Here is a 57,671-nt window from a genome sequence, read left to right as displayed (position 1 = left end):
GTCCGGCCCTGATCGCCGCCACGGGCCTGCCCGCCGGGATGGAAGTGCCGGCGCGCAAGGGCTTCTTCGACCTGGGCATGGATAGCCTGATGGCCATCGAATTCCGCAACCGGCTGCAATCCCTGCTGGGCCGGCCGCTGCCGGCCACGCTGATCCTGGACCGCGCCAATCTGCACGCCCTGGCCGGGTATCTGCTGGAGCATTTATTTACCCTGGCCGAAAGCCCCACCCCTGCCCCGGTAGTGGCCGCAGCGACCAGCCATGCCGACCTCGATACGCTTACCGATGACGAGCTGACATCCCTGCTGATCCAGGAACTGGAGGACACGAGATGAGCCTTGCCGCCACGCCGGTTCTGAAGGGGGAAAACGGCGCCCCGTCCGCCAGCCTTGCCGCCGTCTATGGGGCGGCCAAGGCCTTGGGGCGGGAGAGCCTCTATCTCAATCTCGGCTACTGGGCCGCCGCCCCCGCCGATTATGACGCCGCCGCCGCCGCCCTGGTTGATCAGGTGGCCGATGCCGCCGGCATCGGGGAGGGGGATGTGGTGCTGGATGCCGGCTTTGGCTTTGGTGATCAGGATATCCGCTGGGCCGAACAGCGGAAGCCGGACCGCATCATCGGCGTCAATGTCATCCCCAACCAGATCGAGGCCGCCAAGGCGCGGGTGAAGGCGGCGGGGCTGGAAGGGCGGGTGGAACTGCACCAGGCCGATGCCACGCGCCTGCCGGTGCCCACCGGTTCGGTCACGCGGGTGGTGGCGGTGGAATCGGCCCTGCATTTCGACAGCCGTGCCGATTTCTTCGCGGAGGCTTACCGGGTGCTGGACCATGGCGGGCGCATCGCCCTGGCCGACATTGTGCCGCGCCCTGACCGGCCGCTGGTGGCCAAGGTTGTGGACCTGCTGGCATCTCGTCTCTGGGCCATTCCAGGGGAAAATCTCTACGATCTGGACACCTATGCCACCCGGCTGGAACAGGCGGGTTTTGTCGATGTCGAGGTGCGGGATCTGTCGCAGCAGGTGTTTGTCGGCTTCGGCAAGCATGTCATGGAGATGCTGGGCGACCCGGAAGCCGTGAAGCGGCTGGGGCTGGAGACGCTGCTGCAATGGCATCAGTCCACCCTGGCCGTGCTGCAATTCCAATATGTGCTGGTCAGCGCCCGCAAACCGGGGCTGCCACTGGCCGCCGCTGAAGCTGCTTCCCCCCGGCGCGGCGGGCGGCGGGCCAAACATGCGTCTTCGGGTGAATAAGGGCCTTCGATGAGCAGCAGCCCCGACCAAGCCACAGCATTGCGCGCCGCCCTTGTCGCCGTCCGCGACATGAAGGGGCGGCTGCGCGCGCGGGAGCGGGAACCGATCGCCATTGTCGGCATCGGCTGCCGCTTTCCGGGCGGGGGTGACGGGCCGTATGGATATTGGCGCATGTTGTGCGATGGCGTGGACGCCGTCGCCCCCATCCCGTCCGATCGGTTTGACATGGATGCCGTTTATGACCCCGACCCGTCAGTGCCGGGTAAATCCTATTGCCGGCAGGCGGCGTTGCTGCCGGAGGTGCGTGGGTTCGATGCCGGCTTCTTCAACATCTCCCCGCGGGAGGCGGTGACGATGGACCCGCAGCAGCGTCTGCTGCTGGAGGTGGCGTGGGAGGCGCTGGAACATGCCGGCATCGCCGCCGACCGGCTGGCCGGCAGCCGCACGGGCCTGTTCATTGGCACCATGAACCAGGATTACGACCGGCTGGTGCGGGCCAGCGCCGATCCGGCCGATCTGGATGCCTATGTCGGCACCGGCACGGGCACCAGCTTCCTGGCCGGGCGGCTGTCCTATGTGCTGGGTGTGACGGGGCCGGCCATGGCGGTGGATACGGCCTGTTCGTCTTCCGCCCTGGCCGTGCATCTGGCCTGCCAGAGCCTGCGCGGCGGCGAATGTGACCTGGCGCTGGCGGGGGCGGCCAACCTGATCCTGGTGCCCGATACCTTCATCACCATGGCGCGGCTGAAGGCCCTGGCCGCCGATGGCCGCTGCAAGACCTTCGATGCGTCGGCCGATGGCTATGGCCGGGGTGAGGGGGCGGGGATGGTGGCGCTGAAGCGCCTGTCTGATGCGCGCGCGGCGGGAGACCGCATCATCGCCGTGATCGCCGGGTCAGCCGTCAACCATGGCGGGGCTGCCGCCGGCCTGACGGTGCCCAGCGGGTCGGCCCAGCAGGCGGTGATCCGCGCCGCCCTGGCCCAGGCGGAGACGGAACCGCATACCGTCACCTATGTCGAAGCCCATGGCACCGGCACCAGCCTGGGCGACCCGATCGAGATCGCGGCCCTGGCCGCTGTGCAGCAGGGGCGGACCACTCCCCTGCATGTCGGCACCGTGAAGACCAATATCGGCCATCTGGAAGCGGCAGCCGGCATTGCGGCCACCATCAAGGTGGTCTTGATGGTCCAGAATGGGCGCATCCCTCCGCACCTGCATTTCACCAAACCCAACCCGGCGCTGGATCTGGGTGCCGTGCCGGCAGCGGTGCCTGTGCGCCTGACGGACTGGCCTGGGCCACGTGTGGCGGGGGTCAGCGCCTTCGGCATGAGCGGGACCAATGTGCATCTGGTGATCCGGGCGGATGACACGACCGAACCGGTACAGACAGCGGCGGCGGGGCCGCAATTGCTGGCCCTGTCGGCGCGCGATGATGCAGCCCTGTCCGTCCTGGCCGGGCGTGTGGCGGCGGCCCTGTCGGCGCCAGATGCGCCGGCCCTGGCCGATGCCGCCTGGACGCTGGCCACCGGTCGGGCGCGGCTGGAAAAGCGGCTGGCGGTGGTTGCCGACGACGCGACCGATGCCGCTGTCCGCCTCGCCGCCGGTGATGGCCAGCGCGGCACGGCCCCCCTGGGCGGGCGGACGCGGGTGGCCTTCCTGTTCAGCGGCCAGGGCAGCCAATATGCCGGCATGGTGACCGGGCTTTACCGGGATGAACCGTTGTTCCGCGAAACGGTGGACCGCTGTCTGGCGGCCATGGCAGACTTGCCGGATCTGGCTGATATCTGGCTGGGCGGTCGGGAGGATGCGCGCCTGAACGACACGGCATATGCCCAGCCGGCCCTGTTCGCGCTGCAGGTGGGGCTGGTGGCGCTGTGGCGCGGGCTGGGGGTGGAACCCGATCTGGTGCTGGGCCACAGCGTGGGTGAATTCGCCGCCGCGTGGGCGGCCGGGGTGCTGGGGTTGGAGGATGCGGCGCGGCTGGTGGTGGCACGCGGGCGGCTGATGCAGGCCCTGCCGCGCGACGGTGCCATGATTGCGGTCTTCGCACCGGCGACCGATCTGGCGGCCCTTGTCGGTGGCCGGGTGGGCATTGCCGGCCTGAATGGCGTAGCGGAGACAGTATTGTCGGGCGATGCGGCGGCGCTGGATGTGATCGGTGCCGATTTGTCGGCACGCGGCATTCGGTGGAAGAAGCTGGCGGTCAGCCATGCCTTCCATTCGCCACTGATGGACCCGGCGGTGGCCCCCTTCACCGCATTGGCCGGTGCTGTTGTCGCCAAGGCGCCCGTGCTGCCCTGGACATCCACCCTGACAGCATCGCCGGTACAGGCGGCACCCGATGGGGCCTATTGGGGCCGGCAGATACGCGAACCGGTGGCCTTCGCTCCCGCCCTGTCGGCGCTGGCCGACCAGCGGATCGGCTGCGTGATCGAGATCGGGCCTGGCCCGGCGCTGGTGGCGCTGGCCCGGCGGGAACAGCCCGATGCCGCCATCACCTTTCTGTCCAGCCTGCGGCCGGGCGGGCAGGATCGCCGCCGGTTCCTGGATGCCGTGGCCGGTGCCTGGAGTGCGGGCGTGGATGTGAAGCTGGAGGCGCTGCATCCGCCCGGCGGACGCCGGCCGGTATCGCTGCCGACATATCCGTTCCAGCGGGTGCGCCACTGGATCACCCAGCCGCCGGCCACCCTGCCGCCCCTGCTGGGCGTGGCGTGGGAGCCGGTGGCACCGCCAGCCGGTGCGGAACCGGCAGGTCGCTGGCTGGTGGTGCCGGATCGGGGTGGCGTTGCCGATGCGCTGGCGGCGGCGGGCCTGGACATGGAACGCGTCACACCGGATGCGGTGGCTGGGCGCGATCTGTCGGGTATCGCCGGGGTGCTGCATCTGTCCGCCCTGGACCTGTCCCCCTGGGCCAAGACGGCGGAACTGCGCCCGGCGCTGGAGGGAGGCTTGATTCTGGCCCGCACGGGCGTGCCCGCCCTGTGGGTGACCCGGGGCGCGCAGGGGACGGTGACCAGCCCGGCCGGTGCCACGCTCTGGGGCCTGGGTCGCACTGCGGCGCTTGAACAGCCGGAATCGGCACCCGTACTGCTGGACTTGCCGGATGATGCCGATGCGGCATCCATCATTCGCGACTTCCTGCCCCGCTTGGCGGCCTGTCGGTCGGCGGGGGAACGGCAATGGGCTTGGCGCGATGGCTGGCGCGTGGCGCGGCTGGCACCGGTTCCGGCGGTGCCGAACCAGCCGGCCCCGCTGCGGCCCGACCGCACCTATCTGGTGACGGGGGCCACGCGCGGGCTGGGTCTGGCCGTGGCCCGCGATCTGGCGGGGCGTGGTGCGAAGCACCTGCTGCTGCTGGGCCGGTCGGAACCCGATGCGGCGCTGCTGAGTGATCTGGCGCGCGACGGCGTGCGGGCCATGCCGGTGCGGGCCGACATTGCCGATGCAGACGCCGTTCGGCAGGGCATCGCCGCCGCTGACGCACCGCCGCTGGCAGGCATCGTTCATGCGGCGGGGATATTGCGTGACGGCGTGCTGACGGGTCTGGACTGGGACGCTTTTGCCGCCGTATTGGGCCCCAAGCTGGACGGGCTGGCCAGCCTGCGGGCGGTGGCGGCGGGGGTTGATCTGGATTTCATGGCCCTGTTTTCATCCGCCGCCGGCACATTGGGGTCGGCAGGGCAGGGCAATTATGCCGCCGCCAATGCCTGGCTGGATGCGGCTGCATCCGCCCTGTCCGCCGATGGAACCAGGGTGTCCAGCATCGCCTGGGGCCCCTGGCGGGCCCTGGGCATGGCGGCGGGGTCGGACGAGGCCGGTTGGGTCCGGCGCGGCGTGCGGATGCTGGACCCGGCGGCGGGACTTGCCGCGTTGGCCGCCCTGGCCGGGCGACCGGGACCGGTCGCAGTGCTGCCCTTCGACTGGAAGGCATGGCGCAGTATGGATGACAGTGCCTTCCTGGACAGGCTGGCCCCGCGCGGGTCGGTGGAGATTGTCGCGGGTGGCGACCTGGCCACCCTGCTGAACCAGACCCCGCCCGGGGAGCGGCTGCGGCTGGCGGAGCGGGAAGTCGGTCGGGTGATGCGGTCGGTGCTGCGCTTGCCGGAAGAAATGGCGGTCGATCCCGACCAGCCGTTCAGCGTGTTTGGAATGGATAGCCTGATGGCCCTTGAATTGCGTGGTGAGTTGGCCCGCCGGATCGGCCGGCCCTTGCCGGCAACCCTGACCTATGACCATCCCACGCTGGCGGCCCTGGCCCGCCTCATCGCTGGCGACCCGCCGTCCGTGCCGGTGGTGAAGCAGGCCGCACCCAGCGCCCTGCGCGAGAAGGTGGCCTCGATGGATGAGGCGGCCCTGGCCGATTATGTGCAGCGCAAGCTGGCCGCCCGCCGGGGGAGCACGCGATGAACGGTGAGAGACTGGACCCCACCCGCGAACTGCTGCTGCTGCTGGAAGAGGCAGAGGCCCGTATTGCCGACTTGGAGGGCGCGCGCCATGCCCCCATCGCCGTGGTCGGCATGGGCTGCCGCTTCCCCGGTGCTGAGAATATCGGCGCCTTCTGGAACCTGCTGGTGCAAGGCCGGTCCGCCGTGGGCCGCGTGCCCGCCGACCGCTGGGACGCGGATGCCTGGTACGATCCTGACCCGGATGCTGTGGGCCGCATCTATTCCCGTGATGGCGGCTTCCTGACACAGGTGGATGGGTTCGATGCCGGCTTCTTCGGTATCTCCCCGCGTGAGGCGGAAAGCCTGGACCCGCAGCACCGCCTGTTCCTGGAGGTGGCGGCGGAGGCGCTGGAGGATGCGGGTATGCCGCTTGACCGGCTGTCGGGCAGCGCCACCGGTGTCTATCTGGGGATCGGCAGCGGCGATTATCTGCGGGTTCTGGGCGACCTGACGCAGCGCGAACCCTATTATGGGCCGGGCAACGCCTATAGTGCGGCGGCTGGCCGCCTGTCCTATCTGCTGGGCTTGCAGGGGCCGTGCATGGCGGTGGACACGGCCTGTTCATCATCGCTGGTGGCCGTGCATCTGGCCATCCAGGCGTTGCGGGCCGGGGAATGTGACGCGGCGCTGGCCGGCGGGGTCAACCTGATCCTGTCGCCGGAAACCACGCTGTATTTCTGCCGCATGGGCGCGCTTGCCCGCGACGGGCGTTGCAAGAGTTTCGATGCAGCCGCCGATGGCTATGTCCGGGGCGAAGGGTGCGGCGTGGTGGTGCTGAAGCGCCTGTCGGATGCGATGGCAGCGGGCGACAATGTCCTGGCGGTGCTGCGCGGATCGGCGGTGAACCAGGATGGCCGCAGCAACGGCCTGACCGTGCCCAATGGCCCGGCGCAGGAGGCGGTGATCGCCCGTGCCCTGGCCGATGCGGGCGTGGAGGCCGCCGACATTTCCTATGTCGAGGCGCATGGCACGGGTACCCGCCTGGGCGACCCGATCGAGGTCAATGCTTTGGCGCGCGCCCTGCGTCCGGCGGAACTGAAGCATGTGCCGCTGGTTCTGGGGGCGGTGAAGACCAATCTGGGCCATTTGGAAAGTGCGGCCGGCATGGCCGGGCTGATCAAAACGGTGCTGGCGCTGAAGCACCGCACCATCCCGCCGGTGCTGAACTTCACCCGGCCCAATCCGGAGATCGACTGGTCGGTCGCTGACCTGCGCGTGCCGACCCGCGCCCAGCCTTGGGACGTGGCCCAGCCCATGGCCGGCGTCAGCGCCTTCGGCTTTGCCGGCACCAACGCCCATGTGGTGGTTGCAGCGGCACCGGACTTGCCGGCACTGACGGTTACTGAGGCCCCCCGGACCCTGCTGCTGCCCTTGTCGGCCCGCAGCCCCGGCGCCCTGCGCGATCTGGCTGGTGCCTATCGGGACCGGTTGGCGGGCGGTGCCGATGCCGCTGCCCTGTGTCGGGCCACGGCGCGACACCGCGCCCATTATCCGCACCGGCTGGCTCTGACGGCGACCGATGCCGCCGGCCTGCGCGAGGCGCTGACCGGCTGGCTGGACGGGCGGGACGAGGGGGAGGGATGGCAGGCGCTGGCCAGCGCTGGTGTCGCATCACGGCCGCGCGTGGCCTTTGTTTTCCCTGGCCAGGGCGGGCAATGGGCGGGCATGGCGCGGGACTTGATGGATGATCCCGTCTTTGCCGGCGCGCTGGAGACGGCCAGCGCTGCGCTGGCACCGCATCTGGGCCTGTCCGTCGCCGGCCTGATCCGCGAAGGGGCGGTCTGGGACCGGATCGACCGGATACAGCCGGCCTTGTTTGCCCTGCAGCTGGCGCTGGCCGCCCTGTGGCGATCCTGGGGGATCGTGCCCGACATTGTTCTTGGCCATTCGATGGGGGAGGTGGCGGCGGCGCATGTCGCCGGCATCCTTTCGCTGGACGATGCGGCCCGTATCATCGCCCTGCGCAGCCGCCTGTTGTCCGGCATTGCCGGGCAGGGGGCGATGCTGCTGACCGACCTGTCGCTGGCGGATGCAGAGGTGCTGCTTGCCCCCTTCCAAGGCCGCCTGTCTGTGGCAGTGGCCAATAGCCGTCGGTCCACGGTGCTGGCCGGCAATGCCGGCGATATCGAGGCGTTGGCCACACAGCTGGAGGCCGAGTGCACCTTTGCTCGCAAGGTGAAGGTGGATGTGGCGAGCCACAGCCCGCAGGTTGACCCGCTGCTGCCAGAACTGGCGGTGCTGCTGCGTGACCTGTTGCCGCACGATGGCCGGGTGACAATGGTTTCCACCGTTACCGGTGCGCCCGTGAAGGGCAGGGAACTGGATGGGGATTACTGGTGCCACAATCTACGCCGGCCCGTGCTGTTCGGCACGGTGGTGGAAGGGCTGGTGGCGCGGGGCACGGATATCCTGATCGAGATGGGCCCGCATCCGGTGCTGGTGCCGGCCATGGCGGAGAATATCCAGGCCGCCGGCCGGCCGGCGCTTGCCGTCGCCTGCCTGCGCCGCGACGTGGCCGCAGCGGGCCCGCTGGCCGAGGCGGCGGCCGCCCTCTATGCCGCCGGGGCCGGGCTGGACTGGCCGGCGCTGCTGCCCGGCCCGGTGCCGCCCCTGGATCTGCCGCACTATCCCTGGCAGCGGCAACGCTATTGGGCAGAGCCGGTGGCGGGCGTGCGCATCGCCCCGCCGCCACCCATCGCCGCCGGGGAGACGGAGATCGGCGGCTATTACGACCAGGGTGCCGCCTATCATGAGGCGCGGCTGGCCCAAGGCGGTGTCGCGGCGTCGCAGGAGGTGCTGAGCGGTTATCTGACCTGGAGCCTGCTGCCCGTGCGCGTTCCCGGTTTCTCCTGGCTGCGCACGGTGTTCCAGCCCGAACATGATCCCGCGCAGCAGAAACTGCTGGTCGATGGACAGCTGGAACTGCGCCGGCTGCTGTTCCGGGGAATCGAGATGGCCAGCCTGAAGCGGGTCTTCGATTTCGGTTGCGGCTATGGCAGCGACCTGATCGATCTGGCGGCGGCACATCCTGGCCTGTCGGTGGAGGGCTATACATTGTCGGCGCGTCAGGCGGAGATCGGCAATGGAAGGGCCGCCCGCCTGGGGCTGGGCGACCGGGTACGGCTGTATCAGCGCGACAGTGCCGCCACACCCTTCCCCGGCATCTATGATCTGGTGTTCGGGTTCGAGGTGTCGGGCCTGATCGCTGACAAGGCATCGCTGTTCGCCAATATCCGCAGCCATCTGGCGCCGGGCGGGCGGCTGATTCTGGCAGAGGTGTTGGCCACAGGCTCCTCGTCGGTGGATCTGCCGGAACTATCGACATATTCGGCCACCACGGCGCAGTTCGCAGAACTGTTGGCCGGGGCCAGGATGCGCCTGCTGTCCTGCACCGATGTCAGCGGCCCCATCGCCAATTGCCTATATGACGGGGATTTCGAGGCCAATCTGGCCATAGTGGCCGCCGATCCCGCCGTCGATCCGGCCCTGGTCCGCCATGTCGCCATGTATCCCAATGTCGGGCGGGCGCTGGATGCGGGCCTGATGATCTATGCCCTGATGTCGGCGGTCCATGACCCCTTTGCACCTGTGACCGAACTGCTGGCCCATAACCGCGTGGCCCTGGACCGGCCCACAAGCTATCAGCAGGCCCGCGCCCTGCTGCCGACAGCCGCACCCGACCACGCGCCCTGGCTGTGGCGCATCGATTGGCGGCCGGCGACGCTGCCGCCGGTCGCGACGGCGGGGGCGGAATGGCTGCTGGTCGGTGGCGGCGACGGGGAACGGGCGGCCCTGGCATCGGCCTTGACCCAGGCTGGTGCAAGGGTGGAGACGGCGTCCCAGGTGCCGGACGGGGTGTCCGGTTCCCTGGCCGGCATCGTGCATCTGGGGGCGCTGGGCCTGTCCGGGCTGTCGCCGGCTGACGCGCGGCGTCACGGCGTGGTCGGTGCCCTGCATCTGGTGCAGGCGCTGGCCCGCGCGGCCTTGCGCAATCCGCCGCGCCTGTGGTTGGCCACGGCCGGGGTGCAGCGGGACGGCACCGCACCAGCGCAAGGGCCTGTCTGGGGCCTAGGCCGGACGGTGGCGCATGAGCATCCCGAATTGCGCCCCAGCCTGGCTGACCTGCCATCGGTGCCGGGTGCCGATGACTGGGCGGCCTTCGCCCGGCTGCTGCTGGCCGATGTGCCGGAAACGCAGGTGACGGTGCGCGACGGTGCCCTGTCGGTGGCGCGGCTGGCGGGGGCCAAGGTGACGCTTGGGGAACCGGCAAGCCTGCGTCGTGACGGCACGTATCTGGTCACGGGCGGGCTGGGCGGGCTGGGGCTGGCGGTGGCGGAAAGGTTGGCAAAGGCAGGGGCCGGCTGCCTGGTCCTGACCGCCCGTCGCCCGCCGGGGGAGGCACAGTCGGCAGCGCTGGATGCCATCGCCGCCTGCGGCGTGGAACTGGATATCCGTCAGGTGGATGTGGCCGACCGGGCGCGCATGCTGGCGCTGCTGGACGATATCGACCGGCCCGACCGCCCCCTGCGCGGGGTCATCCATGCGGCTGGTTCCCTGGATGATGGTATCCTGCTGCAACAGGATGCCGGGCGCTTTGAACGGTTGCTGGCCGCCAAGCAGGGCGGGGCCATGATCCTGGATGAGGGCACGGAAGGCCGGGCGCTGGATTTCTTCGTGCTGTTCTCCGGCCTTGCCTCCTTCCTGGGATCGCCTGGACAGGGCAATTACGCGGCGGCCAACGCCGCCCTTGACGCCATCGCCCGGTCACGGCGGTCGCGCGGCCTGCCGGGCCTGTCCATCAACTGGTCGCCCTGGGCGGATATCGGGCTGGTCGCCAACGCTGCGGACGGGCTGAGCCAGCGCGGGGTGGAGCCGTTGCCGGCTGATCGCGGGCTGGACCTGTTGATGCGCTGCCTGGGGCTGGCGGAGGTGGCGGAACTGGCGGTGATGTCCTTTGATCGCCGCCGCTGGGCCCAGGCCTATCCGGCCTTGGCGGCGGCACCCTTGCTGTCCGACATCGCCCTGCCAGCGGCAGCGGTGCGCGAACAGCCGACCGACCTGCGCGCCGCCTTGCTGGCTGAACCGGTGGGCTGGGCCCGACAGGGCCGGCTGGAGGCGCATCTGGCCGGCGTGCTGGCCCGTGTCCTGCGCCTGTCGCCCGAAGCGGTGGAGCGCAACACGGCCTTGAAGGATCTGGGTTTCGACAGTCTGATGGCATTGGAGACCCGGAACCGGCTGGAGGCGGATACCGGCCTGAAACTGCCCGTCACCCTGGTCTGGAAACATCCGACCGTGGCCGACCTGGCCCTGCATCTGGCCGACCGGATGGAGGTGCCGCTGCTGACCGCCGCCGAGCCTGTAGCATCTGATGATGGCCTGGGCGACCTGCTGGACATGCTGGAGGGTCTGTCGGAGGACGAAGCCGAACAGCGCTATCAGGCGGAGGGCTGACGCCATGGAGTTGGAGGAACGGCTTTCCCGCCTGTCGCCGCAGAAGCTGGCCCTGCTGGTCCGCGACCTGCAACGCAAGGCGGCCCAGGCCGACGCGGCGGCACCCGCGCGGGATGTGGCCATGCCCATGGCCATCATCGGCATGGGCTGCCGCTATCCGGGCGGGGCGGATGATCCGGCCCGGTTCTGGGATATGCTGGCTGATGGCGGTGACGCCATCGGGGAAATCCCGGCAGACCGCTGGGACTGGAAGGCCTTCTACGACCCCGATCCCGACGCGCCGGCCAAGATGACGACGCGCTGGGGCGGGTTCCTGTCCGATGTCGCCGGGTTCGACGCGCCCTTCTTCGGGCTGGGCGTGCGGGAGGCGGCCTGGATGGACCCGCAGCAGCGCCTGATGCTGGAAGTGGCGTGGGAAGCGTTGGAGGCGGCGGGACAGACCCGCGTATCCCTGGCGGGCAGCCGCACGGGCGTGTTTGTCGGTGCCTATAATCACGAATATTCGGCCCGCACTTTTGACCGGCTGGAGGAGATACAGCCCTTCTCCGGCACCGGTGTGGCGCTGAACGCCATTGCGGGGCGGATCTCCTATCTCTGGGATCTGCACGGGCCGGCTTTGGTGGTGGACACGGCCTGCTCCTCCTCCCTGGTGGCGCTGCATCTGGCGGCGCAGAGCCTGGAGCGCGGGGAATGCGACATGGCCCTGGTCGGCGGGGTCAATGTGCTGTTGTCCCCCATGTCGCTGGTGCCCTCCTCCAAGATGGGGATGATGGCCGCGGACGGGCGCTGCAAAAGCTTCGATGCCCGCGCCGACGGGGTGGTGATCAGCGAAGGATGCGGGGCCATCCTGCTGAAGCCGCTGGACGCGGCGCGGCGCGATGGCGATCCGGTGCTGGCCGTGCTGGCCGGCACGGCGATCAACCAGGATGGCCGCAGCAACGGCCTGACTGCCCCCAACCAGAAAGCGCAGGCGGACGTGATCCGCAGCGCCCTGGCAAGGGCTGGCGTCACTGCCGGCGATGTCGGCTATGTGGAGACGCACGGCACCGGTACGCCGCTGGGCGACCCGATTGAGATGGAGGCGCTGGCCGAGACCTATGGCGCCGCCAATGCGCCGGGCCACTGCCGGCTGGGGGCGGTGAAGGCCAATATCGGTCATGCCGGGGCCGCGTCGGGCCTGGCGGGGGTGATCAAGGCGGTCGGCTGCCTGCGCCATGGCATGATCCCGCCCTATCGCCGGCTGGGGGCCCTGAACCCCAATATTGAAATCGCCGGCACGCGCCTGTCCATCGTGCGGGAGCCGGTCTCCTGGCCGGCGGGACAGCGGCCGCGCATCGCCGCCGTCAGCTCCTTCGGCTGGTCGGGCACCAATGCCCATGTGCTGCTGCGGGAGGCACCGGCAGGTGCCGCCCCGGTCGCCCCGCCCGCCGGCCCCTTTCTGCTGCCACTGTCGGCGCGCAGCCGACCGGCGTTGCGCGATGCCGTGGCGCGGATGGCCGATTGGCTGGAAGCGGCACCGCCGGTGCCTTTTGCCGACATCGTCTGCACCGCCGGCACGCGCCGCACCCACCATGAATACCGGCTGTCGGTGGTGGCGGACAGCCATGCCGCCGCTGCCTCCGCCTTGCGCGCCATCCTGGCCGATGGCGAGGAGCTGGGTCCGTCGGAGCCGGCGCGCCGACGGCGCACAGGCTTTGTGTTTTCCGGCCAGGGTAGCCAATGGGCGGGCATGGGGCGCGACCTGCTGGCCACGGAACCGGTGTTCCGCGCCGCTGTGGAACAGGCCGATGCCCTGGTCGAACCCCTGACCGGCTGGACGATTAGCGCCATGCTGGCCGATGGCGGCCGGCTGGAAGAGACGGCGGTGGCGCAGCCGGTGCTGGCCGTCCTGCAGATCGCCCTGACCCGGCTGCTGGCCCATTGGGGCGTGGCGCCCGACGCGGTGGCCGGCCATTCCGTGGGCGAGATCGCGGCCGCACATGCGGCCGGTCTGCTGGATATGGCGCAGGCGATGCGCGTGGCCGTGCATCGCGGCCGGGTGATGCAGGCGGTCCATGGCGATGGCGCCATGGCCGCCGTGAACCTGCCGCCCGATGAATTGTCGGGATTGATCGCCGGCACCGGCCTGGATATCGCCGCCATCAACGCGCCGGCCTCCTGCGTGGTGGCGGGGCCAGAGGGGGGGCTGGCGGCCTTGGCGGCCAAGGGTGTGGCGATGCGGCGGCTGGATGTGCGCTACGCCTTTCACAGCCGGTCGATGCGGGGCCTGCAACCGGATCTGCGCGCGGCCCTGGATGGCTTGGTGTCGGCCCCGGACGGGCCGGTGCGGCTCTATTCCACGCTGACCGGGCGGCGGCGTGACGGGCAGGCAAGGTTCGATGCCGGCTATTGGGCGGACGGCATCGCGGCACCCGTGCGCTTTGCCGATGCGGTGGCCGCCATGGTGACAGACGGGGTGGAACTGTTCGTTGAGGTCGGGCCTCATGCCGTGCTGACCCGTTCGGTCCGCGAAATCCTTGGCGACGGGCCGGGCCGGGCATTGGCCACGCTGCGCCGCGACCGGCCAGAGAAGGCGACGTTGCTGTCGGCAGTGGGGGAGTTGCACGCGCTGGGCGCGCCCGTGCGCCTTGCCGCCGCCTTCCCGGCCCCGCGCCCCGTCGCGGCTTTGCCCGCCTATCCCTGGCAGCATCGCCGCTACTGGGTGGATTTCCCACCGCGTTCCGTGGCCAGCGTGCCGTCTTCCGGCACTTTGCCGGGCCGCAAGCTGGACCTTGCCGGACGGGAGAGCGTGCATGAAGTGTTGGTCGGGGCGGGAACCTTCCCATTCCTGGACCATCACCGTTATTTCGGGCGCATCACCGTGCCGGCCGCCTTCTTCCTGGCCTTCGCCCTGTCGGCGCGTGCCGGCTCGCTGGAAGATGTCGATTTCCGTGCGGCCCTGACGCTGGAGGAGGGGGAGAGCCGCCGGTTGCAACTGGTCACGGCGGCTGATGGCGGCTTTCGTGTTTGCAGTGCAGATGCGGGTGGCGGTTGGACCTGCCATGCCGAGGGGCGCTATGGCACGGCACGGGTGCCGGCGGCCATGTCCGGGGGAACGGGACAGAGCGCCGATCCGGTGGCCTTCCACGCGTTCCTGGAGGGGGTTGGGCTGTCGCTGGGGCCCAGCTATCGCGTGCTGTCGGATTTCCGCATTGATGGGGCCGCCGCCACCGCCCTGGTCGATATCGGCCGGACGGGATCGACACCCGTCGATCCGCTGCTGCTGGATGCCTGTCTGCAGGTCATCGGCGGGCCGGACTGGCTGGCGGCACAGGGGGGTGACCGGACAGGCCTGCGCGCCTCCATGCCCGTGCATCTGAAGCGTCTGGCTGTGGCGGGTTCGCTGCCAGCCCGGGTTGCCATCGCCGTGGCTGGCGGGCCGGCGGGTGCCGCCCGGCTGGCCACCGATAATGTTACCCTGGATGTATCGATCAGCGATCCCCAGGATGGCCGGCCGCTGCTGTCGATCGAGGGCTTCACCATTCGTCGACTGTCGCAGGAGGCCCTGCGCCCGGAGGCTGCGGGTCTTTATACCATCGACTGGCAGCCCACCCCGTTGGTGCCCCATGTCCCGCCGGGCCTGGTGCTGACGGGCCATGGTGAGGCGCTGGCCCCCGACATGGCCGCGTTTCTGGCCGCATTGAATCAGGTCAAGGCGACGACGGATCCCGTCTGGTGCCGCACGCGGCCCGACAGCCCGACCGATGCGCTGCTGGAAGGGCTGGCGCTGACCGCAGGGCTGGAGGATGCGGCCCGCATGGGCGGCATCGGTGAGGGTGAAGGTTTGGCAACCGGGGAACAGGTGCGTTGGCGTGCGGGCCAACCCCAGGTCGCGCGACTGCGCCGAAAGCAGGCCGCAGCGGGAGCCGGCTTTGTGCCCCGTGCCGACCGTTCCTATCTGGTTACAGGCGGTCAGGGCGGGTTGGGGTTGGCCACAGCGCGCTGGCTGGCGGATGGTGGGGCCGGCGGGTTGCTGCTGATCGGTCGCCGTCCTGGCGATGCGGCGATGTTGACGGAATTGTCGGCGGGGGGCTGCCGCGTGGCCTATCAGGCGGTGGATGTGGCGGATGCGGCGGCGCTGGCAGGGGCGTTAACGGTCGGGCTGAATGGAATGGCACCGCTGGATGGGGTGTTCCATGCAGCGGGCCTGTTGGAGGATGCCACCATCCCCCAGATCGACCCCGCTCGCGCCGCAGCGGTGATTGCCGCCAAGGCCGGGGGGGCCTGGGCGCTGCACCGGCTGACGGCCGATCTGGGCCTCAGCCAGTTCGTGCTTTATGGCTCGCTGGCCGGGCTGACGGGCAATGCCGGTCAGGCCGCCTATGCCGCCGCCAACCGCTATCTGGACCGGCTGGCCGACTGGCGGCGCGGGCAGGGCTTGGCGGCCACCAGCATCGCCTGGGGGCCCTGGGCGGAGGTAGGCATGGCGGCCCGCGCCGGTTCCGGCCGCGCTGCCGCACGTGGCCTGCGGGCGCTGCAGCCGGCGGCCGCCCTGGCCGCGCTGGGCCGGGTGCTGGGCGATCGGGCGGCGGGCCCCACCGCCGTCATCGCGGCGATCGATTGGACTTTGATGGCCGACGGCCCCGCCCTGTTCGCCGACCTGCTGCCCAAACGGCCAGTGGAAGAAAGCCACCGGGCGGCACTGGCGGCGATGGCGCCCGACCGCCGCCGCCGCGAACTGGCCGATCTGGTGGCGCGACAGGCGGCCTCCGTGCTGGGCCTGGCGCCGGGGGAACGGCCCGACCCACGCCGGCCACTGCGTGAACTGGGGCTGGACAGTCTGGCCGCCGTGGATTTGCGCGGGGGCCTGGGACGGGCACTGTCGGCCACCCTGCCGGCCGTGCTGGTCTTCGATCACCCGACCGTGGCGGATATCGCCTCCTTCCTGGACACCGAACTGTTCGGTGCGGCGGAACCGGCAAAGGCTGCCGCCCCGGCGGCAGCGGTCGCCAACGATATCGATGATGTGCTGGGCGCCCTGGCCGACCTGTCGGATGATGATGTAATGCGCGCGCTGGGGGGCACCTGATGTCGGCGCTGGACAAGATCGCGGGCCTGCCGCCCGCCAAGCTGGCGCTGGCAGTCCGCACGCTGCGCGACCGCGCCGGCGGGATCGAGGTGCTGAATGCGGAGCCCATTGCCATCATCGGCATGGGCTGCCGTTTCCCCGGCGGGGTGGACAGTCCAGAGGCCTTCTGGAACCTGTTGGCGACCGGCACCGACGCCATTACGGAGGTGCCGGCCGACCGCTGGGACTTGGGGGAGGTCTATGACCCCGATCCCGAGGCACCGGGAAAGACCACCAGCCGCTGGGGCGGCTTTCTGTCGGGCATCGACGGGTTCGACCCCGCCTTCTTCGGCATCGCGCCGCGCGAGGCGGACAGTCTGGACCCGCAGCAGCGGCTGGTGCTGGAGGTGGCGTGGGAGGCGCTGGAACGCGCCGGCCAGCCGCCACGCAGCCTTGCCGGCTCTGCCACCGGCCTGTTCCTGGGCATCGCCACCCTGGAATATGGGGAGACGCGCAAGGACCGGCTGCGCATTGATCCGTATTTCGGCACCGGCAACAATGCCAGCGTGGCGGCGGGGCGGCTTTCCTATTTGCTGGGCCTGAACGGGCCGGCGGTGGCGGTGGATACCGCCTGTTCCGCTTCGTTGACCGCCGTGCATCTGGCTTGCCAGAGCCTGCGGGCGGGGGAGAGCGACATGGCGCTGGCCGGTGGCGTCAACATCATCCTGTCGCCCGATGGCGCTATCTATTTCTCCAAGCTGGGGGCCATGGCGGCGGATGGGCGCTGCAAGAGCTTTGATGCCGCTGCCGATGGCTATGTCCGCAGCGAAGGTTGCGGCATGGTGGTACTGAAGACCCTGTCCAGGGCGCTTGCCGATGGCGACCCGGTGCTGGCCCTGATCCGTGGCAGCGCCATCAACCAGGATGGCCGCAGCAACGGCCTGACCGCACCCAATGGCCGCGCGCAGGAGGCGGTGATCTGCCGCGCGCTGGCAGTGTCGGGTGTGGCGGCGGCTGAGGTTGCTTATGTCGAATGCCATGGTACGGGCACGCCGCTGGGCGACCCGATCGAAACGGGGGCGCTGGCCCGCGCCTATCGCCCGGATGGTGCCGGGCCGCTGCTGCTGGGGGCGGTGAAGTCCAACCTGGGCCATATGGAATCAGCGGCTGGAATTGGGGGGCTGATCAAGGCCGTGCTGTGCCTGCAAAAGGCGCAGGTGCCGCCCAACCTGCATTTCAACCGGCCCAACCCGCATATTGACTGGGCGAACGGGGCGCTGGCCGTGCCCACCGCACTGACCCCGTGGCCAAACCAGGGCCGCCGCTTCGCCGCGATCAGCGCCTTTGGCTTCAGCGGTTCCAACGCCCATTTGGTGCTGGAGGAGGGCATGGTCCCGCCGCCGGCCGACGCCGCGCCCGACCTGCCGGCCCTGCTGCTGCTGTCGGCGCAAAGCCGGGCGGCGCTGGAACAGAGTGTCGGGATCTGGCGGGACTGGCTGCGGGTGGAAACGCCATCCCGCGACGCCCATGCCATCACCGCCACCCAGGCCCAGCGTCGCAGCCGCCATCCCTGGCGGCTGGCCGTCACCGGCCGCACGGTCGCGCACCTGTCGTCGGCGTTGCTCACGGTGCCGGAGCCTGTGCAGGCGGAGGATGGCGCGCGGCTGGTGATGATTTTCCCTGGCCAGGGTTCGCAATATGCCGGCATGGGCCGGGAACTGGCAGCGGTGCTGCCCGTGGTGCGTGAGACCCTGGCGGCGTGCGAGGCAGCCTTTGCACCCCATGTTTCCTGGCGGTTGTCGGATCTCCTGGCGCTGGCCGCAGCATCATTCGATACACTGCCGGCCGACCGGATACAGCCTGCCCTGTTCGCCCTGCAACTGGCGCTGGCCCGGCAATTCCTGGCCTGGGGCTTGCGCGTCGATGCGGTTGTCGGCCATTCGATGGGGGAGGTGGCGGCGGCCTGCACGGCCGGTGTGCTTCGCCTGACGGATGCCGCCCGCATCATCTGCACCCGGTCCCGTTTGGTGGCGGAACGGGCGGCGGGCGGGGCCATGGCCGTGCTGGAGATGGGGGAGGACGAGGCATTGGCGGCCATCCGCCCGCATGGCGACGCCCTGTCCCTGGCCGCCATCAACGGGCCACGCAGCGTGCTGGTGGCGGGCCGGGCTGATGCTGTGGCGGCACTGGTGGCATCGCTGGACGTGGCTGGCGTCTTTGCCCGACAGGTTAAGGTGGATTATGCCTCCCACTGCGCGCAGATGGACCCGGTGCTGGGGCCGTTGACCGATGCGCTGGCCGGCATCCGGCCAGAAGACGGCACCATTCCCCTGCATTCCACCGTAACGGGCGACGTGATTGCGGGTGAACGGCTGGATAGCGGCTATTGGGCCGACAATCTGCGCCGGCCGGTGCGCCTGTGGCCCGTGGTGCAACGGCTGGCGGCTGACGCACCGACAATCTTCCTGGAGGTCAGCCCGCACCCCGTGCTGGTGCCGGGGCTGGAAGAAGGGCTGGCGGGGCTGGACCATCCGGTGCGCCTGACCGGCACGCTGCGCCGGGGGGAGGGGGAGGTCGCCCATCTGCTGGCCACGCTGGGCCAGCTGGCGGCCTGGGGGGCGGAGCTGGACTGGACGGCGCTGCAGGGCCGGCATCCTGTGGTGCCCGACCTGCCGACCCTTCCCTGGACGCGGACCCGCCATTGGCTGGCACCGGCCGAACGGGCCGGCGGTGTGCCCCTGGGCAAGGCCGATCATGCGCTGCTGGGCAGGGAAGTGGACCAGCCGGGGCCAGACAGCGCCTGGCGTGGCAGCCTGTCGGTGCGGGCGCTCCCTTGGCTGGCGGAGCACAAGGTGGGCGGTGCCATGGTGCTGCCGGGTACTGCCTATCTTGATATGGCGCTCTCTGCTGCCGACGGTGGTGTCGTTGTCGACATGGCGCTGAAGCGTCTGCTGCTGGTACCGGGTGATGGGGCCGTGCCGTTGCACAGCATTGTGCAGCGGGACGCCGATGGCGGCGGGCACCTGTCCATCCACGCCAAGGGGGATGGCTGCTGGATCTTGCATGCGCAGGCCCGGTTGACAGCATCGCCGGCACCGATGCGGCCCGACCGGGCGTTGGCGCCGATCATGGCCCGCTGCCCCGTGCTGCTGGATGCCAGCGACTATTACGCGGCGGCGGCGAGGACGGGTGTGGAACTGGGGCCGGGCTTCCGCGTGCTGTCGGACATCCGGATGGGGGCAGGGGAGGTGCTGGCCCGCCTGTCGCCCCTGCCCGCCATCGCCGCCGGGCGGGGGCACCGCATCCATCCGGCCCTGCTGGATGGCGGGTTGCAGGCCCTGGCCCTTGCGGCACTGCGCGGCAAGGATGGCGGGGCGCCGCATGTGCCGGTCGCCGTGGACAGCCTGTCCGCGACCGGCGCCATGGCGGATGCCGCCTGGGTGCACGCGGTGGCCCGCCCGGGGCAGGGCGATCCGGTGGGCGACGTGACCCTGCTGGACGATGCCGGCCGGGTGCTGGTGGCGCTGGAGGGGGTGCGGTTCCAGCGGCTGGATGGCGGGGCCGATGCGGAACTGGCCAACTGGCTCTACCGGCTGGACTGGCAAGCCCTGCCCACGCCCGGTGCGGCCCGACGCCTGGGGACCTGGCTGCTGATCGGGGCGGGTGACGTCGCGGATGCCTTGGCAGCCGCCCTGGCACGCGCCGGCTGTGTTGTGCGGCGCCAAGCGGATGGGGCTGTTGCGGACCTCACGGGCCTTGCCGGCATCGTGCATCTGACCGCCCTGTCGGCACCGGCCGATATGGACGACCTGTCGCTCGCCGGCCTGATGGCGGCGCAGGCGGTGGGCGTTGGGTCGCTTGCCGGCTTGTGCCGTGCCCTTGCCGGTGCGGAAGGGCAGGGATCGCGTCTGTGGACCCTGTTCCCGACCGGTCCCCTGCACGCCGCCATGGCGGGCCTGACCCGCACCGCGATGCAGGAAATACCGGGATACCGCCCTGGCTTCATCGAACTGGATGGCCGGGTCGAGGCTGAGGCCCTGGCCGCCTGGCTGTTGGCGGACGGGCCGGAACGGCAGATAAAGCTGGCGGGAAGCCGGGCCTTCGGTGCCCGCCTTGTGCCCCTGGACCGCGACGATGCCGCCATCCTGGCGCATCAGGCGCCGCTGTCGGGCGGTATGGAGGGTGCGGTGCTGGTCACCGGCGGGTTCGGCGGCATCGGGCTGGTCCTGGCCGATGCGCTGGCCGATGCCGGGGTCGGAAGTCTGGTGCTGGCGGGCCGGCGTGCACCGGACCCACAGGCGGCCCAGCGCATCGCCGCCTTGCGGGCGCGGGGCGTGACGGTGGACGAGGCGCTGTTGGACGTGACCGACCTGGGGGCCGTTGCGGCCCTGGTGGCAGCCTATCCCATCCGCGGCGTCATCCATGCGGCCGGGACGCTGGATGATGTGCCGCTATCTTCCATGGACCCTCACCGGCTGGACGGGGTTCTGGCGCCGAAGCTGGCGGGGGCCTGGGCGCTGCACCGGGCGCTGGCGGGGACGGGGCTGGATTTCATGATCCATATGTCCTCCACCGCCGCCCTGTTCGGCGGGCCGGCACAGGGCAATTACGCGGCGGCCAACGCCTTTCTGGATGCGCTGGCCGCCTGGCAGCGGGGACAGGGCCTGCCAGCCCTGTCGATCGGCTGGTCGGCCTGGACACAGGTGGGTCTGGCGGCGGCAGCGGCGGAACGGGGGCAACGGCTGGCGGCGCAGGGGATCGGCGGTATCGATCCGGCGCGCGGCGGCATGATTCTGCGCCGGCTGCTGGCCCGACCGGCGGGCAGTCTGCCGGCGGCGCTGACGATCTTGCCGCTGGATGTGCCGCGCTGGCGCGAGGCCTATCCGCAGGTGGCGGTCGATCCGCTGTTCACCGACCTGCTGGCCGGCAGCGGCGCCACGGCAACGGAAGGGGCGGCACGCGATGCCCTGCCACCGCCCGGCCCGGCGCGGCGGGCGGCGTTGGTGCGGTCCGTCATCGCCCATGTCGCGGCGGTCACGGGGCGGGACGCGGCTGGCATCGACGCGCGCACGCCGCTGGCCGGGCTGGGCATTGACAGCCTGATGGCCATGGGCGTGCGCAACCGGTTGCAGCGCGATTACGGTCTGGCCCTGTCGGCCACGCTGCTGTGGCGGCACCCCAGTCCGGGGGCGTTGGCCGATCATCTGGCCGGACTGCTGGAGAGCGATCCGGTGGCGGTCGTGGCAACGTCGCCACCGCCACCGGCAGCACCGGTTGACGATTTCGACGAACTGTCGACAGCGGAACTGGCCCGGCTGCTGGCCGCTGAACTGGAACAGGATTTAGTGGAGAGTGCCCGCCCATGAGTATTGATCCGGGCCCCGATTACCAGAAGCTGCTGGCCGACGCGCTGCGCCAGATCCGCAGCCTGAAGGCGGCACAGGCGGCGGCCAACACCGTACCGCCCGTGGCCGTGATCGGCCTTGGGTGCCGCTTTCCCGGCGGGGCCGATGGTCCCGATGCCTATTGGCGTATGCTGCTGGACGGGGTTGACGGAATCGTGGAACTGCCGGCTGGTCGCTGGGACCAGGTGGCGTTTTTCCGCTCCCTCGGCGTTTCGGATGCGGAACAAAGGCGGGTTTATGGGGGATTCCTGCCGGAGGTTGATGGTTTCGATCCCGAATTCTTCGGCATTTCGCCTCGGGAAGCAGCCGATATTGACCCGCAGCAGCGCCTGTTGTTGGAAGTCGCCTATGAGGCGCTGGAACATGCGGGCATCCCGTCATCGAGCCTGGCTGGCAGCGACACCGGCGTCTATGTCGGCGTACACAGCCAGTCCAGCGACTATTTCTTCCTGCAAGCCGCCGACCCGGCCAGCGTGACGCCGCACAGTGCCACCGGCACGGCGCATAATGTCGCTGCCGGTCGCATCGCCTATCTTTGGGATTTGCGTGGGCCGGCGATGGCGGTGGATACGGCCTGTTCTTCCGGGTTGGTGTCAGTGCATCTGGCCTGTCAGGCGCTGCGGACGGGGGAGGTGTCGCTGGCGCTGGCGGGCGGGGTCAATCTGCGCCTATTGCCCTTGTTCCCCACGGCCACGGCGCGCATGGGCGACTGGCCCGGTGATTACCGTTGCAAGAGCTTCGATGCCCGTGCTGACGGCGTTATCTCTGGCGAAGGCGGCGGCATGGTGGTGTTGAAGCGGTTGGGGGACGCGCTGCGCGATGGCGACCCCGTGCGCGCTGTGATCCTGGGTTCCGCTACCAACCAGGATGGTGCCAGCCTGGGCCTGACCGCCCCCAATGCGCAGGCGCAGAAGGCAGTGATCACCCGAGCCCTTTCCATGGCCGGGCGGCCGGGCACGGACGTGACCTATGTGGAAACGCACGGTACCGGCACACGCCTAGGCGATCCGATTGAGGTGGAGGCGCTGGCGGAGGTGCTGGGGCCCCCGACCGCTGCCGGCCCCTGCCTGCTGGGGGCCGTGAAATCGAATTTCGGGCATCTTGAGGGTGCGGCCGGCATTGCCGGGCTGGCCAAGGCGGTGCTGACCATGGAACGCGGCATGGTGCCGCCCAACCTGCATTTCCAGGCACCCAACCCGGAAATCCCGTTTGCCGCCACGCGGTTCCAGGTGCCGGTGGTGCCCACGCCTTGGGCGGGTGCTGCACGGCTGGCCGGGGTTAGTTCCTTTGGCTGGTCGGGCACCAATGCCCATGTCGTGCTGGCCCCGGCCCCAGACGTCCCGCCGGTGGCGGCCATTGACGGTCCCGTGCTGCTGCCCTTGTCGGCGCGCAGCCCGGCTGCACTGCGCGACCTGTCCGCGCGTATGCGGCACTGGCTGGCCCGCGAAAACCCTTGCGCCGGGGATGTGGCCTATACCGCCGCACGGCGTCGGGAACATCACCGCTGCCGGTTGGCCGTGGTCGGGTCCGATGCGGTGGGGTTGGCAGCGGCCCTGGCTGATGCGTCGGTTGCTGAACCGGATGGGGGCAAGCTGGTTTTTGTCTTTTCCGGCCAGGGCAATCTATGGCGCGGGGCGGCGGCGGGGCTGGGGGTACGGGAACCGGCCTTCCGGGCCGCCCTGGACGCGGCCGATGCCGCCATCGTCGCGGCCGGAGGGCCCGGCGTGGCCGACCTGCTGCTGATGCGGCCGGACGGGGTGGCCGTGCCGGTGGAAGATGTGATGGACGCGGCCTGCGGCCTGTTCGCGCTGCAGGTCGCTCTACTGGCCCTTTATCGCCATTGGGGGGTGGAGCCAGAGAGTGTGATCGGCCATAGCCTGGGCGAGGTGGCGGCGGCCTATGCCGCCGGCTGCATCACCCTGGCGGCGGCGGCGCGCATTGTCGTGGCCCGGACCCGACTGTCACAACAGGCGGCAGGCGCCACGGCGGCCCTGTCCCTGGATGAGGGGGCCGCCCAGGCCGCCATTGACCGGCTGGGGCTTGATATCGCCATTGCTGCCCTGAACGGGCCGGACAGTGTGGCTGTTTCTGGCGATGGGGTGGCCATCGACCGGCTGGTGGCTGACCTGACGGGCCAGGGCATCCGGGCCACACGGCTTTCCGTGCCCATCGCCTTCCATGGCCCGTTGATGGAGCAGCCTGCCGCTGCCCTGCGCGATGCGCTGATCGGGCTGGTGGCTGAAGCGCCGCGCTTGCCCATGATCTCCACCGTCACCGCCACGCCCCTGACACAGGCACCCGATGCCGACTATTGGGCGCGCAATCTGCGGGCGCGGGTGGATTTCCAGGGGGCGGTGGTGTCCCTGCTGTCGGCTAGCGCGACGCCCATCTTCCTGGAGATCGGTGCCCATCCGGCCCTGTCCCCCGCCATTGCCCGCACGGCCCTGGTGCGGGGGCGGGAGGCGCTGGTGGTGCCCGGCCTGCGGCGCGGGACCGACGGCCACGTTGCGGCCCTGACGGCGCTGGGCCGCCTGTATCAGGCAGGTTTGGACAGTATCCGCTGGGATCTTCTGTCCCCGGCAGGGCGCGTCCTGGACCTGCCATCCTATCCCTGGCAACGGCGGCGCTTCTGGCATGAGGGCAGCGGCAACGCCCCCCTGCTGCCCGCCATAGCGCCAAAACCGGTGCCGCTCTATGTGCCGGGCTGGGTGCAGGATGATGGGGCTGGTGTGGGTGTCGCACCCTTGCGCGCTGTGGCCCTGGGGCTGGGGGCAGGGGGACTGGCCGATGCGCTGTCGGTGCAAGGCGCGCCGGTCGATGCCGATCTGGTGCTGATCGCCGACGGCACGGGCGACGGGGCGGCGATGGTGGCACAGGCGGCGGCCGTGCTGACCGGTGCTGCGGGCCGGGTGCATCTGCTGGTGACGCAATCATCACCGGTGGCCGGCGCGCTCTGGGGTCTGCATCGCGGCTTCGCGATGGAATATCCGGAACGGGCGGGCCATCGCCTGCTGGCGGGGAATGGCACGGATGTGGCTGCCATCACCGCCCTGCTGGCGCGGCCCGGCACGGAAGAGTTCCAGCTTCAGGGCGGGTTCGTGCAGCGGCAGCGTCTGTTGCCGGTCCAGGGGGCGGGCACGACCGTGCATCTGCGGGGCGATGGCACCTATCTGGTGACGGGCGGTACGGGCGGGCTGGGCCGGACGCTGTGCCGCTGGCTGCTGGCGCGCGGCGCGGGGCATGTCGTGCTGCTGTCGCGACGGCCGGACCCGGCGGGCGGGGCCGACCCGCGCGTCACCTGGCGGGCGGGCGATTGCGCCGATGCCGGGGCCATGACGACCCTGCTGGACGAATTGCGCCGAACATTGCCGCCCCTGCGCGGTGTCATCCATGCGGCGGGCGTGCTGGATGATGGCATCCTGGCCGCGCAGACACCGGCACGCATCGCCACCGTGCTGTCGGCCAAGCTGGACGGCGCGCTGCTGCTGGACCGGTTGACGCAGGCTGACCCGCTGGACCTGTTCGTGCTGAACAGTTCCCTGGCGGGGTTGCTGGGCGCGCCGGGGCAGGCGGTCTATGCCGCGGCCAATGCCGGGCTGGATGCGCTGGCGCAGGTGCGGCGGGCACGCGGCCAGCCGGCCCTGTCCGTGGCGTGGCCGGTGCTGGCCGGCCCCGGTCTGGCGGCGGGTGGCGGGGCCAGGGATATCGGCCTGGACCCGATGGGCCCGGAACAGGTGATGGCGGTGCTGGACAGCGCGCTTGGCCTGAACGTACCCGTGGCGGTGCCGCTGCCGGTCGATTGGCAGCGGTTCCGGGGCTTGCACGCCGGATCGGCCCCGGCTCCGCTGATCGTAGATTTGGTGCGGGGCGACGGGCTGGTTGCACCACCGGTGTCGCGCGACCTGCGTGCGGAGGTGATGGCGCTGCCTGCCCCTGACCGGTTGCCAGCGATCCAGGCCGCCATGGCGGCCCTGTCGGCAAGGGTGCTGTCAATCGCACCGGCATTGCTGGACCCTGGCCAGTCGCTTTTGCGCCAGGGGCTGGACAGTTTCACGGCGATCGAACTGCACCGGCATGTGGAGAAGAGCTTCGGCATCTCCCTGCCGCTTGCGGCATCCCTGGCGGGGGGTAGTGTCGTGACCCTGACGGCGGCGGTTGCGGAGGGGTTGTCTGCCGCACCGGTAACGCAAGCCGCCTCGCCTGATGCCGACCTTGCCCGGCTGATGGCCGATATCGACAATCTGTCGGAGGAGGAGGTGGAGGCACTGCTGGCCGCCGAAGCCGCTGCCGGGGGTGTAGCATGACGGGGCGCGCGGCGGGCCTGCTGGAACAACTGTTCCTGGCGCTGGACGGGTTCCGCCCCATGCATGTCGTGGTCCGCGCCCGGCTGGATGCGGGCATTGATCCCGACCGGCTGGCGACGGCGATGGTGGCGGCCCAGGCAGCGCATCCGCTGCTGCGCGCCCGCATCGGCACCGCCGGGGTGCCCTTTTGGCATCCCGATGCCGGGCCGGCTGGCCTGACTGTCCGTGACGGGGCCGGCGGATGGCTGGCGGTGGCGGAGACGGAACTAGCAACGTCATTCCGGCGGGATGGTGGCCCGCTATGGCGAGTGACCTTGTTACGTGATGCCGGCGGCGGGGCGGACCTGCTGGTCTGCTTCCATCATGCGCTGGGCGATGCCCATGCCGGGATGCGGCTGCTGGCGGCATTGCTGGGACATGCGGAGGGCGGGCGTGCATTCCCGCCCGCCTATGAAATCCACGCCGCCGCCGTCGCTGGGCTGCCGGCTCCCCCTGCCAGCCTGCCGCTGGTGTCGCTGACACCCGCCGGCTGGCATCCACGGCTGAGCCATCGCCGGTTGGAAGCGGGATTGGTTGATGCCCTGGGCCGCCGGGCGCGGCAGGAAGAGGCCAGCCTGCAGGGCGCGCTGGCGGCGGCCCTGCTGCCGGCCACGGGCCGGGCGGGCGGGTTCAGCCTGACCAGCCCCGTTTCGGTGCAGGCGGCATTGGGCGGTGGGCAGGATTTTACCCTGGCCGTGGCAGAGGTGACGACGGCCCATGCCGCCAGCCCCGACACCCCGTTCTGGACGCTGGCACGGGAGGTTTCGGCGGCGGTGCGCGACCGCGCCGTGCCGGAGCGGCTATTGCCCGCCCATCTTGTGGCCTTGTCGCGGCTGGCTGAACCCGGCCTGCTGACGGCGGCCATCGCCGATATCGGTCGCTTCACGCCGGACCGTCTGGGCCTGACCAATCTGGGGCGGGTGGCTGTGCCGGGGGCCTCGGCGCTGGATTTCGCCGTGGTGCCGCCGGCCACGCAACTGGTGCTGGCCGCCGTCACCGGTGGCGATGGCAGCCTGGGCTTGACCCTGACCCGCCCCGACCCGCTGCTGGGAGCGCCTGAAGCCGAGGCATTGATGGATAAACTTGTCGCCCGCCTGTCCGCCGCATCGCAAGAAGGGGAAGGCTTGGTACCAGGGGTTGACCTGTCCGCCCTGTCGCCGGCCAAACGCGCCCTGCTGATGCTGCGCCTGCAGCAACAACAGCAACAGCGGCAGGCGACGGCACCCACCCGGTCGCCGCTTTCCTATAACCAACGTTCCATGTGGTTGCTGTCGCGCATGGCACCGGACAGTGCCGCCTATACGCTGCCTTTCGCCGTGGAGATCGACGGACTGCCCGATGCCGGCCCGCTGGAAGCAGCCTTGGGTCTGCTGCGCCGCCGGCATGATGTGCTGGATGCCTGCTTTCCCCTGATCGACGGGCAACCGGTGCAGGAACCGGCCCCCGGCCTGCCGCTGGAGATCCGGCAGGTGGATGCCCAGGGTTGGGGCGAGGATCGCCTGCATGGGGCCATCGCGGATGCCTATGCCCAGCCCTTTGATCTGGAACAGGGGCTGGGCTGGCGGGCGGCGCTGTTCGACCGCGGTGGCGGGCGGTTCGTGCTGTTCCTGGCCCTGCATCATATCACCATTGATTTCTGGTCCCTGGCCCTGCTGGCCCGCGACCTGCGCGCCTGTCTGGCCCATCAACAGACAGGATCGCCCCTGCCGCCGGCCCCGGCCCGGCGCTATGCCGATTTCACGGCAGCGCAACGTGCCTGGCTGGCGGGGCCGGCGGGTGTCGCGGCGCGAGCCTATTGGCGGGAACGGCTGGCGGGGCCGCTGCCCGTGCTGGATCTGCCGACCGACCGACCGCGCCCGGCCGTGCAGGGTTTCCGGGGTGCATCTGTGCGCTTCGCCCTGGGCACGGGCCTGACTGCGGCCGCACGCGCGGTTGCGCGCGATCGGGGCGTGACCCTGTTTGCGCTGCTGGCGGCGGCGTGCCAGGCGCTGCTGCACCGGTGGGCCGGGGCCGCAGAGGTGCTGCTGGGTACGCCCACGGCAGGGCGGGCGGATGAAGGCTTTGCCGCCACCATCGGCGATTTCATCAATCCCATGGTGCTGCGCGCCGGCTTCGCCGACCAGCCCAGCTTTGCCACCCTGCTGTCGCGCACAGCGGCGGATGCGGCGGCTTCATTGGGCCACAGCGCCTATCCGTTCCCGCTGCTTCTGGAGGAACTGGCCGTGGTGCGCGATCCCAGCCGCCCGCCCATCTTCCAGGCCATGGTGGTTTTGCAGAACCAGATGGTCCATGTCGGCGATGGCACCGGGTTCCGGGCGCTGGATATCGACCTGCAGGGATCGCAACTGGATCTGGCCTTCGAGTTCCGGCCCGAGGGGGATGGACTGTCGGCAGAGATCAAGTATGACAGCGACCTGTTCGATGCCGACAGCATCGACCGGCTGCGGGGCCATCTGCTGACCCTGCTGTCGGCGGCACTGGCCGATCCCGACCGGCCCGTGGCCGACCTGCCCCTGCTGGACGCGGCTGGGCTGGCCCTGGTGACCCGTACCTGGAACGACACCGCACTGGCGGAACCCGTGCCGCACCCGTTGGTGCTGCTGCGGGCGCGTGAACGATCCGAGGCGCCGGCCGTGGCGCAGGGCGCTTCTGTGCTGACCCATGCCGGCCTGTGGGCACGGTCGGGCGCCCTGGCTGGCTGGCTGGCGGCGCAGGGGATCGGTCCGGGTGACAGGGTCGGCATCTGCCTGGACCGCACGCCGGATATGGTGGCCGCCTTGATCGCCGTCTGGCGGGCGGGGGCGGCCTATGTGCCGCTGGACCCGGCGCATCCGGCCGACCGGCTGGCCTTTATCGTGGGCGATGCCGGCTGCGCCCTGGTGCTGGTGGATGCGGGCACGGCACAAGTGCTGGCGGCCAGCGGCTGCCGGCTGGCGGAACTGCCGGCCCATGCCGATGCCGCCCCGCCGGTCCTGGCACCGGACATGTCGAGCCCCGCTTACATACTCTACACGTCCGGCACCACGGGCCGGCCCAAGGGGGTGGTGGTCAGCCACCATAATCTGGGCAATTTCCTGGTGGCGATGCGCGGGTTGCTGGGTTTCGGTCCGGGTGACCGGCTGCTGGCGGTGACGACCCTGTCCTTCGACATTGCCGGGTTGGAGCTGTTTTTGCCCCTGTCCGTGGGGGCGGTGGTGGAACTGGCAACGGCGGAGGAAGGGCGCGACGGGGTGAAACTGGCGGGGCGGCTGGCCGTCTGCAAGCCCAGTTTCATGCAGATGACACCGGCCGGCTGGCGCCTGCTGCTGGCGGCGGGATGGCGGCCCGATCCCGGCCTGACCATGCTGGTGGGGGGGGAGGCGTTGCCCCGCGATCTGGCCGACGTGCTGCTGCCTGCGGGGGCGGGCTGCATCTTGTGGAACATGTTCGGCCCGACGGAGACGACCATCTGGTCCACGGCGCACATGGTTGAACGCAGTGCCGGCCCCGTGCCCATCGGCCGGCCCGTCGGCAATACGCGCGTTTATATCGTCGATGCCGCCGGCCGGCCCGTGCCCGTGGGGGTGACGGGCGAGTTGCTGATCGGCGGCGACGGGGTGGCGATGGGCTATCACAACCGGCCGGACCTGACGGCGCAGCGGTTCGGGGATGATCCGTTCGTGCCGGGCGGGCGGGTCTATCGCACCGGAGATCTGGCCCGCTGGCGCGGCGACGGGGTGCTGCTGTTCCAGGGCCGTGCGGACCATCAGGTGAAACTGAGGGGCTTCCGGATCGAGCTGGAGGAGATCGAAGCGGTGCTGGCCAGTCATCCGGGGGTGGCGGAAGCGGTGGCCGCCGTCTGTCCCGGTGCCGATGGTGAGGGGCGGCTGGCCGCCTGGATCGTACCGCATGGGGCGGCACCAGGGACGGAAGCGCTGCGGGCCCATCTGGCGGTGCGATTGCCGCCCTACATGCTGCCATCGGCATGGACCTTCCTGGCCGGCTTGCCGCGCACGTCCAATGGTAAGATCGACCGCAAGGCCTTGCCCGACCCCGCCGTCGCTCTGGCCACGGCCAGCCTGGCCCCGCGCACGGGCGTGGAGGAACGGCTGGCCGGCCTGTGGCGGGAGGTGCTGGGACGGGACAGCGTGGGCGTGAACGATAATTTCTTTGACCTGGGGGGCCATTCATTGCTGCTGGCCACCTTGCAAGCCCGGCTGAACGCCGATCTGGCCGATATCCTGCCGCCCGGTGGCATTGCCATGACCGACCTGTTCCGCCTGCCCACCATTGCCGGTCTGGCCGGGATGCTGGCAGGCGGGGACGCGGATGAAGGGGATGACGCGCGTGACCGTGCCGGCCTGCGCCGCGCGGCGCTCGCCCGCCGCCGCCGGCCCGTGACAGGAGAGACGAATTGAGCACGCAGCCCGACGGCATCGCCGCTACCCCCGACGGCATCGCCATCATTGGCATGGCCGGTCGCTTTCCCGGTGCCGGCAGTGTGGAGGCGCTCTGGCGTAACCTGCTGGACGGGGTGGAGGGGATATCGACCCTGACCGACGAACAGCTGCGCGCTGCCGGTGTACCAGATCATGTACGTCGCGATCCGGGATTCGTGCCGCGCCAGGGGTTGCTGGATGGCCATGACCGGTTCGATGCCGGTTTTTTCGGCTATAGCGCGCTGGAGGCGGCCCGGCTGGACCCGCAGCAGCGCGTGTTCCTGGAGGTGGCGTGGGAGGCGCTGGAACAGGCCGGCATCGATCCGGCGCGGACGGAGGGACCGATCGGCATCTATGCCGGCTGCGGCGTGCCCACCTATCTGCTGCACAACCTGTTCCGGGGGGCGGGGGCGGTCAGTGAGGATACGGCTGCCGACTTTGCCACCATCATCGGCAATGACAAGGATTTCCTGGCCACGCGGGTGGCCTATAAGCTGGACTTGACCGGACCGGCCATCACCGTGCAGACGGCCTGTTCCACCTCGCTGGTTGCCGTTCACATGGCCTGTCAGGCGTTGCTGGCCTATGAATGCGACGTGGCCCTGGCCGGCGGATCGACCATCACCGTGCCGCAGGGGGCCGGATATCTGCATCAAGAGGGCATGATCCTGTCGCCCGACGGGCATTGCCGGGCCTTTGCCGCCGATGCCGCCGGCACCGTGTTCGGCAGTGGCAGTGCTGCCGTGGTGCTGAAGCGGCTGGCCGACGCCGTGGCCGATGGCGACCTGATCGACGCGGTGATCCTGGGCACGGCAGTCAATAATGACGGGGCGGCCAAGGCCGGCTTTACGGCCCCCGGCGTCCGGGGTCAGGCCCGCGTCGTGGCATTGGCGCAGGAGGTGGCGGGCGTCGATGCGGGCCAGATCGGCTATGTTGAGGCGCATGGCACCGGCACACCGCTGGGCGACCCGATCGAGGTGGCAGCCCTGACCGAAGCGTTCCGGCGCAGCACCAAGGCCACGGGCTATTGCCGGCTGGGCACCATCAAATCGGCCGTGGGCCATCTGGATACGGCGGCCGGTGTGGCCGGGCTGATCAAGGCGGCGCTGGCGGTGCGTGACGGGGTGATCCCGCCGACCTTGCATGTCGGGCAGCCCAACCCTGCCCTGGGGCTGGAGCGCACGCCCTTTATCCTGGCAGACCGGCGGCAGGACTGGCCTGATCGGGGGGGGAGGCGGCTGGCAGGGGTCAGCGCGTTTGGCATTGGTGGCACCAACGCCCATCTGGTGCTGGGGCAACCGCCACAAAGGCCGGTACCGACGGGTGACGGCTGGTTGGGGCCGGGGTTGCTGCTGCTGTCGGCGAAGTCGCCGGCGGCACTGGCGGGGTTGGCCGGGCGCTATGCGGAATTCCTGCGGGGGACGGGCGTAGGCCTAGCCGATCTCTGCGGTACGGCCTTTCACCGCCGCACCCTGCTGCCCTGGCGGCTGGCCGTGGCCGGTCGTAACCGGGAGGAACTGGCGGCGGCATTAGAGGCGGCGGCCCCCAATGTGGCGGGCGACGCGGACCTGCATGCAGAAAGGTTGGGATCGGCGCGGCGCAGCGTGTTCATCTTCCCCGGCCAGGGATCGCAATGGCCCGGCATGGGACGCGACCTGATGGCGGCGGAACCGGTGTTCCGCGACGCTGTTCTGGCCTGCGCGCGGGCCATGGCACCCTGGGTTGACTGGGACTTGGCGGCCACCTTGCGCGGGGAGGGGCCGGATGCCTCCCTGGACCGGATCGACGTGGTGCAGCCAGCCCTGTTCGCCATGCAGGTGGCGCTGGCGGCACTGTGGCGGAGCAAGGGCGTGGTGCCTGATGCCGTCATCGGCCATTCGATGGGGGAGGTGGCGGCGGCGGTGGTGTCGGGTGGCTTGAGCCTGGAGGATGGTGCCCGCATCATCTGCCGGCGCAGCGCCCTGCTGCGCACCCTGGCGGGCCAGGGGGCCATGCTGGCCGTAGACCGGGCACCGGCAGCGGCGGAACAAATGTTGGCGACCCAGGGTATCACCGATCTGGTTGCCGTGGCCGTGACCAATGGCCCCGGCAATTGTGTGCTGTCTGGCGACCGGGCGGCGCTGGAACGGCTCGCGGCGGTAATGGATGGGGAGGGGGCCTCGACCGCCTGGGTCAAGGTGGACGTGGCTTCCCACGGGCCGCAGATGGACCCGCTGGAAGGGAAGCTGCGCGACGCGCTTGCGGGGATCGGGCCGCAGGCACCCGTCATTCCCTTCTTTTCCACCGTCACTGGCACCTGGATTGGTGCCGGTGAGCTGGGTGTGGATTACTGGTGGCGTAACCTGCGTGGCATGGTGCGGTTCCAGGAAGCCGTGGAGGCCCTGTCGGCGCAAGGTTATGGCGTGTTTCTGGAGGCCAGCCCACATCCTGTGTTGACCGCACCCGTGCGTGCCACCCTGGCCGGTGTTGGTCGCACAGGTCTGGCGTTGGGCACGTTGCGGCGCGATTGTGATGCGCCGCTGGCCTTTGCCGAGGCGATGGGGCGGCTGTTCGCGGCGGGGCAGCCCGTGTCGCTGGCACCCTGGCTGCCGCAACGCTGGTCGTGCGTGCGGCTGCCCGCCTATGCCTGGGAACACCGCCGCTACTGGATCGATCCGCCGGCGCGCAGCAGAGGACCGGTGGCGGCAGATGTGAGCGATCTGGCGGTCACAGCCGACCTAACAGGCACACAGCAGCGACTAGCCCCCCTGTGGCAGGACGTTTTGGGGACGCCGCCGGCAGGGCCGGAGGCGAATTTCTTTCTGTCGGGGGGCAATTCGCTGATGGCGCTGGCCTTGCTGAAGCGGGTACGGACGGCGTTCGGCACGGCACCCACCGTGACGCAATTTCTGCAGGTCCCGACCCTGGCGGGGCTTGCCCTGCTGCTGGATGGCGGCATGGGCAGGGCGTCGTCGGCCCTGCCGCCCACCCTGCTGGCCATCCAACCGGGGGGCACCAGGCCGCCGCTATTCATGGCCACCCCCATCATGGGCACGGCCTTTCCCTATTTCCCGCTGGCGGCCGAACTGGGTCCAGACCAGCCCTTCTATGCCCTGATGCCGCCCGGCATGCAGGATGGCGGCCCCGCCCTGGCGGATTTGGGGCGACAGGCGGCGGTGTTTGCCGACGCCATCGATCAGGTCTGGCCGCAGGGGCCGGTGCATGTGGCCGGCTGGTCCTTCGGTGCCCCGGTAGCGTTCGAACTGGCGCGCGAACTGGACCGGCGCGGGCGGACCGTGGCGTCAACCCTGCTGATCGACACCCCGGCCCAGATCAAGGGCCAGACACCCAACCCGGTGGAGGCGGCGCGGTTCCTGTTCGTCACCGTGCTGGGCAACATGATGCCGTACCTGCGCGCCTACATGACCCTGCGCGGCGGTGCCGGGGCGGAGGGGCTGTGGCCGATGATCAAGGTCTATGCCGGCAATGCGCGGGCCACGGTCGGGTACCACCCCAAACCGTGGCGCGGTGCCGTCACCCTGTTGCGTACCGCCACCGCCGGCACGTCAGCGGACAAGCGGGATGATTGGGGCTGGTCGGACCTAGCCCTGGGGGGCGTTCAGGTCTTGCGTATTCCGGGAAATCATATGACTTTATTGCAGCATCCATTCGTTAAGGTTGTTGCAAATACTATTATTAATATAGTTTTCCCGCAACCCGTCGCGCCGACGCCGGAGGACACGCCATGACCGTAGCCGAAATCAAGCATCCCATTCCCAACGATCCGGTCACTATCATGCGTCTGCTGGCGGAGGCCACGCCGCAAAACCCGGCACCGGGCTTCCTGAAGTCGGCGGCAGCGGGGTTGTTCCGCTGGGACCTGATGGTGCCATTTCCGGTGCAGGATCCCGCCGACGCGGCGTTGGGCGACGCGATGGTGAAGGAACAGGCGGCCTTCATGCAGGCGCATTTCGATCCGACCCTTATCGACAAACGGGGAAAGCTGCCCCCGGACTATGTGGAGCTTTACCGCCGGGCGGGTTGGCAGAAGCTGATGCTGGCCAAGCAATATGGCGGTGACGGGTTGTCGCCCCTGAACATGGCCAGGATGGTGGAGGTGACGGCCAGCTGGTGCACGGCGGTGGCCATGTCCATCTCGGTCAACAACTATCTGGGTGCCCCCTCTTACCTGGATTACATGCAGGATGCTGACGAGCGGGCGAAAGTGGCCCGCATGGTGGAAGAAGGGGCGATTTCCGGCCTGTCGGCGGTGGAATATCAGGGGGCGTCGAACCCCATCTTCCAGACCACGGCCGTTCCCACCAAGGACGGACGCCATTACATCATCACCGGCCGCAAATGTTATATCGGCAACGGGCCGCTGGCCAACCTGCTGGTCGTACCCTGCACGACCTTCTCACAGGGGACGACGGGTGAAATCGGCATCACCCTGTTCATCATCGACACGCGCAAGCGTGGTTTCCGCGTGGCCAGCCCGCAGACCTATATGGGCCTGAAGGGGCTGGCCAATTCCGTGCTGGAATTCAAGAATTACAAGGTACCGGTGAGCCGCATGGTGGGCGCACCGGGCCTGGGCCTGAATGTGATCATGGAGATCCAGCAGCCCAACCGCATGTTCATCAATGCCATCACGCTGGCTGCGTCCAAGCTGAGCCTGACCTGGGCGCGGGGCTTCAGCCACCGTCCCTATATGGAACAGCCCCTGTCCAGCTATCAGGCGACGCAGGCCACCATTGCCGATGCGGCGGCCAAGGTGTTCGCGCAGGAAAGCGTGCTGCGCTGGCTGACCCTCTCGCAGGTGGCGGGCAATCTGGACCTTTGGATCGAATGGACGGCAATGAAGCCCTGGTGCAGCGACACGGCCTGGAGCGTCATCGACAGCACCATGTCGCTGATTGCCGGTCGCGGGTACGAAACGGCGACCTCGCTCGCTAACCGGGGGGTGGAGCCCTATCCGGTGGAACGGTTCTATCGCGATCTGCGGGTCATGCGCATCTTTGGCACCACCAACGCGCTGATGGAGTTGAATGTCGGTAATTCCGCCCTGATTGCCGCGGCGGGTGGTGCCCCCGTGCCGCCCCAATTGCCGGTACCGCCCACCGTCAACCTGTCGCCGGCCAACCGCGCGCATCTGGAGGCCGCCGCTGCCCTGACCACGCGGATCGCCCAGTCAGTGCGCGATCTGATTACCCGCAGCGGCGGTGTACAGGGGGCCTTGGTGCAGCAGCCAGCCCTGATTGCCATCGGTCAGGCGTTGATCTTGCTCTGGACGCAGACTGTGACCCTGGCGCGGGTAGAGAGCGAGGCGGTCGCCACCAACCCACAAGCGCTGCAATTGCAGGAACTGGCTGACATTTTCTGCCGCGGTGCCGCGGCCGGGGCGGATGAAGCGTTGACCATTTCGGCCGCTTGGCAAGCCGATGCCAGCGCGTCCGTCACGAAAGAGGTCATGGCCGGCAGCCTGGACTGGCTGCTCAGCGATGTGATCACCCAAGTGCCGCCAGCATGATGGGATTGTTTTGTTTCATTCGGCCTCTGCTTGCGTCATGATGGCGAAAGCTTGATGTTGAACAGAATTGTTTTACCAGGATCAGTAAAATGTACTCCGAAATCATCCATGGCGAACTTGTGATCGTCGAGCTGACCGGCCGGATCGACAGCAACAATTATCTGGAGGTCGAGCGGTTCCTGGTGGAAAGGGCGCAGCGCGCTTCTGGACGCCTGCTGATCGATTTTCAGCAGGTGGGCTATATCAGCAGCGCCGGACTGCGGGCGCTGCTGAAATGTGCCAAGCTGTCAAAGGCGGCACAGGGCCGCCTTGTCCTGTCTTCCATGAATGAGAATGTGTTCCAGATATTCGATTTGAGTGGCTTCACCAAGCTGTTCCAGATCGCGCAGGACCGCGCAAGCGGGGTTGGCCTGCTGAGCTGATACCAACCCGCCGAAAGGTTGACCTTTAGGCGGGTTGGAGGCCGGCGACCGCCGGCCCGCCGCTTGGTAGCGGCGTAAGCCAATGGCGCGGATGCGCCCGCCCGTCGCATGAGGGAACACGAAATCTCCCTGGATCGGTCACGATCAAGGGAGATTGGTATGAGAAGGATAGGCGGTGTCCTGTTCATGTCGATTGGAGGGAAGGCGTGGCGGAAATCGTCCTGGTTCTGGACAGTCGGTTGCAGGAGATCGCCCCGCTGGCCGATCGGGTCGATGAGTTCTGTGGCAGCTATGACTTGCCGCCGCAATTCGCCTTCCAGTTCAATATCTGCTTAGAAGAGGTTCTGACCAACATCATCCAGCATGGGCTGGGCGGGCGGGCAGGCCGTGCCATCACCGTGCGTGTGGCACTGGAGGGACCGTTAGTGACGGCGGAAGTGGTGGACGACGCGCCCGCCTTCGATCCGTTGGCGTTTGAGGAACCGGATATCGACGCGGAACTGGATGAGCGGGAGATCGGCGGGTTGGGCGTTCATCTGCTTCGAGGCATGATGGATGAGGTGTCCTATGCCCGTATCTCGGGTCATAACCGTCTGCGTTTTTCCAAAAGGTTGCCTGACTGACCGCTTTCGTGCTGCTGGTCCTGCTGTTGCAAGACCTGTGGTGAGCGCGGTTCCGTCGGGAACTGGCCAGGACGCTGCTGCTTGCGCTACTGGACGGCTTGCCGCGGCTTTGGCCCCGTCACTGTACCGTTTGAAACCCATATCCCACTTATACCAATCCGCCGAGGGTTTGACCCTTGGCGGATTGGAGGCTGGCGACCGTCGGCCCGCCGCACATGCGGCACAAACCAAGCTGCCGGATGGCAGCGCCCGGCGACTGAGGGAACCTGAAATCTCCCTGGATCGGTCACGATCAAGGGAGATTGGTATCAGTTCTTCGGGGCTGTATGATCGGTGAAGTTCTTCCAATCCTTGGTGACGAACTTCTCATCAATCAGGGTGCGCTGGAAGCAGCGACCGCCCTTGAACCAGTGCCAGGTGCGGGACCGAAACTGACCGCAGTCGGAAAGCTGGATCATTTCATAGAGATAGAGATCAGGTTCGCCTTTGCGCGTCCAGTTAAGGCAGGTGGAACGGTTGAAATCATCCGGCTTCATGGCGGCGGCCCAGCCGGTGATCAGGTCATTGTCCCACCAGATGCGACCATCGGCATAATCGGCGGGAAAATCGCGCACTTCCGTGCGGCCATCTTCCCAGAAATAATAGTTGGTCTGATGATAGGGGCTGGGGCCATCTTCCGTGAAGCGGCACAACAGGCGGGAGCGATGCTGGTCGATCAGCTGACCGGTTTCAGCCGAATAATAGCGATACCAGCCTTCCCACACGCCCTCGTTACGGGCCAGCAACGGCATGTCGCGGCGCAGGGCTTCGATATTATTGCTCATCACCAATGATCCTTCGTGAAAACAAAGAGCGATGGTTTACACCCAGCTGCGATGAGGTGAACGCATCGCAGCTGGGTACGGCGGCGACCGCCGCCGCGCGGCCCATGCCGCGTGAAGCCAGGCCAACGGATGTTGGCGCCGGCGGTTAAGTATCAGGACCTGAGGGCGATCAGGGGCGCAGGTCGACCACGACCTTGCCCATGGATCGCCCGGACAACAGACGCTCCACGGCGTCCGGTACCTGATGCAGGCCCTGGAACCGAACAGCGTCGAACGTGACCTTGATCTTGTCTTCATCCAGCAGGGAAAACACGGTTTCCCGCGCCTGTGGCCACAGGTCGGTCAGCAGACCATTCATAAACCCACGTATTGAGGCGCCCTTGTAGTAGATCTTGTGGGCGATACGGGGGGCGGTGATGATTTCCGGACGGCCATCCAGATCCTGGGCGGCACCCGCCACGACCAGCCGACCATGCCGCGCAAGGTTATCGACAAAGGCATCGAAGATCGGGCCGCTGACTGTATCAATGGCCACATTCAGCGCGGCAGGATATTCCGCCGCCAGTACGGTGGCCACATCCTCCGCCTTATAATCAATCACCCGGTCGGCACCCAGACCGCGCACGAAATCCACCTTCTGCGCACCACCGCAGACGGCCACCACATGGGCGCCACGCTGCTTGGCCAACTGCACCATCAGATGGCCAAGCCCGCCAGCGGCGGCAGAAATAGCCACCGTTTCCCCAGGCCGCAGGGCACCGGTATGGTCCAGCGCCAGCAGGGCGGAAACCCCGGTGGAGGCCAGCGCCAGATAATCCGGGCTGGCCGACGGCACACGGATGAAATGCGCCGCCGGGGCGGTGGCTGTTTCCCGATAGCCCCAGGTGAAACGGACGGTGACGGCGGCATCCCCCAGCTTGAAATCCGTCACGCCATCCCCCACCGCTTCCACCACACCGATGGATTCCACCCCTGTATAGGTGGGCAGGCGGACGGGAACATAGCTGACGGCGTTGCGGGCGATCTGCGTATCGAAAATGCCGTTGACGCCGCACCAATGGTTGCGCACGCGAATTTCGCCAGGGCCCGGATCGGTCAGCGGTTCGGCGACAAGATCAACTGCCTCACGAAAGCTTGGTGCGAAACGGGATTGGCGCAGAACCTGACTGGTGGCAGCCATCTGGGTCAGCCCTTCCGGTTGTCCAAACCCAGACAGCCGGGATTGATCGCCCCCTTGGGATCCAGCACCTGCTTGATGGCATTCAGCAATTCCCAACTGGCCGGGTCGCGGCTTTCCTTATAGGGATAGGCGCGGCCGATCTGGAAATGGCCGCAACCGAAACGCTGCAAGATGGCGATGACGCGCTTGCGGGTGGCAGTGGCAAAGGCCTTCGCCTCCGCATTGGCTGGCTGCACGGGCAGACGGGCGGCATGGGCTGGTTCCATGGCCACATCATGGACCGGGTACTTCTCATCCGGCCAATAAAGCACCGGTTCCAGGATCAGCGCATTGGTCGACATGCTGCTGAACAGGTAACCGGTGCTGACACCGAACCGTTCAAACTCTGGCGCCAGTTCGGCAAACAATTCCTCAAGGGCCGTGAACAGGGCCGGGGCCTGGGAGAGCGACACCTGACCATGGATGGGAATCCAGCGCTCCCCGCCCGGCCCCAGCACGCTGTTCAGCGGCGGGAAGGGCATGGCGCGGATCACCTTGGCGATGGTGTTTTCAATCTCCGTCCCGCCATGGTCGGCGGCCAGCTGGCGGGCGGTCGCCATGTCATGCGCCACGGCGGCGGCACAGCGGCCCTCGGCGATGATGTGCAGCGGGTAGCTCTCCAGGTCCACGAAGTTGCGGCCGGCCTTGGCCACCTTCACCGCTTCCCACAGGCCGCGCGCCAGCGATTTCTGCCGCGTCACCACGGCCCCCAGTGCCTTCACATCACCGGACATGGAGGCGCGCTGCATCCGCACCTTGGTCAGGCCGGGGTCGAAGGCGCACATCTCGGCGGCGATCCCGGCCCGCGCCATGGCGGCCATGGCGCGCATCAAGTCTTCACCGGTGTCGAAGGCAAAGGAAGCGTAATCTTCCGCCGCCGGGGCCTGGATCAGCCGCAAAGTGATATGGGCCTTGATGCCAAAGACACCGCAATCACCGGCAAACAGCCCGGCCAGATCGGGCCCGAAATGGCGATAGAAGGGGGTTTCGCCATCGGCACCCCGGGCGCCGGTGCGCAGCACCCGGCCATCGGCCAGCACCACACTCATCGCCACCACGCTTTCGCTCGAGGTGCCGTAATGACCGGCCCCCAGCATAGCGTTCAATTGGGAAATCCCTCCACCGATGGTGGATGCCAGACCGGACATCGGCCCCCAGAAAGGCGCGCGCAATCCCAGCGGCGCCAGGGCATTGTTCAGGTCCACCCAGGTGCAGCCGGCTTCCACCGTCACCACCATATCCTCGGCCCGGATATCCAGCACGCGGTTCATCCGCTGCATATCCAGGGAGACGGTGCCGGCAACGCTGGGGATATAGCCGCTGGTGTAGCTCATGCCAGCCCCACGGGGGGCCACGGCCACGCCCGCTTCATGCAGGGCCGCCATCAGGCGGGAGAGCTGGTCCAGATTGTCCGGGGCGACGACCAGGGAAACCGGCTCCTTCGCCTCGCTCCAGATATCGCCGCTATGAAGGCGGCGGGTGGCCGCATCATCATGGACATGCGCCTCCCCGACAATGCTGGCCAAAACCTGTTTCAGCGCCGGCACCGTTCCGGCCATTCCCACGTCAGGCATGATGAACCCTGCTCCGAATCTGGATTTATTCCTTGCTGAACAAAACTATCCCCCGTCAGTCTTTTCGGCACGCCCAGTGGAGCGATTTATCCGCAAGGTGGTCACTATGTGCGGTAGGCGTGGCAGTCCTTGGGGGCCCCATGGTCTGGTCAGGCCATCATGACAGACAATGGCGCAGGACAGGGACGGGCGATGGCGACGACCCTTTACGATAAATTATGGGCCGCCCATGTGGTGGCGGAAGAGGGCAATGGCGTCTGCCTGCTCTATATCGACCGGCAGATGCTGCATGAGGTGAGCAGCCCGCAGGCGTTTGAAGGCCTGCGGGCCAAGGGCTTGCGTCCGCGCAACCCCACCTATCATCTGGCTGTCGCCGACCATTCTGTGCCCACCCGCCACCGTGATCGCCCGATTGCCGATCCGCAGGCCCGCGCCCAGGTGGCCTTGCTGGAGGCCAATGCGCGGGAATTCGGCATTGAGCTGCTGACCCTGGGCGACCCGCGCCAGGGTATTGTACATGTCACCGGGCCGGAACAGGGTTTCACCTTGCCAGGCCTGACGCTGGTGTGTGGCGACAGCCACACGGCCACCCATGGCGCCTTCGGGGCGCTGGCCTTCGGCATCGGGTCGGGTGAATGCGAAAGCGTGCTGGCCACCCAGACCCTGCGGATGCCCAAAGCCAAGACATTGCGGGTCAATGTCACCGGCGATCTGCCGCCGGGGGTAGGGGCCAAGGATATCATCCTGGCCGTGGTGGGCAAGCTGGGTAGCAATGGCGCCATCGGCCATGCCATTGAATATGCAGGCCCCGCCATCCGCGCCCTTTCCATGGAAGGCCGGATGACGCTCTGCAATATGAGCATTGAGGCCGGTTCCCGTACCGGCCTTGTCGCCCCGGACGAAACCACCTTCGCCTGGCTGAAGGGCCGGCCCAAGGCGCCGAAAGGGGCCGATTGGGATGCGGCGGTCGCCTATTGGCGTACCCTGCCGACCGATGAAGGGGCTGTGTTCGACCGGGAAATCACCATCGATGCCACCCGGCTGGTGCCGCAGGTCAGCTGGGGCACCAGCCCGGATCAGGTGGCGGATGTCACAGGTCTGGTGCCTAATCCGGCCAGCCTGGCGGATGCCGAACAGGCGGCCAAGACGGCCAAGGCGCTGGCCTATATGGGGTTGGTACCGGGTCAGGCGCTGCGCGATGTGACCATTGATCATGTGTTCATCGGTTCCTGTACCAACGGTCGGATTGAAGATTTGCGCATGGCCGCCCGGGTGCTGACCGGCCGCAAGGTGGCGGCCGGGGTAACGGCGTTGGTGGTGCCGGGATCGGGTGCGGTGAAGGCCCAGGCCGAACAGGAAGGTCTGGACCGGGTGTTCCTGGATGCTGGTTTTGAGTGGCGGGAGCCCGGCTGCTCGCTCTGCGTGGCCATGAATGATGACCGGCTGCCGCCGGGGGCGCGCTGCGCTTCCACCTCCAACCGGAATTTCGAAGGGCGGCAGGGCCAGGGTGCCCGCACCCATCTGATGGGGCCGGCCATGGCGGCGGCGTCTGCCATCGCCGGCCATATTGCCGACCCGCGTGATTATCTGGAGGCGGTGTAAGCCCATGGAACCCTTTATCCGCCTGTCCGCCGTCGCCGCCCCGCTCAACGAGGCGGATATCGACACCGATATCATCTATCCCGCCCGTTTCCTGACCATCACGGCCAAGAAGGGGCTGGGCCGCTATGCCTTCCATGACCGCCGGTTCGACGGGCAGGGGCAGGAACTGCCGGAATTCGTGCTGAACCGCGAACCCTGGCGGCAGGCCGCCATCCTGGTGGCCGGGGCCAATTTCGGCTGCGGGTCATCGCGTGAACAGGCTCCCTGGGCACTGCTGGATCAGGGGATCCGCTGCATCATCGCGCCTAGCTTCGGGGACATCTTCCGGGGCAATTGCTATCGCAACGGCATGTTGCCCGTGGTGGTGGATGAAGCCACCCATGCCGCCCTGCTGGCCGATGCCGAAGCAGGTCTGGAACTGCATGTCGATCTGGAAGCCGGCTTCATCACCCGGCCCGATGGGGCGACCGTCGCCATCAGCATTGATCCGCAGAAACGCGATGCGCTGCTGAATGGCTGGGACGAGGTGATGACCATCCTGAACCAGCGCGGCGATACCATCGCCCAGTATGAAACCCAGCGCCGTCAGCGCTTTCCCTGGCTTGGTTGAGATAGAAAGTTAAAGTCATGGCCAATCCCATCCTGCGTCAGAAACTGGCTGCCCGTCAGTTTGTCACCGCCCCCGGCATCCAGGACATGATCAGTGCGGTCATTTCCAACAAGGTCGGCTTCGATGTCGTCTATGGCAGCGGCTATTGGACGGTGGCGTCGGCCTATGGCCTGCCGGATGCCGGCATCGCGTCGGTCACCCAGATGGTGGACCGCATGGCCACGCTGGTGCGCACCTGCAACGCCGCCGTGGTGGCCGATGCCGATACCGGCTTTGGCGGGCTGTTGAATGTGCACCATACGGTGCGCGCCTATGAACAGGCGGGCGTCACCGCCATTCAGATCGAAGATCAGGAATTCCCCAAGAAATGCGGCCACACGCCCGGCAAGCGGGTGATTCCGGCGGCAGACATGGCGGAGAAGATCCGCGTCGCCGTGGATGCCCGCCAGGATGAAAATTTCCTGATCATCGCCCGCACCGATGCCCGGCAGAGCGAGGGGCTGGAAGGTGTGCTGCACCGGATGAAGCTCTATGCCGAAGCCGGGGCCGACATCCTGTTCCCCGAAGCGCTGACCAGCGACGATGAGGCCCGTACTGTCACCGCCTCCGTCGATAAGCCGATGATGGCCAATATGGCCGATGGCGGCCTGACCCCAATCCGCGATGCCAAGACGCTGGAAAGCCTGGGCTACGCCATGTCCATCTTCCCGGCCATGAACAGCCTGGTGGCTGCCGCCGCCATGGAAAAGGCCATGGAGCACCTGAAGGCGACCGGCACCAGCCTGTCGCCCGAGATCCCCATGTTCAACTTCCGCGAATTCTGTTCCCTGATCGGGTTCGAGGATGTCTGGGCCTTTGAGAAAAAGTGGGCCAAGTGAAACAGAAAGGGCGCCCGCTGCGGCGCCCTTTTTTTAGAGCTGTTTTCGGTTGACCGAAAACAGCTCCGGCGGCGACTGCCGCCGCGCCGCATATGCGGCGTAGCCAAGCTGCGGATGCAGCGCCGGCGATTGAGGAAAACGAAATGTTAGAGCGTGTTTCCGGCCAACGGAAATACGCTCTAAAGATCAACGTTGTTGCGGTTCGATCTTCACCTGGTCCTTCAAGCCCCGGATCAGGATGTTGGGCAGGCGGCTGTTATCCCAATCCATTCCCTTGGGCGGATTATTGCCCAGGCGCAGGGCGATCAGGCCGGTCTGGGGGGAGATGAACACCGTCTGGCTGCCATTGCCATCGAACAGATAAAGATCACGATCCAGATAAGGTTCGCTGTGCAGGATGCTGGGGCCAGGGGCACCCGGCGCGCCAAAGCCCCGCCGTTCCACATAGGCACCGGCCAGCCAGACGCCCAGCCCGTAATGCGGGTTCTGCGGCGTGCCGGTGACCATCTGCTTCACATAGCCCGTGGGCAGCAGCCGCTTGCCATCAGCCACCCCATCATTCAGCAGCAGGATGGCCAGACGCAGCCACACTTCCGCCGGCACCATCATGCAGCAGCCGGAATGGGCCAGCCCGCCCACCCGGTTCACCCAGACCTGACCACCGGGCGCACCGACGGGGGCCAGCACCTCCTGCCCGACGAAATCGGCATAGCGGCGCCTGGATGCCCGCTCAATCACCAAGGCCACCAGTTCCGAGGTGGCATTGGAATAGCCATAGCGGCTGCCCGGTGCATCGGTCAGCGGGTAATCCTTGACGATGTAGCTGCCGTGATCGGTGCTGAGATAGGCGCGATTCCAGGGATGATCCGGATCGGCATTGAAGCCCTGTTCCAGAAAGCCGGTACGCATATCCAGCAGGTGGCGGATCAGCATCGCCGCTTTCGGCGTGCCCTGCCATTCGGTGACAAAATCCGCCACCGGCTGATCCAGTGATTTGATCAGCCCCATTTGCAGGGCCCGGCCGATGACGATGGCCGTCATCGGCTTGGAAAGTGATTTCGACGGCAGGGGGGTGGCGGCCTTTACACCATCGCCATAGATTTCCGCCTGCAGCTTGCCCTTGTGCCAGACGATAAAGGCGCTTGCCTTGCTGTCGGCCGCATAGGCGGCGGCATCGGCCAGGGCCGCATCACTGATCGTGCGTTGCGCGGCACTGGCCTGGGGCAGGGCGGTGATGCTGGCGGCACCGGGCACCGCCTCCAGCGGCTGATACAGCGTGTCCAGCGGGGCGCCGGTCAGCAGCTTTTCCAGCCGCTGTTTATAAATGGTTTCTGCGTCCTGAGCGGGAGCGGGGGAACTGGCCAACAGGCCGCAGCTCAGCAGCAGAATGGCCTTCAGACGATGCTTCATCACCCGTCCCTTGAAATATGGAAATAGCCCCGGCGCAGAATCTGCGCCGGGGTAAAGTCACCGGGAACCAAATGTGTACCCAACCTGGGCTCACGCTTTGCAGGCTAACCATTCACCCCGGTACCTGTCATTTGAAGCCCGATTTTTATCCACTGTGTGGCCAAATGGGGATGTGCTGATCGACCAGCCGGCCGATCAATCGTCAGATATCCCCATGGAGAGTGCCTGGAAACGGGTGCTGAAATTCCTAACGACTTTATGATCAGGAGGCATCCTTGACCCGAGTGCCCGGCCATAGCACCAAGGCCCGTCCGTTGGCCCGTAAGATCGCCATCCTTGCGCTGGCAATGTCGGCCCTGGGTGCCGTTTCGGGCGGGCTGGTCCAGGATGCAGCCGCTCAGACGGCTGACAAGGGTGAACGCCTGTTCATCCGCTGCAAGACCTGCCATGAGATCACAGCTGGCAAGCCGCACAAGGTCGGCCCCAATCTGCATGGCATGTTCGACCGCAAGGCGGGTACGGCAGAAGGTTTCAAATATTCCGATGCCATGCGTAACAGCGGTGTGGCCTGGAACGACCAGACTCTGGAAACCTGGCTGACCAAGCCGACCAGCCTGATCCAGGGCACCACCATGGCCTTTGTCGGTCTGCCGAACAAGGAAGACCGCGACGCGCTGATCGCCTATCTGCACAAGGCGACACAGTAATTTTCTGCCCGTTCCCGCCAGCAGGCGGGGGCAGGTACCCGCCATTGCTGGAAACAGCCGCGATCCGCGGCTGACCGGCGCCTCCAACGAACAGGGGGCGACGAACGGCACGTCATGCCGGCGCGTCGCCTGGATACCAGATAAGGATAAAAGGCCGATGATCAGAACGCAGGTGGTGGTCGCCGGTGCCGGCCCGGTGGGGACGGTGGCCGCATATTATCTGGCACAGCAAGGCATTGATGTGCTGGTGCTGGAAGCCGGCCCCGATTGCGCGCAGGATCTGCGCGCCTCCACCTTCCATCCGCCGACGCTGGAAATGCTGGATGAGCTGGGCATCACTCCCTTCCTGCTGGATAAGGGCCTGAAGGCACCGCTTTACCATTACCGCGACCGCCGCACGGGTGACGTGGTGGAATTCGATCTGAGCGAACTGTCGGATATCACCCGCTACCCCTATCGCCTGCAGTGCGAGCAATATCATCTGGCCCGCGCCCTGGCGGAAAAGCTGGAATCCCATCCAAAGGCGCAAGTGAAGTTCAGCAGCCGTCTGGTCTACCTGAACCAGGACGACACCGGTGTCGATCTGGCCTTTGAAACGCCGTTCGCCATTGAAAAGGTGCGGGCCGATTATGTGATCGGGGCCGATGGCGCCAATTCCGCCGTGCGCAAATGGCTGGGCATTGGGTTTGAGGGCTTCACCTACCCGGAGAAGTTCCTCTGCCTGTCGACCAAGGAACCGCTGGAAGAATATTTCCCCAATTTGGCCCATGTGAATTATGTGGCCGATCCGGAGGAATGGCTGGTGCTGCTGCGCGTGCCATCCGTCTGGCGCATCCTGCTGCCGGCCCAGCCGGATACGCCGGATGCGGAACTGACCTCTGACGAGAACCGCGACCGCGTGTTCCAGCGCCTGATCGGCAAGACCGGGGTGCAGACCTATCACCGCACCATCTATCGGATGCATCAGCGCGTGGCGGAAAGCTTCCGCCAGGGCCGCGCCTTCCTGGTGGGTGACAGCGCGCATCTGAACAACCCGCTGGGCGGGTTCGGCATGAACAGCGGCATCCATGATGCCTTCAACCTGTGCCAGCGCCTGACCAAGATCATCAAAAACGGCCCGGATGAGGAAAGCCTGGAGCAGTTCAGCCGCCAGCGCCGGGGGGCCGCCCGCAGCTTCGTGCAGGCCCAGACCATCCAGACCATGGAAATGATGAAGGCAAGTCAGGCCGAGGCCCAGGCCAAGCGCCGGGACGAACTGATCGCCACCCAAGCCGATCCGGCCAAGCGCCGCCAGTTCCTGCTGCGTCAGGCCATGTTCCAGAGCCTGGCCGACGCTGCCGCCATCGCTTGATCCCTCCCCAGAGGCAAAGGAATTTGATCATGGAAGTCAAAGGCAAGGATAATCGCGGCTGGCGCAAGCTGTTCGGCGTGCTGGGCCCCAGCACCAACACCACGGTGCAGCCCGATTATGACGATCTGCGCCCCGCCGGTGTGACCAACCATTACAGCCGCATCATCGTCGCCAATGCCCAGGCGATCAGCGACGAGACCTTTCTGGCTGGCACCCAGGCCATTGCCGACAACACCATCGATGCCGTGAAGTCGGTGATGACCTGCAACCCGGACTATCTGGTCATGGGCATGTCGGCCATCACCTTCTATGGCGGGGCCGAAGGGGCGCGCAAGTTCCACAAGCAGATCCATGAGATCAGCGGTGTGGAACTGTCCACCGGGTCGGAGTCGGTGGCCGCCGCCCTGGCCGCCTATGGCGGGATCAAGAAGGTGGCCTTCCTGTCGCCTTATTATCCGGTGGCGAATGAACAGGTGCGCAACTTCCTGTCTGATTATGGATATGAGACGGTGCGCGACGCGCCGCTGCGCTGCCCCACCTGGACCGCCATTGCCCAGGTCACCGACCAGAAGCTGCGCGAGACGCTGCGGTACCTGGATGGCGATGATGTGGATGCCATCATCCAGGTTGGTACCAACCTGTCCATGATGCGCTTTGCCGCCGCTGCCGAACTGGTGTTGGGCAAGCCGGTGATTGCCATCAATACGGCAACATACTGGCACGCCCTGCGCGCCAGCGGTATCCAGGACAAGGTTTATGGCTTCGGCCGCCTGCTTGAGGATTTCTGATCCATGTTGAGCTATGATTATGTGCCGATGCCCAAGCGCGGCCCCCTGCGCTGGCCCAACGGCAAGAAGGTCGCCCTGATCCTGACCTTCAATCTGGAAACCTGGGATCTGACCAAGGATACCGACAAACCCTATTATGCGGGCGGCCCGGCCATTCTGCCGGACGTGCTGCCGGGCGATACGCCGGATTTCCCCAATTTCACCTGGCGTGAATATGGCCAGCGCGTCGGCCTGTGGCGGCTGTATGAGCTGTTCGACGAACTGGGTGTCAAGGCAAGCTGCACCACCAACGCCGTGACCTTCGAGCGGCGCAGCGCCATGGTGGAAGCCTGCCTGGAACGCGGTTGGGAGTTGCTGGCCCATAATTACGAACAGGGCGAGCTGCTGACCAATTTCGCCAAGCAGCCGGAAAAGGAACGCGACATCATCCTGCGTTCCATTGAAATGTATGAGCGCAATGTCGGCCGCCGGCCGCTGGGCTGGCTGTCCTCCTCCCTGCGCGGCACGCTGAACACGGCCGGCATTCTGGCCGAACAGGGTTTCCTGTTCTATTGCGACATCATGAATGATGACCAGCCCTATCGGATCAAGACCGAGAATGGCCCGCTGGTTTCCGTGCCCTATTCCAACGAGCTGAACGACTTCACCCTGCTGACCCGCCGGGGCCTGACCACCGATGCTTTCCGCGATACGCTGATCGAGGAACTGTCGGTGCTGCACAAGGAAGGGGAGAAGACGGCGCGGCTGATGAATGTCGGCCTGCATCCGCATGTCTCCGGCCGCGCCTACCGTGTCCGGGCGATCCGGGAGTTTCTGGAATATGCCAAGAGCCTGGATGGGGTCTGGTGGCCGACGCGTGAAGAGTTGGCGCGCTGGTATCTGGCCAACAGCGAAGGCCATATGCCGGCTTGATCAGGGCAGGGGGCGGCGGGCTGGCCGCCCCCTTCGTTTTTTCAGGCCGGAATGAACCCGTTGCGTCGTGCCCAGGCCAGGTAGAGCGAGGGCCAGGCAGCGACCGGCTTGCCCACCGCCCCGCGCAGGCCGAAACCGTGGCCGCCCTCCTGAAAGAAATGCGCCTCCGCCAGCACGCCGGCGCGCTGCAGGGCCGCCAGCATCAGCAGGGAATTTTCCGGCGCCACCCCCTTATCGTCCAGCGCGTGCAGCAGGAAGCTGGGCGGTGTCTGCGTCGTGACCCCATTTTGCGGGGAATAGCGGGCCACCCGATCCGGGGCCGGATTGTGCCCCAGCATGTTATGGGCGGAACCGGTATGGGCCGATGGCGGCGCCAGCGTGATGACCGGATAGACCAGACAGGCATGGTCCGGGCGGGCGCTGACCGCATCGGCGGCATCCACCGGATCGTAAAGCTTTTCCTCATAACGGGTGGCAAGGCTGGCTGACAAATGCCCGCCGGCAGAAAACCCCATGACGCCGATGCGTCCCGGTGCCACGCCATAGGCCGGGGCATTATGACGGATCAGCCGCAGGGCCCGCTGTGCATCCTGCATTGGCGTATCCGGCCCACCGGCCCAACCATCGCCCGGCAGACGGTAAAGCAGCACGAAGACGGTAATGCCCTTTGCCGCCAGCAGCCGGGCGGTTTCAAACCCTTCCTTATCCATCACCACCCGCGCATAGCCCCCGCCAGGGATCAGCAACAGGGCCGATCCATTGGGCTTGGCGGGGCGGAATACGCTGAGCGTCGGTTGGGTGATGTGAAGTGCCGCCCGATCCTTCAGACCACCGGGTTTGGCCCGATCCTCCACCTGTTCCACCAGCCCCGGTACCGGTCCGCCCGGCGGGCGGGTGGGCCACAGTGGCAATATTTCTGCCGGGTCCGGCCCGGTCAGCGGGAAATCGGCCCCCGGTTCAGCCTGGGCATCCCGGCCCATGGTCCCGATAAGGGTGGCAGCAAGGGCCGTCATGCCCAACCAGCGGCGGCGATTGATCATAGGGTATCCTTCCCAGCGTGCTGATCGGTTTATCGCCGGTTGCGTCTGCCCCTGTCAAAGAGATGTATTGGCTATTGACACCGGTTTCCTTATGATCGCACCCTTAAGAGAAGACAAGGGCCGGCACAGGCCTACGCGTTGGGGAGGATATCGGGATGATCGACCGGGCGGATGACGCCTTTGGCCGGCGGGCCTTTTTGCGTGGTGCGGCCGCTACCCTTGCCACCGTCTGGGCCGGAACCGGTTGGGCGGCGGGGCAGGGCGCGCCCCTGGTGAAAACCACCTATGGCAAGCTGCGCGGGCGTACCCTGGACGGTATCCATCAGTTCAAGGGCATCCGCTATGGCGCTGATACCGGCCCGCGCCGTTTTCTGCCGCCGGCCCCGCCCCAGCCCTGGAAAGGCGTTCAGGAGGCACTGACATTCGGTACCGCCTGTCCGCAGGGCCGCATCAATGAAGCAACATCGGAAGATTGCCTGTTTTTGAATGTCTGGACGCCGGGGCTGGATGCGGCGCGCCGGCCGGTCATGGTCTATATCCATGGCGGGGCCTATGCCAGCGGCTCCGGCTCCAACCCGCTTTATGATGGCAGTAAGCTGGCCCGCCGGGGTGATGTGGTGGTGGTGACGCTGAACCACCGGCTGAACCTGTTTGGTTATCTTTCCCTGGGTCGGCTGGTGGGCGGCGATTATGCGGATTCCGGCAATGCGGGGATGCTGGATCTGGTGCTGGCGCTGCAATGGGTGCGGGATAATATCGCCGCTTTCGGGGGCGATCCGGGCCGGGTGATGCTGTTCGGCCAGTCTGGCGGCGGGGCCAAGATCGCCACCTTGATGGCCATGCCGGCCGCACGCGGCCTGTTCCACCGTGCCGCCACGATGAGCGGGCAGCAACTGACGGCCTCCGGCCCGTTGAACGCCGCCCGGCGGGCGGAAACCTATCTGGCCGCATTGGGCCTGACGCCGGATCGCGCGGCGGAGGTGGCCCGCCTGCCGGTGGAAAGGCTGGTGGCGGCCTTGAAAACCACCGACCCGGTGATCGGCAGCGGCGGGATTTATTTCGGCCCGGTGCTGGATGAACGCAGCCTGACGCGGCACCCGTTCTATCCCGACGCTCCGGCCCTTTCCGCCGATATCCCGATGATGATCGGCAATACCAAGGATGAAACCCGCAGCCTGATCGGCGGTGGGGAGCCGGATAGTTTCACCCTGACCTGGGAACAGCTGCCGGCCCGGCTGGCCAAACATATGCGGGTGGATATCTCCCCGGAAATAGTGGTGGCGGAATATCGCCGGCTTTACCCGGCCTACAGCCCCAGCGACGTGTTTTTCGCCGCCACCACCGCCGGCCGGTCCTGGCGTGGTGCGGTGGTGGAGGCGGAATTGCGTGCCCAGCAGGGTTCGCCCGTCTTTGCCTATCAATTGAATTGGGGCTCGCCCAAGGATGGCGGCAAATGGGGGGCCCCCCACACGCTGGATATTCCGCTGGTCTTCGGCACGTTGGACGCACCGGATTCCATCACCGGCACCGGCACCGGGGCCGATGCCGCTGCCGTCTCGCAGCAGATGATGGATGCCTTCATCGCCTTTGCCCGCAGCGGCAACCCCAACCATCCCGGCCTGCCGGCATGGCGCCCCTATCGGCTGGAGGGGCGGGAGACGATGCTGTTCGACGTCCGCCCCGAACTGGCCAGCGATCCGCGTGGGGCAGAACGTCAGCTTTTCGCCAAGGTGCCGTTCACTCAGCAAGGCACCTGAGGGGCGACGATTTTGCGCATGACACCGGTTACACTGGGTGGCATTCCGGTGGCATTGATTTGTCTGGCAATTGATCCTGCGACAGGGGACCGGCCTGCTTGGCGGTGTACTGGCGGGCAGGGGGGAGAAGTGCTTCATGCCCAATGTTGATCATGAACTGCCTGGCGTTTGGCGGATCGACCCACAGGATGATGTCGCCACTGCCCTGCGCCCACTGACCGCAGGGGAACGTGTAGCGGTCGGTGAAACACAGATTACGGTCGCCGCCGATATCGCCAAGGGGCACAAGCTGGCACTGCATCCCATCGCGGCCGGTGCGCCGGTACGCAAATATGGTTGGCCCATCGGGATTGCCACCGCCGCCATTGGGCCGGGGGAGCATGTTCACAGCCATAATGTGAAAACCGGCCTGGATGCCGAACTGGATTACCAATACCAGCCGGACCCGCCCTCGCCGGCGGTGGCGGGGGACTTGCCGACCTTCCAGGGTTACCGCCGCCCCGACGGGCGGGTGGGTACGCGCAATGAAATCTGGGTGCTGTGCACCGTGGGCTGTGTCGCCAATACGGCCCGGTTGATCGCAGAGGAAGGCAACCGTCGTTTCGCTGGTCGGGTGGATGGGGTCCATGCCTTCCCGCACCCGTTTGGCTGTTCGCAATTGGGCGATGATCTGGACCATACGCGGTCGGTGCTGGCCGCCCTGGCCCAGCATCCCAATGCCGGCGGCGTGTTGCTGGTGGGGCTGGGCTGTGAATCCAACCAGTTGGACCGGCTGCTGGCGGAGATGCCGCACCGTGATGCCGCCCGCCTGCGCGCCTTCGCCGCCCAGAAGGTGGGGGATGAACTGGAGGAGGGGCTGGCGGCGGTGGAAGAACTGGTCGCCATCGCGGAGGGGGACCACCGGGAGGCCTGCCCCCTGTCTGATCTGGTGTTGGGGTTGAAATGCGGCGGATCGGACGGGTTCAGCGGCCTGACGGCCAACCCGCTATTGGGCCGGGTGACAGACCGGTTGACGGCCGGTGGCGGCACGGCGGTGCTGACCGAAATCCCGGAGATTTTCGGCGCTGAAGAATTGTTGATGCGTCGTGCCGGCAGCCGGCAGGTGTTTGATGATCTGGTCGGCGTGGTGAATGGCTTCAAACGCTATTTCCTGGATCACAACCAGCCGGTGCATGAAAACCCCTCCCCCGGCAACAAGGCCGGCGGCATCACCACCCTGGAAGAAAAATCGCTGGGGGCTGTGCAAAAGGGTGGGCGGGCTACTGTCACCCAGGTGCTGCCCTATGGCGGCCGGGTCAGCGGGCCGGGCCTTGCCCTGCTGGAAGCGCCCGGCAATGACGCGGTTTCCTGCACCGCCCTGGTGGCGTCGGGTGCCACGCTGCTGCTGTTTACCACCGGGCGGGGCACGCCGCTGGGCTTCCCCGTGCCGACGCTGAAAATTGCCACCAACAGCGACCTTGCCAGCCGCAAGCCGCGCTGGATCGATTTCGATGCCGGAACGGTACTGTGCGCCGGCGGGATGGAGGCGGCAACCGACCGGTTGCTGGACCTGATTGCCGTTACCGCTAGCGGTGTACCGGCCCGGAATGAAACCAATGGCGAACGTGAAATCGCCTTGTGGAAAAGTGGGGTGACCTTATGAGCCGACTGACCGACACCAGCCTTGCCGGCTTGCCCGCTGCCGTCCGCCGTCCCGCCTATGACCGGGCAGCGGTCGGGATCGGCATTGTCCATATCGGCCCCGGCGCGTTCCACCGTGCCCATCAGGCCAGCTATATTGACAGTGTGCTGGAACAGGGGGGCGACTGGGCGCTCTCCGTCATTTCGCTCAACAGCCGCGATATTGCCGATGCGTTGACACCGCAACAGGGACTCTACACGCTGGCTACCTTGGGCGAAAAGGCGGAATACCGCGTCATCGGCGCAATTCGGGAGGTGCTGCACGCGCCATCCAGCCGGGCCGCCGTGCTGGCCCGGCTGGCCAATCCGGCCACCCGCATCGTCACCTGTACGGTGACGGAAAAGGGCTATTGCCTGAACGGCGCCGGCCTGCTGGATGCCGATCACCCCGCCATCCGCGCCGATCTGGCCAACCCGCAGGCCCCCACCAGCCTGATCGGCTGGCTGGTGGAGGGGTTGCGCCTGCGCCATGCCGATGGGCTGCCGCCCTTCACCGTGGTCAGTTGCGACAATCTTTCTGACAACGGCCGCAAACTGGGCCGGGCGCTGGTGGATTTTGCCGACCGGCTGGACCCCGCCCTGGCCCGCTGGATTGAGGCGGAAGGGGCCTTCCCCTGCACCATGGTGGACAGTATCACGCCGGCCACGGATGAGGCGCTGAAGGCCCGCGTTGCCGAGGCCTTGGGCGTGGCGGATGCCGCACCGGTACAGCGGGAACCCTTCACCCAATGGGTGGTGGAGGACCGGTTTTGCAATGGCCGCCCGGCCTTTGAAAGTGTCGGCGTGCAGATGACCAGCGATGTAGCCGCGTTCGAGCGCGCCAAGCTGCGCCTGCTGAACGGCCCGCATTCCAGCCTGGCCTATCTGGGCCTGCTGCTGGGGCTGGAAAGCGTGGCCGATGCTGTGGGGCATCCGTTGCTGTCCCGCTTTGTTGAGCGGTTGATGCGGGAGGATATTGCCCCCACGGTGCCGGCCCCGGATGGGTTCGATCTGGATGTCTATATCAGCGCCATTCTGGCCCGCTTTGCCAATCCGGGTATCCGGCATCTGCTGTCGCAAATCGCCTGGGATGGCTCGCAGAAACTGCCGGTGCGCCTGCTGGGCACCATTGCCGATACGCTGGCGCAGGGCAGGGCGGTGGATGCGCTCTGCCTGCCCGTGGCGGGCTGGCTGCATTTCCTGCGCCAGCGCGCCCAGCCGGGCCAGCCAAAGCTGGTCGATCCGCTGGCGGAACGGTTGCTGACCATTGCAGCCGGCACCAAGGGGGAGGCAGGCAGCGATGTCGCCGCCTTCCTGGCACTCGACGCGGTGTTCCCGCCTGCCCTGGCGGCGGATGCCCGCTTCCGGCGCGCGCTGGAAAGCGCCTATGCCGCCCTGGCACCGGGCGATGCGGCGGCGGTGGCGCGCGCGCTGGCAGGCTGAGGCGATGGATTGCTTTCGCCCAAGCCTCCCTATTACTATATGAGATTGAACCGCTAAGGCCGCCCGCAAGAGGTGGCCGGCGGTTCAGCCCAGGATCAGGAAACGGAAACCATGTCGGACAGCGATCTGTCGGCCCCCCAAGAGCGTACCGCCCCGGTGCCGAAACGCCGACCGACCATCAACGATATTGCCCGCATGGCGGAGGTATCGAAGAAAACGGTATCCCGCGTGATCAACGGTTCCTCCCTGGTCAGCGAGGAGACGCGCCAGCGCGTGAATGCCGCCATCGCGGAAAGCGGCTTTGTGCCAGACCCGCAGGCGCGCGGGCTGGCTTTTCGCCGCTCCTTCCTGATCGGGCTGATCTATGACAACCCGAACGCGCAAACCATTGTCATCTCGCAATATGGCATTCTCGACCGGCTGCGCGGGTCGGAATTTGAACTGGTGGTTTATCCCTGCGACCGGGGCAGCCCGTCGCTGTTCAACGATATCCGCGCCTTTGTGGAACGGCAGAAGCTGGCCGGCGTCGTGCTGCTGCCCCCGGTGTCAGAGAATGATGCCCTGGTGGCGATGCTGCGGGAACTGGGTTGCCCGCATGTCCGCATCGCCTCCGCCGCGCTGGATGAGCCGGCGCATATGGTCGCCTCCAACGACCGGATCGGCACGGCCCAGGCGGCCGCCCATCTGCTTGATCTGGGGCATAAGGAAATCGCCGTCATCACCGGGCCGGAAGGCTATCGCTCCGCGCGGGAGCGATTGGAAGGTTTCTGCGGTGAGTTGGATAAGCGGGGCATCACGCTGTCCCCTGATCATATCGTGCGCGGTGGTTACACTTTTGAGTCCGGTGTGGCGGCGGCCGAACGGCTGTTGAGCCTGGAGCCGCGACCGACTGCCATTTTCTCCTCCAATGATGAAATGGCGGCCGGGCTCTACCATGTTGCCTATCTGCGTGGGTTGCGCATCCCGGAAGACCTGTCGGTGATCGGCTTTGACGATACGCCGCTGGCATCGCGCATGTGGCCACCGCTGACCACGGTACGTTGGCCGATCCGGGACATGGGGCGCAGTGCGGCCGAATTGCTGCTGGATAACCAGGAAACCAAGCGCCGGCGCGCGGCCCCCGCCTATGAGGCGCGGCTGACCATCCGTTCATCGACGGCCCCCCCGAAAGGGTGAGGCGAACAGCGATTTCACATCCTGGTACGACCAGCATCAAATTACTTGCGACCGTCGTTGACACCGGTTACCATCGAAGCCTACAAGATGCCGGTGATCATTCTGGCAGAAGCTCCATCCCGGCATAACGGGGGGCGACAAGGGGGGATTTGCGGTGGCGAAAACGTTGCGCCTGCACCCGGAACGTCTGTTTCCGTCCGATCCGGCAGCTCGCGCGGTGGCCGCGCGGCTTTATGCCGAAATCCGTGACCTACCGATCATCAGCCCGCATGGCCATACAGACCCGGCCTGGTTTGCGGAAAATGCCGCCTGGACCGACCCCACATCGCTGCTGCTGGCACCAGACCATTATCTTTACCGGATGCTCTACAGCCAGGGGATTCCGCTGGAAAAGCTGGGTGTGCCCTCGCGCCAGGGGCCGAGCGGGGCGGACCCGCGGGAGGCCTGGCGGCTGTTCGCCAGCCATTTCCACCTGTTCCGCGGCACGCCTTCCTCCATCTGGCTGAACCATGTGTTCGGGGAAGTGTTCGGTTTCACCCAGGCCCTGTCGGCGGAAACAGCCGATGAATATTATGACGGCATCACTGCCGCCCTCGCCACCCCGGCCTTCCGGCCCCGCGCCCTGTTCGACCGGTTCCGCATCGCCCTGCTGGCCACCACCGAAGGGGCAGTGGACGAACTGCCCCATCACCGCGCCATGCGGGCGGAGGGCTGGCATGGCAATGTCGTGACCACCTATCGCCCCGATTCCGTTGTCGATCCTGAGCATGAGGAGTTCGCCGGGGCCCTGGCGCGCTTTGGGGAGATGACGGGGGAGGATGTGGAAAGCTGGGACGGCTATCTGCTTGCCCACCGCAAGCGCCGCGCTGATTTCATCGCCATGGGGGCGACCGCCAGCGACCATGGCCACCCCACCGCCGCCACGGCCGACTTGTCGCGCCCGGCGGTGGAAGCCCTGTTTGCCAAGGTTGTGGCCGGCAAGGCTGATGCCGCTGAGGCTGAACTTTTCCGTGCCCAGATGCTGACCGAAATGGCGCGGATGAGCCTGGATGACGGGCTGGTGATGCAGATCCATCCCGGTTCGTTCCGCAACCATAACCCACAGCTCTTCGCGGCTTATGGCCGTGACAAGGGTGCCGATATTCCGCGCCAGACCGAATATGTCCAGGCGCTGCGCCCACTATTGGGCGCGCATGGCAATGACCCGCGCCTGTCCATCATCCTGTTCACCCTGGATGAAACGGTCTATGCGCGTGAGCTGGCGCCGCTGGCCGGCCATTATCCATGCCTGACCCTGGGGCCGGCCTGGTGGTTCCATGACAGCCCTGAAGGGATGCGCCGCTTCCGGGAGCAGGTGACGGAAACCGCCGGCTTCTACAATACCGCCGGCTTCAACGATGATACCCGTGCCTTCCTCTCCATCCCCGCCCGCCACGATGTGGCCCGCCGGGTGGATTGCGCCTTCCTGGCGCGCTTGGTGACGGAACAGCGGCTGGATGAGGATGAGGCGGCAGAACTGGCCTTTGATCTGACCTGGACGCTGCCGCGCCGTGCCTATCGCCTGAATAATCTGCCTGCGGACCCACGCGGCTAAAACCTTCCTGGGGGGAGACATTCGATGTTTGAGAAGACGTTCCACGCCACGCATCCGGACAGCCTGGAAGCGGCGAATACGGGTGACCTGCGTAACCGCTATCTGGTGACGGGGATTTTCCAGCCGGGTCGGGTGGTGCTGAACTACTCCCATAATGAGCGTTTTGTCATCGGCGGGGCCGCCCCGGTGGATGGCGTTCTGGAATTGCCCACCCA

29 protein-coding genes and 1 pseudogene (1 of these 30 running past the window's edge) are annotated in these 57,671 nt (G+C 67.4%); 25 read left to right on the top strand and 5 right to left on the bottom strand.

Annotated features, from left to right (window positions below; genetic code table 11):
• From CHB97_RS20495 to CHB97_RS20440, 12 genes are all read left to right on the top strand, one after another.
• Positions 1 to 335: the 3' portion of a type I polyketide synthase gene (locus CHB97_RS20495; RefSeq protein WP_089289875.1), read on the top strand. The gene continues 5,005 nt to the left of window position 1, outside the view; the window shows 335 of its 5,340 coding nt (coding positions 5,006-5,340); its start codon lies off the left edge, out of view; the stop codon is at positions 333 to 335.
• A complete protein-coding gene (locus tag CHB97_RS20490; protein ID WP_089289874.1) occupies positions 332 to 1,249 on the top strand; it encodes a cyclopropane-fatty-acyl-phospholipid synthase family protein in 918 nt (305 codons plus the stop codon). The genes CHB97_RS20495 and CHB97_RS20490 overlap by 4 nt, the downstream gene beginning before the upstream one ends.
• A gap of 9 nt (positions 1,250 to 1,258) precedes the next feature.
• A complete protein-coding gene (locus CHB97_RS20485; protein ID WP_089289873.1) occupies positions 1,259 to 5,656 on the top strand; it encodes a type I polyketide synthase in 4,398 nt (1,465 codons plus the stop codon).
• Positions 5,653 to 11,145 (top strand): type I polyketide synthase, encoded by a 5,493-nt coding sequence (locus tag CHB97_RS20480; protein WP_089289872.1) that lies wholly within the window; start codon positions 5,653 to 5,655, stop codon positions 11,143 to 11,145. The genes CHB97_RS20485 and CHB97_RS20480 overlap by 4 nt, the downstream gene beginning before the upstream one ends.
• A gap of 4 nt (positions 11,146 to 11,149) precedes the next feature.
• Positions 11,150 to 16,213 (top strand): type I polyketide synthase, encoded by a 5,064-nt coding sequence (locus CHB97_RS20475; protein ID WP_160106087.1) that lies wholly within the window; start codon positions 11,150 to 11,152, stop codon positions 16,211 to 16,213.
• Positions 16,213 to 21,558, top strand: coding sequence for a type I polyketide synthase (locus tag CHB97_RS20470; RefSeq protein ID WP_089289870.1), 5,346 nt, complete (start codon positions 16,213 to 16,215; stop codon positions 21,556 to 21,558). Before CHB97_RS20475 ends, CHB97_RS20470 begins: the two co-directional genes overlap by 1 nt.
• The gene (locus CHB97_RS20465) at positions 21,555 to 25,901 is read left to right on the top strand and encodes a type I polyketide synthase (RefSeq protein WP_089289869.1); all 4,347 of its coding nucleotides are present in this window, start codon (positions 21,555 to 21,557) and stop codon (positions 25,899 to 25,901) included. Before CHB97_RS20470 ends, CHB97_RS20465 begins: the two co-directional genes overlap by 4 nt.
• Positions 25,898 to 30,337 carry a non-ribosomal peptide synthetase gene (locus tag CHB97_RS20460; RefSeq protein ID WP_089289868.1) on the top strand — a complete coding sequence of 1,480 codons (4,440 nt, stop codon included), beginning with the start codon at positions 25,898 to 25,900 and terminating at the stop codon, positions 30,335 to 30,337. The genes CHB97_RS20465 and CHB97_RS20460 overlap by 4 nt, the downstream gene beginning before the upstream one ends.
• Positions 30,334 to 34,086 carry a type I polyketide synthase gene (locus CHB97_RS20455; RefSeq protein WP_089289867.1) on the top strand — a complete coding sequence of 1,251 codons (3,753 nt, stop codon included), beginning with the start codon at positions 30,334 to 30,336 and terminating at the stop codon, positions 34,084 to 34,086. Before CHB97_RS20460 ends, CHB97_RS20455 begins: the two co-directional genes overlap by 4 nt.
• A complete protein-coding gene (locus CHB97_RS20450; protein WP_089289866.1) occupies positions 34,083 to 35,867 on the top strand; it encodes an acyl-CoA dehydrogenase family protein in 1,785 nt (594 codons plus the stop codon). The genes CHB97_RS20455 and CHB97_RS20450 overlap by 4 nt, the downstream gene beginning before the upstream one ends.
• An 89-nt stretch (positions 35,868 to 35,956) precedes the next feature.
• Positions 35,957 to 36,289, top strand: a complete 333-nt coding sequence (locus CHB97_RS20445; protein WP_089289865.1) for an STAS domain-containing protein — start codon at positions 35,957 to 35,959, stop codon at positions 36,287 to 36,289.
• 206 nt (positions 36,290 to 36,495) lie between these two features.
• Positions 36,496 to 36,912, top strand: coding sequence for an ATP-binding protein (locus tag CHB97_RS20440; RefSeq protein ID WP_160106085.1), 417 nt, complete (start codon positions 36,496 to 36,498; stop codon positions 36,910 to 36,912).
• A gap of 308 nt (positions 36,913 to 37,220) precedes the next feature.
• Here CHB97_RS20440 and CHB97_RS20435 read toward each other — a convergent pair whose 3' ends face one another.
• The 3 genes from CHB97_RS20435 to CHB97_RS20425 all read right to left on the bottom strand — a co-directional run bounded on the left by CHB97_RS20435 (position 37,221) and on the right by CHB97_RS20425 (position 40,529).
• On the bottom strand, positions 37,221 to 37,736 hold the full coding sequence (locus CHB97_RS20435; protein ID WP_089289863.1) for a DUF3598 domain-containing protein: 516 nt from the start codon (positions 37,734 to 37,736) through the stop codon (positions 37,221 to 37,223).
• A gap of 169 nt (positions 37,737 to 37,905) precedes the next feature.
• Positions 37,906 to 38,916, bottom strand: a complete 1,011-nt coding sequence (locus CHB97_RS20430; protein WP_089289862.1) for a zinc-binding dehydrogenase — start codon at positions 38,914 to 38,916, stop codon at positions 37,906 to 37,908.
• Positions 38,917 to 38,921: 5 nt separating this feature from the next.
• Positions 38,922 to 40,529: an FAD-binding oxidoreductase gene (locus tag CHB97_RS20425; protein WP_089289861.1), complete on the bottom strand. Its 1,608-nt coding sequence runs from the start codon at positions 40,527 to 40,529 to the stop codon at positions 38,922 to 38,924.
• A gap of 192 nt (positions 40,530 to 40,721) precedes the next feature.
• Here CHB97_RS20425 and leuC point away from each other — a divergent pair, with 192 nt between their 5' ends.
• Genes leuC through CHB97_RS20410 form a run of 3 tightly spaced genes read left to right on the top strand, consistent with a single transcriptional unit; the run spans position 40,722 to position 43,619 of the window.
• Positions 40,722 to 42,131: a 3-isopropylmalate dehydratase large subunit gene (gene leuC, locus CHB97_RS20420; protein WP_089289860.1), complete on the top strand. Its 1,410-nt coding sequence runs from the start codon at positions 40,722 to 40,724 to the stop codon at positions 42,129 to 42,131.
• A 4-nt stretch (positions 42,132 to 42,135) separates the two neighbouring features.
• On the top strand, positions 42,136 to 42,741 hold the full coding sequence (gene leuD / locus CHB97_RS20415) for a 3-isopropylmalate dehydratase small subunit (protein ID WP_089289859.1): 606 nt from the start codon (positions 42,136 to 42,138) through the stop codon (positions 42,739 to 42,741).
• Between the two features lie 17 nt (positions 42,742 to 42,758).
• Entirely contained in the window at positions 42,759 to 43,619 is an 861-nt protein-coding gene (locus CHB97_RS20410; RefSeq protein WP_089289858.1) for an oxaloacetate decarboxylase, read from the top strand.
• A 186-nt stretch (positions 43,620 to 43,805) separates the two neighbouring features.
• Here the strand turns inward: CHB97_RS20410 and CHB97_RS20405 are convergent, their stop codons facing one another.
• Positions 43,806 to 45,029 carry a serine hydrolase gene (locus CHB97_RS20405; protein ID WP_089289857.1) on the bottom strand — a complete coding sequence of 408 codons (1,224 nt, stop codon included), beginning with the start codon at positions 45,027 to 45,029 and terminating at the stop codon, positions 43,806 to 43,808.
• A 284-nt stretch (positions 45,030 to 45,313) separates the two neighbouring features.
• Here CHB97_RS20405 and CHB97_RS20400 point away from each other — a divergent pair, with 284 nt between their 5' ends.
• The 4 genes from CHB97_RS20400 (at position 45,314) to CHB97_RS20385 (ending at position 48,787) form a co-directional block, all read left to right on the top strand.
• Positions 45,314 to 45,736, top strand: a complete 423-nt coding sequence (locus tag CHB97_RS20400; protein WP_244559638.1) for a cytochrome c family protein — start codon at positions 45,314 to 45,316, stop codon at positions 45,734 to 45,736.
• 157 nt (positions 45,737 to 45,893) lie between these two features.
• Positions 45,894 to 47,087: an NAD(P)/FAD-dependent oxidoreductase gene (locus CHB97_RS20395; protein WP_089289856.1), complete on the top strand. Its 1,194-nt coding sequence runs from the start codon at positions 45,894 to 45,896 to the stop codon at positions 47,085 to 47,087.
• Between the two features lie 29 nt (positions 47,088 to 47,116).
• The gene (locus CHB97_RS20390) at positions 47,117 to 47,875 is read left to right on the top strand and encodes an aspartate/glutamate racemase family protein (protein WP_089289855.1); all 759 of its coding nucleotides are present in this window, start codon (positions 47,117 to 47,119) and stop codon (positions 47,873 to 47,875) included.
• 3 nt (positions 47,876 to 47,878) lie between these two features.
• Positions 47,879 to 48,787 (top strand): polysaccharide deacetylase family protein, encoded by a 909-nt coding sequence (locus CHB97_RS20385; protein ID WP_200820046.1) that lies wholly within the window; start codon positions 47,879 to 47,881, stop codon positions 48,785 to 48,787.
• 41 nt (positions 48,788 to 48,828) lie between these two features.
• On the opposite strand, the gene CHB97_RS20380 is transcribed toward CHB97_RS20385, so the two are convergent.
• Positions 48,829 to 49,827 carry an alpha/beta hydrolase gene (locus CHB97_RS20380; RefSeq protein WP_089289854.1) on the bottom strand — a complete coding sequence of 333 codons (999 nt, stop codon included), beginning with the start codon at positions 49,825 to 49,827 and terminating at the stop codon, positions 48,829 to 48,831.
• Positions 49,828 to 49,982: 155 nt separating this feature from the next.
• On the opposite strand from CHB97_RS20380, the gene CHB97_RS20375 reads away from it, so the two are divergent.
• From CHB97_RS20375 to CHB97_RS20350, 6 genes and pseudogenes are all read left to right on the top strand, one after another.
• Positions 49,983 to 51,584, top strand: a complete 1,602-nt coding sequence (locus CHB97_RS20375; protein ID WP_089289853.1) for a carboxylesterase/lipase family protein — start codon at positions 49,983 to 49,985, stop codon at positions 51,582 to 51,584.
• A 136-nt stretch (positions 51,585 to 51,720) separates the two neighbouring features.
• A complete protein-coding gene (locus CHB97_RS20370) occupies positions 51,721 to 53,226 on the top strand; it encodes a UxaA family hydrolase (protein ID WP_089289852.1) in 1,506 nt (501 codons plus the stop codon).
• A complete protein-coding gene (locus CHB97_RS20365) occupies positions 53,223 to 54,686 on the top strand; it encodes a mannitol dehydrogenase family protein (RefSeq protein WP_089289851.1) in 1,464 nt (487 codons plus the stop codon). Before CHB97_RS20370 ends, CHB97_RS20365 begins: the two co-directional genes overlap by 4 nt.
• Positions 54,687 to 54,797: 111 nt before the next feature.
• Positions 54,798 to 55,862: a LacI family DNA-binding transcriptional regulator gene (locus CHB97_RS20360; protein ID WP_089289929.1), complete on the top strand. Its 1,065-nt coding sequence runs from the start codon at positions 54,798 to 54,800 to the stop codon at positions 55,860 to 55,862.
• A gap of 154 nt (positions 55,863 to 56,016) precedes the next feature.
• On the top strand, positions 56,017 to 57,456 hold the full coding sequence (gene uxaC / locus CHB97_RS20355) for a glucuronate isomerase (protein ID WP_089289850.1): 1,440 nt from the start codon (positions 56,017 to 56,019) through the stop codon (positions 57,454 to 57,456).
• 24 nt (positions 57,457 to 57,480) lie between these two features.
• Positions 57,481 to 57,671, top strand: a pseudogene (locus CHB97_RS20350) (5-dehydro-4-deoxy-D-glucuronate isomerase); the annotation flags it as partial.

Origin of the sequence: Azospirillum sp. RU38E (assembly GCF_900188385.1) — a bacterium.
Classification (GTDB): Bacteria; Pseudomonadota; Alphaproteobacteria; order Azospirillales; family Azospirillaceae; genus Niveispirillum.
The sequence above is the reverse complement of the archived record's forward strand: the minus strand, read 5'-3'. Positions and strand labels throughout refer to the sequence as shown.

Coding starts and splice junctions, on each gene's coding strand:
- leuC (WP_089289860.1), top strand. CDS start 40,722: ATGGCGACGACCCTTTACGATAAATTATGGGCCGCCCATGTGGTGGCG.
- CHB97_RS20435 (WP_089289863.1), bottom strand. CDS start 37,736: ATGAGCAATAATATCGAAGCCCTGCGCCGCGACATGCCGTTGCTGGCC.
- CHB97_RS20410 (WP_089289858.1), top strand. CDS start 42,759: ATGGCCAATCCCATCCTGCGTCAGAAACTGGCTGCCCGTCAGTTTGTC.
- CHB97_RS20425 (WP_089289861.1), bottom strand. CDS start 40,529: ATGCCTGACGTGGGAATGGCCGGAACGGTGCCGGCGCTGAAACAGGTT.
- CHB97_RS20380 (WP_089289854.1), bottom strand. CDS start 49,827: ATGATCAATCGCCGCCGCTGGTTGGGCATGACGGCCCTTGCTGCCACC.
- CHB97_RS20475 (WP_160106087.1), top strand. CDS start 11,150: ATGGAGTTGGAGGAACGGCTTTCCCGCCTGTCGCCGCAGAAGCTGGCC.
- CHB97_RS20365 (WP_089289851.1), top strand. CDS start 53,223: ATGAGCCGACTGACCGACACCAGCCTTGCCGGCTTGCCCGCTGCCGTC.
- CHB97_RS20405 (WP_089289857.1), bottom strand. CDS start 45,029: ATGAAGCATCGTCTGAAGGCCATTCTGCTGCTGAGCTGCGGCCTGTTG.
- CHB97_RS20430 (WP_089289862.1), bottom strand. CDS start 38,916: ATGGCTGCCACCAGTCAGGTTCTGCGCCAATCCCGTTTCGCACCAAGC.
- CHB97_RS20445 (WP_089289865.1), top strand. CDS start 35,957: ATGTACTCCGAAATCATCCATGGCGAACTTGTGATCGTCGAGCTGACC.
- CHB97_RS20465 (WP_089289869.1), top strand. CDS start 21,555: ATGAGTATTGATCCGGGCCCCGATTACCAGAAGCTGCTGGCCGACGCG.
- CHB97_RS20390 (WP_089289855.1), top strand. CDS start 47,117: ATGGAAGTCAAAGGCAAGGATAATCGCGGCTGGCGCAAGCTGTTCGGC.
- CHB97_RS20480 (WP_089289872.1), top strand. CDS start 5,653: ATGAACGGTGAGAGACTGGACCCCACCCGCGAACTGCTGCTGCTGCTG.
- leuD (WP_089289859.1), top strand. CDS start 42,136: ATGGAACCCTTTATCCGCCTGTCCGCCGTCGCCGCCCCGCTCAACGAG.
- CHB97_RS20395 (WP_089289856.1), top strand. CDS start 45,894: ATGATCAGAACGCAGGTGGTGGTCGCCGGTGCCGGCCCGGTGGGGACG.
- CHB97_RS20485 (WP_089289873.1), top strand. CDS start 1,259: ATGAGCAGCAGCCCCGACCAAGCCACAGCATTGCGCGCCGCCCTTGTC.
- CHB97_RS20375 (WP_089289853.1), top strand. CDS start 49,983: ATGATCGACCGGGCGGATGACGCCTTTGGCCGGCGGGCCTTTTTGCGT.
- CHB97_RS20450 (WP_089289866.1), top strand. CDS start 34,083: ATGACCGTAGCCGAAATCAAGCATCCCATTCCCAACGATCCGGTCACT.
- CHB97_RS20370 (WP_089289852.1), top strand. CDS start 51,721: ATGCCCAATGTTGATCATGAACTGCCTGGCGTTTGGCGGATCGACCCA.
- CHB97_RS20360 (WP_089289929.1), top strand. CDS start 54,798: ATGTCGGACAGCGATCTGTCGGCCCCCCAAGAGCGTACCGCCCCGGTG.
- CHB97_RS20460 (WP_089289868.1), top strand. CDS start 25,898: ATGACGGGGCGCGCGGCGGGCCTGCTGGAACAACTGTTCCTGGCGCTG.
- CHB97_RS20470 (WP_089289870.1), top strand. CDS start 16,213: ATGTCGGCGCTGGACAAGATCGCGGGCCTGCCGCCCGCCAAGCTGGCG.
- CHB97_RS20385 (WP_200820046.1), top strand. CDS start 47,879: ATGTTGAGCTATGATTATGTGCCGATGCCCAAGCGCGGCCCCCTGCGC.
- CHB97_RS20490 (WP_089289874.1), top strand. CDS start 332: ATGAGCCTTGCCGCCACGCCGGTTCTGAAGGGGGAAAACGGCGCCCCG.